55 protein-coding genes (2 of these 55 running past the window's edge) are annotated in these 56,574 nt (G+C 68.7%); 20 read left to right on the forward strand and 35 right to left on the reverse strand.

From position 1 onward, the window contains the following. The 5 genes from GLP40_RS04035 to GLP40_RS04055 all read right to left on the reverse strand — a co-directional run. Window positions 1–245: the start of a DUF58 domain-containing protein gene (locus GLP40_RS04035; protein WP_328289657.1), read on the reverse strand. It extends 1,051 nt beyond the left edge of the window; 245 of the gene's 1,296 nt are visible here — the first part of the coding sequence; it begins with the start codon at window positions 243–245; its stop codon lies off the left edge, out of view. Window positions 246–247: 2 nt separating this feature from the next. After that, window positions 248–1,270, reverse strand: coding sequence for an AAA family ATPase (locus GLP40_RS04040; protein ID WP_154786484.1), 1,023 nt, complete (start codon window positions 1,268–1,270; stop codon window positions 248–250). After that, window positions 1,246–2,319, reverse strand: coding sequence for a DUF4129 domain-containing protein (locus GLP40_RS04045; RefSeq protein WP_230329226.1), 1,074 nt, complete (start codon window positions 2,317–2,319; stop codon window positions 1,246–1,248). The genes GLP40_RS04040 and GLP40_RS04045 overlap by 25 nt, the downstream gene beginning before the upstream one ends. Further along, the gene (locus GLP40_RS04050; RefSeq protein ID WP_328289659.1) at window positions 2,316–3,191 is read right to left on the reverse strand and encodes a hypothetical protein; all 876 of its coding nucleotides are present in this window, start codon (window positions 3,189–3,191) and stop codon (window positions 2,316–2,318) included. The genes GLP40_RS04045 and GLP40_RS04050 overlap by 4 nt, the downstream gene beginning before the upstream one ends. Before the next feature lie 81 nt (window positions 3,192–3,272). Beyond that, a complete protein-coding gene (locus GLP40_RS04055; protein ID WP_328289660.1) occupies window positions 3,273–3,845 on the reverse strand; it encodes a TetR/AcrR family transcriptional regulator in 573 nt (190 codons plus the stop codon). A gap of 64 nt (window positions 3,846–3,909) precedes the next feature. Here GLP40_RS04055 and GLP40_RS04060 point away from each other — a divergent pair, with 64 nt between their 5' ends. Then, window positions 3,910–5,649 (forward strand): MFS transporter, encoded by a 1,740-nt coding sequence (locus GLP40_RS04060; RefSeq protein ID WP_230329227.1) that lies wholly within the window; start codon window positions 3,910–3,912, stop codon window positions 5,647–5,649. 73 nt (window positions 5,650–5,722) lie between these two features. Here GLP40_RS04060 and GLP40_RS04065 read toward each other — a convergent pair whose 3' ends face one another. Beyond that, complete coding sequence (locus tag GLP40_RS04065) at window positions 5,723–7,570, reverse strand: DUF4407 domain-containing protein (RefSeq protein ID WP_154786487.1); 1,848 nt, start codon at window positions 7,568–7,570, stop codon at window positions 5,723–5,725. A gap of 880 nt (window positions 7,571–8,450) precedes the next feature. On the opposite strand from GLP40_RS04065, the gene gltB reads away from it, so the two are divergent. From gltB to GLP40_RS04090, 5 genes are all read left to right on the forward strand, one after another. Continuing rightward, on the forward strand, window positions 8,451–13,124 hold the full coding sequence (gene gltB, locus GLP40_RS04070; protein WP_154786488.1) for a glutamate synthase large subunit: 4,674 nt from the start codon (window positions 8,451–8,453) through the stop codon (window positions 13,122–13,124). Between the two features lie 77 nt (window positions 13,125–13,201). Continuing rightward, window positions 13,202–14,671 carry a glutamate synthase subunit beta gene (locus GLP40_RS04075; protein WP_154786489.1) on the forward strand — a complete coding sequence of 490 codons (1,470 nt, stop codon included), beginning with the start codon at window positions 13,202–13,204 and terminating at the stop codon, window positions 14,669–14,671. 237 nt (window positions 14,672–14,908) lie between these two features. After that, window positions 14,909–15,613 carry a hypothetical protein gene (locus tag GLP40_RS04080; protein ID WP_154786490.1) on the forward strand — a complete coding sequence of 235 codons (705 nt, stop codon included), beginning with the start codon at window positions 14,909–14,911 and terminating at the stop codon, window positions 15,611–15,613. Window positions 15,614–15,654: 41 nt separating this feature from the next. Then, entirely contained in the window at window positions 15,655–16,665 is a 1,011-nt protein-coding gene (locus tag GLP40_RS04085; RefSeq protein ID WP_154786491.1) for an alpha/beta hydrolase, read from the forward strand. A gap of 310 nt (window positions 16,666–16,975) precedes the next feature. Continuing rightward, the gene (locus tag GLP40_RS04090; protein ID WP_230329228.1) at window positions 16,976–17,827 is read left to right on the forward strand and encodes a cutinase family protein; all 852 of its coding nucleotides are present in this window, start codon (window positions 16,976–16,978) and stop codon (window positions 17,825–17,827) included. A gap of 151 nt (window positions 17,828–17,978) precedes the next feature. Here the strand turns inward: GLP40_RS04090 and GLP40_RS04095 are convergent, their stop codons facing one another. The 4 genes from GLP40_RS04095 to lysX all read right to left on the reverse strand — a co-directional run bounded on the left by GLP40_RS04095 (window position 17,979) and on the right by lysX (window position 22,839). Then, entirely contained in the window at window positions 17,979–18,299 is a 321-nt protein-coding gene (locus GLP40_RS04095; protein WP_154786493.1) for a hypothetical protein, read from the reverse strand. Window positions 18,300–18,426: 127 nt separating this feature from the next. Beyond that, window positions 18,427–19,044, reverse strand: a complete 618-nt coding sequence (locus GLP40_RS04100) for a histidine phosphatase family protein (protein ID WP_328289661.1) — start codon at window positions 19,042–19,044, stop codon at window positions 18,427–18,429. Window positions 19,045–19,094: 50 nt separating this feature from the next. Further along, the gene (locus GLP40_RS04105) at window positions 19,095–19,295 is read right to left on the reverse strand and encodes a hypothetical protein (RefSeq protein WP_154786494.1); all 201 of its coding nucleotides are present in this window, start codon (window positions 19,293–19,295) and stop codon (window positions 19,095–19,097) included. 112 nt (window positions 19,296–19,407) lie between these two features. Then, window positions 19,408–22,839: a bifunctional lysylphosphatidylglycerol synthetase/lysine--tRNA ligase LysX gene (lysX, locus tag GLP40_RS04110; protein ID WP_154786495.1), complete on the reverse strand. Its 3,432-nt coding sequence runs from the start codon at window positions 22,837–22,839 to the stop codon at window positions 19,408–19,410. Between the two features lie 100 nt (window positions 22,840–22,939). Here lysX and GLP40_RS04115 point away from each other — a divergent pair, with 100 nt between their 5' ends. Continuing rightward, a complete protein-coding gene (locus tag GLP40_RS04115; protein WP_154786496.1) occupies window positions 22,940–23,161 on the forward strand; it encodes an RNA-binding S4 domain-containing protein in 222 nt (73 codons plus the stop codon). 187 nt (window positions 23,162–23,348) lie between these two features. Here GLP40_RS04115 and rraA read toward each other — a convergent pair whose 3' ends face one another. Beyond that, window positions 23,349–23,840, reverse strand: coding sequence for a ribonuclease E activity regulator RraA (gene rraA, locus GLP40_RS04120; RefSeq protein WP_328289662.1), 492 nt, complete (start codon window positions 23,838–23,840; stop codon window positions 23,349–23,351). Window positions 23,841–23,844: 4 nt separating this feature from the next. Beyond that, window positions 23,845–24,351 carry a nitroreductase/quinone reductase family protein gene (locus GLP40_RS04125; RefSeq protein WP_154786497.1) on the reverse strand — a complete coding sequence of 169 codons (507 nt, stop codon included), beginning with the start codon at window positions 24,349–24,351 and terminating at the stop codon, window positions 23,845–23,847. 161 nt (window positions 24,352–24,512) lie between these two features. On the opposite strand from GLP40_RS04125, the gene GLP40_RS04130 reads away from it, so the two are divergent. After that, window positions 24,513–26,714 carry a serine/threonine-protein kinase gene (locus GLP40_RS04130; protein ID WP_407671537.1) on the forward strand — a complete coding sequence of 734 codons (2,202 nt, stop codon included), beginning with the start codon at window positions 24,513–24,515 and terminating at the stop codon, window positions 26,712–26,714. Between the two features lie 42 nt (window positions 26,715–26,756). On the opposite strand, the gene GLP40_RS04135 is transcribed toward GLP40_RS04130, so the two are convergent. The 8 genes from GLP40_RS04135 to GLP40_RS04170 form a co-directional block, all read right to left on the reverse strand. Further along, complete coding sequence (locus tag GLP40_RS04135) at window positions 26,757–27,227, reverse strand: DUF1707 and DUF4190 domain-containing protein (protein WP_196054520.1); 471 nt, start codon at window positions 27,225–27,227, stop codon at window positions 26,757–26,759. Window positions 27,228–27,322: 95 nt separating this feature from the next. Next, window positions 27,323–27,703: a DUF5313 family protein gene (locus GLP40_RS04140; protein WP_154786499.1), complete on the reverse strand. Its 381-nt coding sequence runs from the start codon at window positions 27,701–27,703 to the stop codon at window positions 27,323–27,325. Window positions 27,704–27,826: 123 nt separating this feature from the next. Beyond that, entirely contained in the window at window positions 27,827–28,288 is a 462-nt protein-coding gene (locus GLP40_RS04145) for an SRPBCC family protein (RefSeq protein WP_154786500.1), read from the reverse strand. A 116-nt stretch (window positions 28,289–28,404) separates the two neighbouring features. After that, on the reverse strand, window positions 28,405–29,373 hold the full coding sequence (locus GLP40_RS04150) for a copper resistance D family protein (protein ID WP_328289664.1): 969 nt from the start codon (window positions 29,371–29,373) through the stop codon (window positions 28,405–28,407). Then, a complete protein-coding gene (locus GLP40_RS04155) occupies window positions 29,370–29,906 on the reverse strand; it encodes a copper resistance CopC family protein (RefSeq protein ID WP_154786501.1) in 537 nt (178 codons plus the stop codon). The genes GLP40_RS04150 and GLP40_RS04155 overlap by 4 nt, the downstream gene beginning before the upstream one ends. Then, a complete protein-coding gene (locus tag GLP40_RS04160) occupies window positions 29,903–30,553 on the reverse strand; it encodes a YcnI family copper-binding membrane protein (RefSeq protein ID WP_154786502.1) in 651 nt (216 codons plus the stop codon). Before GLP40_RS04160 ends, GLP40_RS04155 begins: the two co-directional genes overlap by 4 nt. Window positions 30,554–30,602: 49 nt before the next feature. Beyond that, a complete protein-coding gene (locus GLP40_RS04165) occupies window positions 30,603–31,103 on the reverse strand; it encodes a hypothetical protein (protein WP_154786503.1) in 501 nt (166 codons plus the stop codon). A gap of 7 nt (window positions 31,104–31,110) precedes the next feature. Further along, window positions 31,111–31,749, reverse strand: a complete 639-nt coding sequence (locus GLP40_RS04170; RefSeq protein WP_154786504.1) for a DUF6474 family protein — start codon at window positions 31,747–31,749, stop codon at window positions 31,111–31,113. A gap of 211 nt (window positions 31,750–31,960) precedes the next feature. Between GLP40_RS04170 and GLP40_RS04175 the strand changes: the two genes are divergently transcribed. The 3 genes from GLP40_RS04175 to GLP40_RS04185 all read left to right on the forward strand — a co-directional run bounded on the left by GLP40_RS04175 (window position 31,961) and on the right by GLP40_RS04185 (window position 36,078). Then, window positions 31,961–33,610, forward strand: coding sequence for a TM0106 family RecB-like putative nuclease (locus GLP40_RS04175; RefSeq protein WP_328289665.1), 1,650 nt, complete (start codon window positions 31,961–31,963; stop codon window positions 33,608–33,610). Then, complete coding sequence (htpG, locus tag GLP40_RS04180; protein WP_328289666.1) at window positions 33,607–35,562, forward strand: molecular chaperone HtpG; 1,956 nt, start codon at window positions 33,607–33,609, stop codon at window positions 35,560–35,562. The genes GLP40_RS04175 and htpG overlap by 4 nt, the downstream gene beginning before the upstream one ends. A 315-nt stretch (window positions 35,563–35,877) precedes the next feature. Then, a complete protein-coding gene (locus GLP40_RS04185; protein WP_154786505.1) occupies window positions 35,878–36,078 on the forward strand; it encodes a cold-shock protein in 201 nt (66 codons plus the stop codon). Between the two features lie 190 nt (window positions 36,079–36,268). Here the strand turns inward: GLP40_RS04185 and GLP40_RS04190 are convergent, their stop codons facing one another. Then, the gene (locus GLP40_RS04190; protein WP_328289667.1) at window positions 36,269–37,036 is read right to left on the reverse strand and encodes an SDR family NAD(P)-dependent oxidoreductase; all 768 of its coding nucleotides are present in this window, start codon (window positions 37,034–37,036) and stop codon (window positions 36,269–36,271) included. Between the two features lie 329 nt (window positions 37,037–37,365). Here GLP40_RS04190 and GLP40_RS04195 point away from each other — a divergent pair, with 329 nt between their 5' ends. Together GLP40_RS04195 and GLP40_RS04200 are read left to right on the forward strand one after the other, a co-directional pair. Continuing rightward, the gene (locus tag GLP40_RS04195) at window positions 37,366–38,274 is read left to right on the forward strand and encodes an SDR family NAD(P)-dependent oxidoreductase (RefSeq protein ID WP_154786506.1); all 909 of its coding nucleotides are present in this window, start codon (window positions 37,366–37,368) and stop codon (window positions 38,272–38,274) included. Between the two features lie 29 nt (window positions 38,275–38,303). Continuing rightward, entirely contained in the window at window positions 38,304–38,948 is a 645-nt protein-coding gene (locus tag GLP40_RS04200; RefSeq protein ID WP_154786507.1) for a TetR/AcrR family transcriptional regulator, read from the forward strand. Here the strand turns inward: GLP40_RS04200 and GLP40_RS04205 are convergent. The 4 genes from GLP40_RS04205 to GLP40_RS04220 all read right to left on the reverse strand — a co-directional run bounded on the left by GLP40_RS04205 (window position 38,889) and on the right by GLP40_RS04220 (window position 42,291). Beyond that, window positions 38,889–39,632 (reverse strand): TMEM165/GDT1 family protein, encoded by a 744-nt coding sequence (locus tag GLP40_RS04205; RefSeq protein WP_154786508.1) that lies wholly within the window; start codon window positions 39,630–39,632, stop codon window positions 38,889–38,891. The two genes, GLP40_RS04200 and GLP40_RS04205, sit on opposite strands and share 60 nt — an antisense overlap. Window positions 39,633–39,924: 292 nt before the next feature. Beyond that, complete coding sequence (locus GLP40_RS04210) at window positions 39,925–40,446, reverse strand: peptidase (RefSeq protein WP_154786509.1); 522 nt, start codon at window positions 40,444–40,446, stop codon at window positions 39,925–39,927. A gap of 325 nt (window positions 40,447–40,771) precedes the next feature. Next, complete coding sequence (locus tag GLP40_RS04215) at window positions 40,772–41,395, reverse strand: superoxide dismutase (RefSeq protein ID WP_328289668.1); 624 nt, start codon at window positions 41,393–41,395, stop codon at window positions 40,772–40,774. Between the two features lie 284 nt (window positions 41,396–41,679). After that, on the reverse strand, window positions 41,680–42,291 hold the full coding sequence (locus tag GLP40_RS04220; protein ID WP_154786510.1) for a hypothetical protein: 612 nt from the start codon (window positions 42,289–42,291) through the stop codon (window positions 41,680–41,682). Between the two features lie 351 nt (window positions 42,292–42,642). Between GLP40_RS04220 and GLP40_RS04225 the strand changes: the two genes are divergently transcribed. The 4 genes from GLP40_RS04225 (at window position 42,643) to GLP40_RS04240 (ending at window position 46,074) form a co-directional block, all read left to right on the forward strand. Beyond that, on the forward strand, window positions 42,643–42,975 hold the full coding sequence (locus GLP40_RS04225) for a rhodanese-like domain-containing protein (protein WP_328289765.1): 333 nt from the start codon (window positions 42,643–42,645) through the stop codon (window positions 42,973–42,975). An 18-nt stretch (window positions 42,976–42,993) separates the two neighbouring features. Next, window positions 42,994–44,091 carry a DUF4328 domain-containing protein gene (locus GLP40_RS04230; RefSeq protein ID WP_154786512.1) on the forward strand — a complete coding sequence of 366 codons (1,098 nt, stop codon included), beginning with the start codon at window positions 42,994–42,996 and terminating at the stop codon, window positions 44,089–44,091. Next, the gene (locus GLP40_RS04235) at window positions 44,088–44,855 is read left to right on the forward strand and encodes a glycerophosphodiester phosphodiesterase (protein WP_328289669.1); all 768 of its coding nucleotides are present in this window, start codon (window positions 44,088–44,090) and stop codon (window positions 44,853–44,855) included. The genes GLP40_RS04230 and GLP40_RS04235 overlap by 4 nt, the downstream gene beginning before the upstream one ends. Window positions 44,856–45,156: 301 nt before the next feature. Continuing rightward, window positions 45,157–46,074, forward strand: coding sequence for a DUF5926 family protein (locus GLP40_RS04240; RefSeq protein ID WP_154786513.1), 918 nt, complete (start codon window positions 45,157–45,159; stop codon window positions 46,072–46,074). Window positions 46,075–46,498: 424 nt separating this feature from the next. Here GLP40_RS04240 and GLP40_RS04245 read toward each other — a convergent pair whose 3' ends face one another. From GLP40_RS04245 to GLP40_RS04260, 4 genes are all read right to left on the reverse strand, one after another. After that, entirely contained in the window at window positions 46,499–47,047 is a 549-nt protein-coding gene (locus tag GLP40_RS04245) for a ferritin (protein ID WP_154786514.1), read from the reverse strand. A 92-nt stretch (window positions 47,048–47,139) separates the two neighbouring features. Further along, on the reverse strand, window positions 47,140–48,435 hold the full coding sequence (locus tag GLP40_RS04250; RefSeq protein ID WP_407671527.1) for an LCP family protein: 1,296 nt from the start codon (window positions 48,433–48,435) through the stop codon (window positions 47,140–47,142). A 242-nt stretch (window positions 48,436–48,677) separates the two neighbouring features. Continuing rightward, entirely contained in the window at window positions 48,678–49,472 is a 795-nt protein-coding gene (locus GLP40_RS04255; RefSeq protein ID WP_154786516.1) for a CPBP family intramembrane glutamic endopeptidase, read from the reverse strand. A 34-nt stretch (window positions 49,473–49,506) separates the two neighbouring features. Further along, entirely contained in the window at window positions 49,507–50,277 is a 771-nt protein-coding gene (locus GLP40_RS04260) for a DUF2470 domain-containing protein (protein WP_154786517.1), read from the reverse strand. 43 nt (window positions 50,278–50,320) lie between these two features. On the opposite strand from GLP40_RS04260, the gene GLP40_RS04265 reads away from it, so the two are divergent. The 3 genes from GLP40_RS04265 (at window position 50,321) to GLP40_RS04275 (ending at window position 52,470) form a co-directional block, all read left to right on the forward strand. After that, window positions 50,321–50,812 carry a hypothetical protein gene (locus GLP40_RS04265; protein WP_230329229.1) on the forward strand — a complete coding sequence of 164 codons (492 nt, stop codon included), beginning with the start codon at window positions 50,321–50,323 and terminating at the stop codon, window positions 50,810–50,812. Window positions 50,813–50,893: 81 nt separating this feature from the next. Further along, window positions 50,894–51,811 (forward strand): prephenate dehydratase, encoded by a 918-nt coding sequence (gene pheA / locus GLP40_RS04270; protein WP_328289670.1) that lies wholly within the window; start codon window positions 50,894–50,896, stop codon window positions 51,809–51,811. Then, complete coding sequence (locus GLP40_RS04275; RefSeq protein ID WP_328289671.1) at window positions 51,808–52,470, forward strand: histidine phosphatase family protein; 663 nt, start codon at window positions 51,808–51,810, stop codon at window positions 52,468–52,470. Before pheA ends, GLP40_RS04275 begins: the two co-directional genes overlap by 4 nt. Here GLP40_RS04275 and GLP40_RS04280 read toward each other — a convergent pair. The 6 genes from GLP40_RS04280 to GLP40_RS04305 form a co-directional block, all read right to left on the reverse strand. Further along, window positions 52,467–53,267 (reverse strand): ESX secretion-associated protein EspG, encoded by an 801-nt coding sequence (locus GLP40_RS04280; RefSeq protein ID WP_328289672.1) that lies wholly within the window; start codon window positions 53,265–53,267, stop codon window positions 52,467–52,469. The two genes, GLP40_RS04275 and GLP40_RS04280, sit on opposite strands and share 4 nt — an antisense overlap. Window positions 53,268–53,278: 11 nt before the next feature. Further along, a complete protein-coding gene (locus tag GLP40_RS04285) occupies window positions 53,279–54,454 on the reverse strand; it encodes a PPE domain-containing protein (RefSeq protein ID WP_154786518.1) in 1,176 nt (391 codons plus the stop codon). 14 nt (window positions 54,455–54,468) lie between these two features. Continuing rightward, complete coding sequence (locus tag GLP40_RS04290; protein ID WP_154786519.1) at window positions 54,469–54,780, reverse strand: PE domain-containing protein; 312 nt, start codon at window positions 54,778–54,780, stop codon at window positions 54,469–54,471. Window positions 54,781–54,861: 81 nt separating this feature from the next. Further along, on the reverse strand, window positions 54,862–55,215 hold the full coding sequence (locus GLP40_RS04295) for a metallopeptidase family protein (protein ID WP_154786520.1): 354 nt from the start codon (window positions 55,213–55,215) through the stop codon (window positions 54,862–54,864). A 13-nt stretch (window positions 55,216–55,228) separates the two neighbouring features. After that, window positions 55,229–56,308 (reverse strand): septum formation family protein, encoded by a 1,080-nt coding sequence (locus tag GLP40_RS04300; protein ID WP_407671528.1) that lies wholly within the window; start codon window positions 56,306–56,308, stop codon window positions 55,229–55,231. A 233-nt stretch (window positions 56,309–56,541) separates the two neighbouring features. Continuing rightward, window positions 56,542–56,574, reverse strand: partial view of a GMC family oxidoreductase gene (locus tag GLP40_RS04305; RefSeq protein WP_154786521.1) — the 3' portion only. 1,566 nt of this gene lie beyond the right edge of the window; the window shows 33 of its 1,599 coding nt (coding positions 1,567–1,599); its start codon lies beyond the right edge, outside the window; it ends in the stop codon at window positions 56,542–56,544.

A 56,574-nucleotide genomic window follows, 5' to 3' on the forward strand; every position in this document is an offset into this window, starting at 1 on the left:
ACCGGCCGCGCGCCGTCGTTCAGCACCGCCAGTTCCACGTCGATACTGCGGCCGGTACGCACCGTGGTGAGGGGCGCCCGTGAAAGTTCCAGCGCGCCCGGCGATCCCAGCAGTATCAGGTCGACCGCGATGAGCGCGGCCAGCGCCAGGGTGGCGAGCAGCACGCCGAGCCACGACGGCAGCACCAGCGTGACGAACAGGGCCGCGAGCACCGCCGCGGCGGCCAGCCGGCCGGTGACGACCACGGCTACACCGGAACGGGGACGGACATCAGCAGCGAGGCCATCACGCCCTCGGCGGTGACGCCCTCCACCTCGTGCTCGGGCCGCAGGTGCAGCCGGTGCCGAAGCACCGTAGTCGCAACGGCTTTCACATCGTCGGGTGTGACATAGGCGCGCCCGTTCAGCCAGGCGAAGGCGCGCGCGGCGGCCATGAGCGCGGTCGCGCCGCGGGTGGACGCGCCGTGCGCCACGGCGGGGGAGGTGCGGGTGGCCCGGCACAGGTCCACCGTGTAGGCCAGCACCTCGGGACTGATGGCCACCTGGGCGACCGCGGCGCGGGCGGCCGCGATGTGCGCGGGACCGGCCACCGGGCGCAGTCCTGCGGCGGTCAGATCGCGCGGATCGAAGCCCGCGGCGTGCCGCTGCAGGATGCGGAATTCGTCATCGCGCCCGGGCAATTGGACGTCCACCTTGAACAGGAACCGGTCCAGCTGCGCCTCCGGCAGCGGATAGGTGCCCTCCTGCTCGATCGGGTTCTGGGTGGCGACCACCACGAACGGATCCGGCAGCGGCTGCGGCACGCCGTCCACCGAAACTTGGCGCTCCTCCATGGATTCCAGCAGCGCCGACTGTGTCTTCGGCGGGGTGCGGTTGATCTCGTCGGCCAGTAGCAGGTTGGTGAACACCGGGCCGCGGCGGAAGGTGAACTCGGCCGAATGCGGATCATAGATCTGCGAACCGGTGACATCGCCCGGCATCAGGTCGGGGGTGAACTGGATGCGGGCGTGCTCCAGGTCCAGCGCCGTGGCCAGCGCGCGCACCAGCAGCGTCTTGGCCACGCCCGGGACACCTTCCAGCAGCACGTGGCCGCGGCACAGCAGCGCCAGCACCAGGAACATGACGGCGTGGTCGTTGCCGACGACGGCCTTGCCGATCTCGGCGCGCAGGGCCAACAGGGCCTGCTGGGCATCCTGCGCGGTGGGCGCGTGGTGGTTGGTGTCCACGACGTCCTTGGAAAGTTCGGTCACATGACCTCCGCTTCGATCCATTCGAGTTGTGCCGCCACGAGTCCAAGGGTCACGCGATCGGTGACCCGGTCGTACAGGGCGGCCCGGATGACGGCAGGGTCCGCGCCGGTGCGAGCGCCGATGGCCGACACCACCGGCTCCGCCGGGGTGTCGGCGGTGACGCCGAGCGCTGGGCGCAGCCGGCGCAGCGTCGCCGCCCGCAGTTTGGCGGCCACGTGTTCGTGATCGCGGGATTTCCGGTACAGCCCGGCCTGCCCGGCGAGCAGTTCATGGGCGGGGGCCTCCACGGGTAGTGGTTCGCGCACGATCGCGCCGCGACGCCGGCCTCGCCACCAGAGCACGGTGACCCAGGCGATGAGGAACTGCAGGCCGCCGAAGGCCAGCCAGTTCGGCAGCTGCTGGAAGATGGAATCGCTGCCCTCGCCGAAGTTCGGCGGCGGGACATCCGGGCGCTTGGGTGGGCTCGGCGGATTCGCCGGTGGCGTTGGCGTATCGGGGTGCGGGGTCGACGGCCCGGACCCGAGATGGGTGAGCACGTACACCAGCGCCACGACCGCCAGCACTGCGGCGACCGCGGCCCAGACCCGCCAATCCTTCAGCAGCTGCGGCAGTTCCGGCCGCTCCCGGGTCCGTTTGTCCTTGGCTGCCTTGGCTTTGCGCGCCTTGCGCTGCTCGGTGAGCTCGACCGGGCCGTCCTTGGGCGGCGGCGCGATCGAGTACCGGTCGGCTTGTTCGAGCAGCCGATACTCTGCCTCGGTGGCGTACCGTCCGCCATAGACGACCTCGTCGAAACTGTGTGCCGCCGAGGGCAGTTCGCCCGCGTCCGGGACCACCGCGGTGGCGGCCCGCGCGGTCTCCCGCGCCGTGCGCGCCCGCTCCTCCTCGAGGATCCCGCGTTGCTCCAGCCCTCGGGTGACGGCGCGATACCGCTCGCGCAGCGCGGCGCCGAAATCACCACGCCGGGCGGCGTCCTCGGCCGCGGCCAGGTGGGCGGCGGCCGGGCCCAGGGCGGGTTCGGGCGGGACCGCGCCGGCGGCGTCCGGACCCGGCATCCGATCGGTCTCGGTCATCGGCCGCCTCCGGCGGGTACCCGGATGTCCCAGGCTTCGCGGCGACAGCGCCGGTCGACATAGGTGACGACCTGGGTGGCCGACTCCACCAGTTCCCCGACCGCGACGATCAGCAGGGCGCCGGTCATGATCAGCACCGTCACCGTCCAGCGGTGGGTGCCGGAGAAATCGGCGATGAACTGTGGCAGCGCCAGCATCGGCACCACCAGCACCAGCAGCAGCCCGCGCAGGAACAGCCACAGACCGACCAGCTGCCATTCCGTCCCACCCGCAAGCAGTTTCGCGCGCCGGGCCGCCACGACGTAGGTGGCCGGCTGATCGAAGAGGACGGGCACCACCGTGAATCGCCGCCCGCGCAGCCAGGCCAGCCAGATCACCGCCGGCGGCACGGTGAACAGCAGGGGAGTGCCCACCAGCAGCACGCCGAGGCCGATGAGCGTGTACATCATCTGATGCCCGAACAGCGGACCGGCGTGCGCGGACAGCCGCCGCAGCGCATCGCGCCCCGTCGACGGCCGCCGGTACACGACCGACAGCCCGATCGGCACGGTCACCCCGCGTACGAAGAAGCGCAGCGCCCAGGCACACAGCAGGCCCACCAGCAACGCGCCCCAGAAGGTGCCGCTGTCGGAATTCCCGGTGAGCAGGGCCGCGAGGACCGTGCCCGCGACGGCCACCACCGAGGCCACCAGCACGGCGCCGCCGAGCAGGGCCGCCAAAGTCGTGATCCGGGCCTGGATCAGCGCGAAGGGCAGGTCGAGCAGTTCCCGGAAGTGCATCGGGCGAATCGGAACGACCACCGGTTCGGTCGAAGTCGGTTCCCCCGCCGAGCCGGTCGGCGAACCGACGGAGTCGGCGGCGGTCGGCAGCACGCGCCCGAGTCTATCCGGACCAGCGCGTTCAGTCGCCCGATGTGCGCCCGGGCGGCGAACTTCGCACCCCGCGGCGCGGTGTCAGTCGCGAGGTGCGTCGGTCTGCAGCAGCCGGGACACGACCTGCCGGTACATCTCGGGCTCGATCGGCGGCATGCCCAGCAGTGCGCGCAGATATACGCCATCGCCGACCAGGCGCACGATCTCGGCCCGCACCGGGTCCCGGATCTCGTTGTCCAGGGCCGTCTTCCAGGACCCCATCACCTCGGTGAGGGCCCGGTCGGTCTCCGCTTGCGCGGCGTCCGGGGGCGCGTCGACGGTCCGCATGGCGGCCAGCATGGAGCGGTACAGGGCGAGTTCGACGGCGTCGGCGTCGTCCTCGGGGTGCGGGGCCTGCAGATACCACTCCGCGACCGAACGCCCCTGCTCCACTGCGGTTCTCACCTGCTGGTCGGCCCGCTCGGCGAGGCGGCGGAGCAGTCCGGCCAGCAGTGCGTCCTTGCTTTTGAAGTGATAGAGCAGGCCGCCCTTGGAGACGCCCGCGGCGGCGGCCACGTTCTCCAGGGTCACCTGGGACAGGCCCTTGTCGAGCAGCAGGGTCTCGAGCGCGTCGAGGATCCGGTCGCGGGTGCCCGCGGGATTGCGTGTGGTCACGGGTTCACTGTACCGTCTGGACGGTTTAGCTGGTACTGTACCGTCCAGACGGTTCAATGCGGAGATGAGAAAGCTGATGACCACCCACCCCGGAATCACCCCCGCCGTACCCGCGACCGACGTTCCCTCGTTCCGTCGGGCTCCGGCGCGGCCCATATCCACAGGAAGTGCCCTGTCCCGCATCGCGGGCAAGGCCATCCGGGTCGCCACCCGCCGCACACCCGGCGGCGGCCCCGCGGCGCCCGAGGTTCGGCTGCCCGAACCGGTCGTTCGCCGCAGCGCTCCCCGGCCGGTCGGCGGGCCGCCCCGGGCCGGGTTCCGCGACTGGGCCGGCCTCGGCGTGCTGGCCCTCGCCCTGCTGCTGATCTCGGTCGACGCCACCGTGCTCGATCTGGCGGTCCCTTCGATCACCGCCGACCTCGCGCCGAGCACGCCGCAGCTGCTGTGGATCATCGACGTCTACTCGTTCGTGCTCGCGGGTCTGCTGGTCACCATGGGCACCCTCGGGGACCGCATCGGCCGCCGGCGTCTGCTGCTCATCGGCGCGGCCGGATTCGCCCTCGCTTCGGCCATCGCGGCCTGGGCGGTCAACCCCGGAATGCTCATCGCCGCACGTCTCCTGCAGGGTGTCGCCGGTGCGACCCTGATGCCCGCCACACTCGGGCTGATCCGGTCCATGTTCGCCGACGCCCGTCAGCGCACCCTGGCCATCTCGGTCTGGGGTGCCATGGCGGCCTCCGGTGCGGCCTTCGGCCCGCTACTGGGCGGCTGGATGCTCGAACATTTCTGGTGGGGCTCGGTCTTCCTGGTGAACCTGCCGGTCATGGCGCTGCTGCTGGTGCTGGCCCCGGTCCTGGTACCGGAATCGCGGGACCCGAATCCGGGCCGCTTCGACCTGGTCAGCGCCGGACTGTCCATGCTGGCCCTGATCCCGATCGTGTACGCGGTCAAGGAGCTCGCGGCTCACGGCCCGAGCCTGAACCTGCTGATCAGCGCCGGTGTCGGCGTGGTCGCGGGCGTGGCGTTCGTGCGTCGGCAGCGCGGGCTGTCCACGCCGCTCATCGACCTGAACCTGTTCGGGCTGCCCGCCTTCCGGGCGGCGGTCTTCACCAATCTGCTGTCGGTGTTCGCGCTGGCCGGTGTGCTGTTCTTCGGCTCGCAGTACCTGCAGTTGGTGCTCGGCCGCTCGCCGCTGGAGGCCGGTCTGCTGCTGATTCCGGGCACCGTGGGCTCCATGCTCGGTGCGTTGGCCGCGGCCTGGCTGGTCCGATACTGGCGTCCGGCAACGGTTCTCGCGGGCGCGCTGGTGACGGTCGCGATCGGCGCGGGTCTCTCCTGGCTGCTGCCGACCGATCCCTCGGGTTCGGTGACCCCGTTCATCGTGGGCTTCCTGCTGATCGGCCTGGGTGAGGGCGTGGCCCTGACGGTCTCGGCCGACATGATCGTGGGCGCCGCGCCGGAGGCCCGCGCGGGCAATGCGGCCGCCATCTCGGAGACGGCCATGGAGATGGGCATCGCGCTGGGCGTCGCGGTGCTGGGCAGTGCCGTCATGGCGGCCTTCCGCCACGGTCTGGACCTCTCGCATGTCCCGTCCGCCCACGCGGACGCGGCCCGCGAGTCGCTGGCCGGCGCGATCGAAACCGCCCGCGCCCTACCGCAACCCGCGGCCGGTGACCTGCTGAACTCGGCGCACTCCGCCTTCGTCAGCGGCATCCACCTGGCGGCCACCTCGACGGCGGCGATCCTGCTGCTGACCGCGGTCGTCGTTTACCGCTCCGCAACGCGGAAGCCGTCGGCGGCGTAATCGAAAATGGCTGTGGCCCGGGTGTTTCCATGCTCAATGTGAAACAACCCGGGCCGCGACGCGTTTGCGCGGGCTACTCCTGGCCCCCGCCGGGCGGCAGTTCCCGCGGACCGCGGTAGTCGAGCTCGGGACTGCGGCGCGCCGCCAGCGCGTCCCGCTGCGGGCCCGCCGGAAGCGGGTAGCCCGGCTCCACCACCTGACCCTGGGGGAGAGCGGTGTACGAGGGGTACTGGGCGTAGGGCTGGTCCACCACGCTCGAGGCCACCCGCTGGGCGTGCACCTGCTGCGGCGCCCCCTGCGGCTGGTAGCCGTACTGCGGCTGGGCGTAGGCCTGCTGGGGCTGCGGCTGCGCCGAATCCTCGGAATCCACCGTCACCTTGCGCGTGCGGCGCAGTGTGAAGGTGATCTCCTCCGCCTCCTCGAACGCCTGCCGCACCGTGCGCAGCGGGTGGGTGGCGGTGTCGATGGCATTGGCCACGAAGGACGGGACCAGCGGGCGGATCCAGCGGGCCGCGGTATCGGTGAAGGGCACGGAGCCGATGATCGGAAGTTCCAGCCCTCCACCCTTGTTCGTGGGCTGGGCGGCCGGCGCTGTGGGCGCGGGCGCGCCACCCTGCGGCACGGGGGCCAGCGCCCCGGAGGTGAGCTGGGCGGGCAGGTTCGGCGACGGTGTCACGATCCCCTCCTGGGACACGGTGCTGTCCTTTCGATCCTCGGCCGCGGCCGGGAGTTCGTGTCGGGTGGCATTGTCGAATTCGGCGAGCGCCCGCTGCGCGGGCTCGGTGATGCCGATCTCGAGATTGCCGATGGCGGCGATGATGCGGGTGCGCTGCCGTTCCCGGTCGATGGCGGTGTCGGCATGCGCGGCCAGCCGCGCGGCGGTGAGCTGTTGTTCGGCGCGCAGACTCTCGGTCTCCACCCGCACCTCGGCCTGTTTGACGGCGATGGCGGTGGCGGCGGCCTGGTCGATGCGGTCGGTGGCGGTGCGGACCGCGACGCTGCGGTCGAACGCCGTCTCGCCGCGCCACCACCGCAGCAGCAGCGGCAGCAGCGCCAGCACGATCATGAGCACCGCGACCGCGAGCCGCAACCCGAGCGGCCCGAGATGCCCTGTGGTGTAGTCGTTCATGGCCACCCAGCGCGCCGCGAGCCCGCGGTCGCCCTCGGTGTAGGCGCCCTTGCGGGCGCTCGCGAGGGCCTTGTCCTTCGCGGTGACCTCGGCATCGAGCCCGTCCACCTTGGTCTGCGCCGTGGTGAGCTGGGTGCGGGCGGCGTCGAGCATCTGATTGGCGGTGCGCTCCTCAGGACCGCGCCCGGGCACGCCGGTGATCATGGTCTGCGGGCAGTCCGCCGTCGGGTGGTACTCGCAGCGCGCGATCTTCAGGGCGTCGGTGACGTCGTTCTGCGCCTTGGTGATCTGTTGGTCCAGGGCGGCGCGATCGGCCTTGGCCTGATCCAGTTCGGTGCGCGCGGTGACCACGGCGGGCGCGGATTCCACTGCGCGCTGGGCGGTTTCGTCGAGCAGCCGGTGCACGCTGCCGGAGAACAGGATGGTGCAGGCCAATTCGGCGAGCACCACGCCGGCCAGTCCGGCCACGGCGATCCGCCCGCCGAATTCGGCCACCGCGCGGCGGTTCTCACGGCGTTCGGGGGTCGCGGCAGTGGCCAGCGCCCGGGAGATGGCCGCCGTCAACAGGGTGGCGATCAGCGCGACCGCCACCACGGCGAGGACCGGCCGGCCGGCCTGCCCGGTCGCGGCGGCGGTGACCACTCCCGCGGTGGCCGCGAACAGCGCCACCACCGCGCCGGTGACCATATAGCCGCCGCGTTCGGGCCCGTCGGTGAGCTGTGGTTGTGCGCCGCCCAGCCAGACCAGCAGCGCGCCGAGTCCGGCGGACCTGCGGATATGGTGAACGGTCATGGGAGTTCACATCCTCTGAGTCCCGGGTGATTCGGCTTCTCGAAACCGTCGCTGATTCGTTGTCTCAGCGTGACAGGCGTACGGCTGTTCCCTCGACCGCGGCGGCTGGGATGTGGCCAGGTTCACATCGACGCGTTTCGCGTGTGTGACGTGGTGTTGATCACGGATGGACCGGCGCGGATAGTGCCGAATACCGGGATGGAACGACGTTTTGCGATTTGCTGAATGTGTGCTGAATCCCACATTCAGGAAAAATTCCGTACGGTCCGCAGGTTGCCTGTCCATGTCTCCCGGACGGCTGCCATGGCGACGGAACTTGTCCGGAAAGTTAGCCGCCTTACGCCCGGTTTGCCGGATCCCCTTGTGGGGAAATCTGATTCATTGCAGGTGAGAGGCAGTCTGGAGCTGCGCACGACCGCCCACCCGGAGCTCTCGCGTGCGTGCGGTGCAGTGGTGAACTCAACTGAAACGCACCTGCACCCCTGCTTTACACTGGAGAACGCGCGTGTGTTGGAGGACCGATGAAGAAGCCCAGCTAGAAGCTGGAATTAGCGCAACCTAAGTTGGTTGGGCTCCAGTCCTGACTTATCGTTTGCTCTTACGCCGAACTACACAATTCGGCATCTCCCCATACGGTCAGAGGCCCGATCGGTGCTCAGCCTAGCGGGCGAGAACGGCGCGGTGTGTAGCGAATGCGTAAGGGTTCCGTTACCACCGAGCACCCGACTAGGTAATCGAAGCGGGTGGACAACTGCAAAGTTGACTGCACGGAGTGACCATCAGCGCCGCTGGTCTCCGAAACGTCCGGGCGCAGTCCAGACCGGAGGCGTTCGACGAAGGCCGCATTCTTCGAAGGCCTGTTTTTTGTGAAGGCAGAGGCATGACGCAACTTCCTGGCCACAGGTTCCCCGCTGGCGGTGCCGGCTATGGACAAGGACCCATCGGGCTCTATGACCCGGCGAATGAACACGACGCCTGTGGTGTCGCATTCGTCGTCGACATGCACGGCCGCCGCAGCCGCGACATCGTCGATAAGGCTATTACGGCATTGCTGAACCTGGAGCACCGTGGTGCCGCCGGCGCCGAACCCAACTCGGGTGACGGCGCGGGCATCCTGATTCAGCTCCCGGACAAGTTCTTCCGTGCCGTCGTCGACTTCGAGCTCCCCGCCGAAGGTTCGTACGCCACCGGTATCGCTTTCCTGCCGCAGGCCCGCCGCGAGGCCGCCCGCGCCGGGTACGGCGTCGAGAAGATCGTGCGCGAGGAGGGCCTCGAGGTCCTCGGCTGGCGTGAGGTCCCGATCGACGAGTCGTCGCTGGGCGCGCTGTCGCGCGACGCGATGCCGACCTTCCGTCAGATCTTCATCGCCTCGCCGAAGGGGTCGGCCGAGCAGCTCTCCGGCATGGACCTGGAGCGCCGCGCCTACGTCGTCCGCAAGCGCGTCGAACACGAGCTCGGCAAGGCGGGCGCCGGCGAGGGCGCGACCGGCAAGGAGTCGGTCTACTTCCCGAGCCTGTCCGGCGAGACCTTCGTCTACAAGGGCATGTTCACCACCCCGCAGCTGCGGGCGTTCTACCTGGATCTGCAGGACGACCGGGTCGAGTCCGCGCTGGGCATCGTGCACTCGCGCTTCTCCACCAACACCTTCCCGTCGTGGCCGCTGGCGCACCCGTTCCGGCGCGTCGCCCACAACGGTGAGATCAACACCGTCTCCGGCAACGAGAACTGGATGCGGGCCCGCGAGGCGCTGCTGAACTCGAACGTGTTCGGCACCGACCACGAGGGCAACAACCGCCTGGAGAAGATCTTCCCGGTGTGCACCCCGGGCGCCTCGGACACCGCGCGCTTCGACGAGGTGCTCGAGCTGCTGCACCTGGGCGGGCGCAGTCTGCCGCACGCCGTGCTCATGATGATCCCGGAGGCGTGGGAGCGCCACGAGTCCATGACCCCGGAACAGCGCGCCTTCTACCGCTACCACTCCTTCCTGATGGAGCCCTGGGACGGCCCGGCCTCGGTGTGCTTCACCGACGGCACGGTCGTCGGCGCGGTGCTGGACCGCAATGGTCTGCGCCCCGGCCGCATCTGGGTCACCGAGGACGGTCTGGTCGTGCTGGCCTCCGAGGTCGGCGTGCTCGACATCGACCCGGCGAAGGTCGTCTACAAGAAGCGCCTGCAGCCCGGCCACATGTTCCTGGTCGACACCTCGCAGGGCCGCATCATCAGCGACGACGAGGTCAAGTCGTCGCTGGCCGCGGAGTTCCCGTACCAGCAGTGGCTGGACGAGGGCCCGACCAAGCTGAGCGACCTGCCCGACCGCCCGCACGTGCACATGTCGCACGACCGCGTGCTGATCCGCCAGCAGATCTTCGGCTACACCACCGAGGAGCTGAACCTGCTGGTCTCGCCCATGGCGCAGACCGGCGGCGAGGCGCTCGGCTCGATGGGCACCGACACCCCGATCGCGGTGCTGTCGGCGCGGCCGCGCCTGCTGTTCGACTACTTCTCGCAGCTATTCGCGCAGGTCACCAACCCGCCGCTGGACGCCATCCGCGAAGAGGTCGTCACCTCGCTGCGCAGCATGATCGGCCCGGAGGCCGACCTGCTGAACCCGGGACCGGAGTCCTGTCGTCAGATCACCCTGACCCAGCCGATCCTGGACAACGACGAGCTCAACAAGCTCATCCACATCAACGACGACGGCTCTCGTCCGGACCTGCGTTCGGTCGTGGTGCACGGCCTGTACCCGGTCAAGAAGGGCGGCAAGGGCCTGCGCAAGGCCATCGAGGCCGTGCAGCGTCAGGTCTCGGCGGCCATCGACGGCGGCGCGCGCATCATCGTGCTGTCCGACCGCGAGTCGAACGAGAAGCTGGCCCCGATCCCGTCGCTGCTGCTGACCGCCGCGGTTCACCACCACCTGGTCCGGGAGCGCACCCGCACCAAGGTCGGCCTGGTCATCGAGGCCGGTGACGCCCGCGAGGTGCACCACATGGCCATGCTGGTCGGCTTCGGCGCGGCGGCCATCAACCCGTATATGGCCTTCGAGTCCATCGAGGACATGCTCGAGCGCGGCGCGCTGAAGATGCCGGGCAGCGCCGGTGACCTGGCGGCCGACTACAAGAAGGCCGTCTACAACTACAACAAGGCGGCCGGCAAGGGCGTGCTGAAGGTGATGTCCAAAATGGGCATCTCCACCATCGCCTCCTACCGTGGCGCGCAGCTGTTCCAGGTCGTCGGCCTGGCGCAGGAGCTGGTGGACGAGTACTTCACCGGCCTGCGCTCGCCGCTGGACGGCATCGGTCTCGACGACATCGCGGCCGAGGTCGCCCAGCGGCACCGGGTCGCGTTCCTGGAGAACCGCAACGAGCGCGCGCACCGCGAACTCGAGGTCGGAGGCGAGTACCAGTGGCGTCGTGAGGGCGAGTACCACCTGTTCAACCCGGACACGGTGTTCAAGCTGCAGCACGCCACCCGCTCGGGCCAGTACAAGGTCTTCAAGGAGTACACGAAGCTGGTCGACGACCAGTCGGAGCGGCTCGCCTCGCTGCGTGGCCTGTTCCGGTTCAAGTCCGAAGGCCGGCACCCGATTCCGATCGACCAGGTCGAGCCCGCGTCGGAGATCGTGAAGCGCTTCTCGACCGGTGCGATGAGCTACGGCTCCATCTCGGCCGAGGCCCACGAGACCCTGGCCATCGCCATGAACCGCCTCGGCGGTCGCTCGAACTCCGGTGAGGGCGGCGAGCATCCGGCCCGCTTCGAGCCGGAGGAGAACGGCGACTGGCGTCGGTCCGCGATCAAGCAGGTGGCCTCGGGCCGCTTCGGCGTGACCGCGCACTACCTGACCAACTGCACCGACATCCAGATCAAGATGGCGCAGGGCGCCAAGCCCGGTGAGGGCGGCCAGCTGCCGGCCCACAAGGTGTACCCCTGGGTCGCCGAGGTCCGGCACTCCACGCCGGGTGTCGGTCTGATTTCCCCGCCGCCGCACCACGACATCTACTCGATCGAGGACCTGGCGCAGCTGATCCACGACCTGAAGAACGCGAACCCGCAGGCGCGGATTCACGTGAAACTCGTCGCGGAGCCGGGCGTCGGCACCGTCGCCGCGGGTGTCTCCAAGGCGCACGCGGACGTGGTGCTCATCTCCGGCCACGACGGTGGCACCGGCGCCTCGCCGCTGACCTCGCTCAAGCACGCGGGCGGTCCCTGGGAGCTCGGCCTGGCCGAGACCCAGCAGACGCTGCTGCTCAACGGTCTGCGCGACCGCATCGTGGTGCAGGTGGACGGTCAGATGAAGACCGGCCGCGACGTCATGATCGCCGCGCTGCTGGGTGCCGAGGAGTACGGTTTCGCGACCGCTCCGCTGGTGGTCTCGGGCTGCATCATGATGCGCGTCTGCCACCTCGACACCTGCCCGGTCGGCGTCGCCACCCAGAACCCTGTGCTGCGTGAGCGCTTCACGGGCAAGCCGGAGTTCGTCGAGAACTTCATGCTCTACATCGCCGAAGAGGTGCGGGAGCTGCTGGCGTCGCTGGGTCTGCGCACCCTCGACGAGGCCATCGGCCGGGTCGACCTGCTCGACACCACCGCCGCCAAGGCGCACTGGAAGGCCGCCAAGCTGGATCTGTCGCCGATCCTGGATGACGTCGAGACGGCGTTCATGTTCCAGGACCGCCGCCGCACCAAGGGCCAGGACCACGGTCTGGACAAGGCGCTCGACAACGAGCTCATCGCGAGTGCCGCGGACGCGCTGGAGCGTGGCAAGCCGGTCAAGATCGAAACCAAGATCACCAACGTGAACCGGACGGTCGGCACCATGCTCGGCCACGAGGTCACCAAGCTCTACGGCGGAGTCGGCCTGCCGGACAACACCATCGACATCACGTTCATCGGTTCGGCCGGCAACTCGTTCGGTGCGTTCGTCCCGGCCGGTATCACCCTGCGGGTCTCCGGCGACGCCAACGACTATGTGGGCAAGGGCCTTTCGGGCGGCCGCATCGTCGTGCGCCCGTCGGCCGACGCGCCCGCCGAGTTCGTGGCGGAGCAGAACATCATCGCGGGCAACGTGATGCTGTTCGGCGCGACCTCCGGCCAGGCGTTCATCCGCGGTGTGGTCGGCGAGCGCTTCGCCGTCCGCAACTCGGGCGCCACCGCGGTGGTCGAGGGCGTCGGCGACCACGCCTGCGAGTACATGACCGGTGGTCGCGTGATCATCCTCGGCGAGACCGGCCGCAACTTCGGCGCCGGCATGTCGGGCGGTATCGCGTTCGTCTACAACCCGAACGGCACCTTCGAGGCCAACCTCAACACCGAGCTGGTCGACCCCGAGCAGCTCTCGGCCGAGGACGCGCAGTGGCTGCACGACACCGTCGCCCAGCACCGTGACGAGACCGGTTCGGCGGTGGCGGAACGCATCCTGGGCGACTGGGCGCAGCAGGTGACCAAGTTCGTCAAGGTCATGCCGCGCGACTACAAGAAGGTCCTACTGGCCATCTCCGAGGCTGAGAAGGCCGGCCGCAACGTCGATGAGGCGATCATGGAGGCCGCTCGTGGCTGACATGCCGAGCGTTTTCAAGCGCTGCACCGGATTTGTTGGGTGCGCCGAATCGGCGCGAAAGATCATCGGAGCTGTCAATGGCTGATCCACAGGGCTTCCTGAAGCACACGAGCCGGGAACTGCCGAAGCGCCGCCCGGTGCCGCTGCGGTTGATGGACTGGAAAGAGGTCTACGAGGGGAAGTTCTCCCACGAGACCCTGCAGCGCCAGGCCAGCCGCTGCATGGACTGCGGTATTCCGTTCTGCCACAACGGCTGCCCGCTCGGGAACCTGATTCCCGAGTGGAACGACCTGGTGTACAGGGGCGCGTGGAAGGAGTCGTTCGATCGGCTGCACGCGACCAACAACTTCCCGGAGTTCACCGGCCGCCTGTGCCCGGCTCCGTGTGAGGCGTCCTGCGTCCTGGGCATCAACCAGGATCCGGTGACCATCAAGCAGGTCGAGGTCGAGATCATCGAGAACGGTTTCGACGAGGGCTGGGTGACCCCGGCCTATCCGACCCGTCTGACCGGTAAGCGCGTCGCGGTCGTCGGCTCCGGCCCCGCGGGCCTGGCCGCCGCCCAGCAGCTGACCCGCGCCGGCCACACCGTGACGGTGTTCGAGCGCGACGACCGCATCGGCGGCCTGCTGCGCTATGGCATCCCGGAATTCAAGATGGAGAAGCGCTTCATCGACCGCCGCATCGCGCAGATGGAGGCCGAGGGCACCATCTTCAAGACCGGCGTGAACGTGGGCGTGGACATCAGCGCCGAGCAGCTGCGTGAGCAGTTCGACGCGATCGTCCTCGCCGGTGGCGCGACCATCGCCCGCGACCTGCCGATCCCGGGTCGCGACCTGGACGGCATCCATCAGGCCATGGAGTTCCTGCCGCTGGCCAACCGGGTGCAGCTGGGCGACCCGATCGTCGATGAGGACGGCCTGCCGCGCGTCCACGCGCGCGGCAAGAAGGTCGTCATCATCGGCGGCGGTGACACCGGCGCGGACTGCCTGGGCACCTCGCACCGTCAGGGCGCGGAGTCGGTCCACCAGTTCGAGATCATGCCGCGTCCGCCGGAGGAGCGGGCCTCCTCCACCCCGTGGCCGACCTATCCGCTGATGTATCGCGTCTCCTCGGCCCATGAGGAGGGCGGCGAGCGCGTGTTCTCGGTCAACACCGAGCGTTTCATCGGTAGGGACGGCAAGGTCACCGGGCTGCAGGCGCATGAGGTGACGATGGTCAATGGCCGGTTCGAGAAGGTCGAGGGCACCGACTTCACCCTGGAGGCGGACCTGGTGCTGCTGGCCATGGGCTTCGTCGGCCCGCAGAAGTACGGCCTGCTCGAGGGTCTGGGCGTGGGCTATGACCAGCGCGGCAATGTCATGCGTGACAAGGAGTGGGCCACCACGGTGCCCGGTGTCTTCGCCGCCGGTGACATGGGCCGTGGTCAGTCGCTGATCGTGTGGGCCATCGCCGAGGGCCGCGCTTGCGCGTCCGCGGTGGACAAGTACCTGGAGGGTGAGACGGCGCTGCCGTCCCCGATCACTCCGAGCATGGTCGCCCAGCGCTGAGCTGAAATCTGAAGGGCGCTCCCGGACTTCGGTCCGGGAGCGCCTTTTGTTTTGCCTGGCAAAGCATCTGAAATGTGTGCTAGTCAATTGCTGTGCGCAGTTTTCGCAAACCCTGGACAGTGGACCAGTTACACCTGTTTACTTAGTCCCCGTGTGGAACCCACCTCCGAGTCGTCCGCAGCGCTCGGTAAGCATGGATCGGTCCCGGAATGAGGTCGGGACACTTGGAGGAGAAACATGTTCCGTAATCGCCGGGCGGCCGCGATCATCTCATCGGCCGCATTGGTTTGCGCGGGTCTGAGCATCACCACTCTGGAAACCGGAGTGGCGGCGGCGGATTCGACCTGTGCAATCAGTTCGCATGCCACCAAGAATGACATCAGCACCCTGGGCATCACGATGACCTACGACAAGACCGTCAATTCCGACTCGGTCGGCGTCGGCACCACCGTGACCTACAAGATCGTCATCGGCACCACCGGCATCGGCAATCCGTACGTCAACACCATCACCGATTACCCGCCCGCCGGATTCGCCGCGCCCACCAAGGCGACCATCACCGCGTATCACGCCGCGGTCGGCGAGCGCACCGAGGACGTCACCCCGGAGCCGAACGCCGGCGGCTGGAAGGTGACCAACACGGGCTGGTTCGTGAACTCCGGCAACCCGGTGACCTACACCATCACCTACCCGGTCCCCACCAACCTCTCGGCCGGTCAGCAGGTCACCAGCGGTGGTATCGGGGTCGCGGGCACGGTCGGCGTCAGCAACGAACTCCCCAACCTGACCGCGTGCTTCACCGCCCGCGGCAACACCATCGGTGAGGACGTGCTGGGCAGCCTCGGCAACAACGGACTCGGTTCGGCCGACGGCCAGCTCAGCTCGACGGGTTCGCTGAGCACCATTCTGTCGGACGCGATCCGCAAGTACATCGGCAGCTGATTCCCGCCCGGGCCGATTCGATCGATAGGACAACCGAACCGATGCACACCCGTAAACTCCCGGTGTTGGCCGCGATATCGGCGTTCGCGCTCTCACTGGCGTTGTCGTGCGCCCCCGGGAGCATCGGTACGGCCATGGCGGATTCCGCTGAAGCCCATCTGGTTTCGATCGATCGGCCCGGCCAGCGGCAGGAGGAGCTCTCAGTCTATTCGGCCGCGATGGACCGGGTGATTCCGGTTCAGGTCCTCACCGCATTCGACAACAGCGTGCCGCGCCCGACGCTCTATCTGCTCAATGGCGCGGGCGGCGGAGAAGACGCCGCCACCTGGTATCGGCAGACCGATGTCGTCCAATTCTTCTTGGACAAGAACGTGAATGTCGTGTCCCCGGTCGGCGGGAAATTCTCCTATTACACCGACTGGCAGAAAGACGACCCGAGTCTCGGCCGTCAGAAATGGGAGACCTTTCTGACCGCCGAACTGCCTCCGATCATCGACAAGGCGCTGGGCGCGTCGGGCGCGAACGCGATCGCAGGCGTCTCGATGTCGGCGACCTCGGCGCTGAACCTGGCCATCGTCGCCCCGGACCGGTACCGGGCCGTCGCGGCTTTCAGTGGCTGCGCCTCCACTTCGGACGAGAACAGCCGCCGCTACATCCAGCTGGTCCTGGATCGCGGTGACGCCGATGCCCGCAATATGTGGGGTGAGCCGGGCGACCCGGACTGGCAGCGGCACGACGCGGTGCTCAATGCCGAAGCCCTGCGCGGGAAGGCGCTTTTCATCTCCAGTTCCAGTGGCCTGCCCGGCCCCATGGACACCCTCGACTCACCCTCGATCGGCGGGCGTCCGGCGACGCTGGCCAACCAGATCGTGCTGGGCGGTGTCATCGAGGCGGCGACCAACGCCTGCACGCACCGGCTCGCTGATCGCTTGAGCGAGTTGGGGATTCCGGCACAGGTCGAATTCCGTGCTGCCGGAACGCATTCCTGGCGCTATTGGGAGGACGCGCTGCACCGGTCGTGGCCGATGCTCGAGACGGCATTGCGGGAATGAGCCCGGAAGCCGGTGTGGGAAAGGACTTTCAGCCGGAAATCGGACGTGTTCGTCCACTCGCCTGGCATGGGTGATCAGGCCCCTTTAAGCTTGTCGGCGGTGTGTCGCCGATCTCGTCAAGCGGTCTGTTTCGGGCAACTCATACGGGGGCGGTTACTTGGGTTAACCCACAGTGCACCGGACTGTCATCCGGCGACCGCACCATGATCGGGAATCGGGACGGGCGACTTGTCCCGGCACAAGCGTGAACTGGAGCAGTATGCGGTTGAAGAATGTTGTCGCGGCTGCGGGGGCAGCGGCGAGCGTGCTCATGTCGGGAATTGTCCTGGGCAGCGGTCCCGCGATGGCCGACCCCGGCGCGGGCTGCCCGAGCCTCTACACGGTGGCCGTCCCGGGCACCTGGGAAACCGGTCATGACAAAGACCCCAAACCCGGCATGCTGGCCGGGGTTACCGACGGGTTGCCCGGCGAGGTCGACTACGTGACCTACGCGGCGACCGCCTTCCCCTGGGAGGGCGACGTCTATGCCGCCTCCAAGAAGGAAGCCGTCGACAACGCGCGCGGCCTCGTGCACGACATGGGCGCGCGCTGCCCGGGCACCAAGATCGCACTCACGGGCTACAGCCAGGGCGCCGACGCCGCAGGCGATCTCGCGGCCGAGATCGGCTCCGGGCACGGCGTGGTGCCACCGGACCGCATCGCGGCCGTGGCCCTGATCTCCGATCCGCGCCGTTCGCCCACCGACGCCCAGATCGGTCCGATCGCCCCCGGCGCGGGTGCGGGCGGGGTGCGGGTCGGCGGCTTCGGCTGGATCAGCGACAAGGTGCGCACGGTGTGCGCCATCGGCGACCTGTACTGCTCCACCGAGGAGACCGACTTCCTCACCCGCTTCGCGGGTTTCCTGGCGCAGTCGAGCAACCCGAACAACTTCAACCTGTGGCAGACCCAGCTCGAGTTCGGGTCCATCCTCAACGACCTGATGGCACAGGGTGGTCTGCCGACGCTGCAGGCGCAACTGGCCGATGGTCCGGACAGCGAGTACGCGCACCAGCTCGAGCAGTTCTACCGCAGTGGCAAGCACACCAGTTACGGCAGCTACGGGGTCGGTGGCGGTCAGACCGCGCTGACCTGGATGCACAACTGGATCGTGACCAACGCATAGCGGGAATCTCGATCCGAGGGCCGCTCCCGGCAAGGGGCGGCCCTCGGCATATGAGAGTGCTTGTCTTTCAACGACTCCGAGAGACAAAGAGGCCGCTCCCACACGGGGAGCGGCCTTTTCGTGTCCGAGCCGATGAGGTGATCCGGCCGGGCTACATGCCGAACGAGCCGGTGGGCGGCAGCCAGGGTGCGGGGGCCTGGGCGGGGGCGTTGTTCCAGCCGTTGTCGCCGTTGTTCCAGCCGCTGTTACCGTTCCAGTCACCGTCGTGGTCGTGGCGGTGGTGATCACGGTCGCGGTCGTGGTCCCAGGGGCCGTGGTCGTCGATCTGCTGCGCGATGACGGGGGTGCTGGCGTCATCGGGGGTCGCGGCGTTCGCGGGGAGGGCGACGACGGCGAGCGGGATGGCGGCCAGGGCACCCGCCGCGGCCAGGCGCAGGGCGAGACGGCGGCGGGGCTTGGTGGTGGCGGACATCATGGTGCCTTTCTGTCGGGATCGTCGGCCGCGAGGGGAGCGGCTCACGAGTTCCCATCGAAAGGCCCGGCCCTTGGAGGGGTGTGGGATCGGGCTGGGAGTCGGCTGAGCGTCGGTGTTCGGCGGCTCAGGAGCGCGGCCGCTGCGTCCGCGGCAGCAGATCCCAGACGTGGCCGTTCTCGTTGACGGTGGCCGCGGTGCGGCCGCCGGTGCGCGAGTACAGGATCCGGGTGATCGAGCAGTAGTCGATGGGAAACGTGAGCGGGCGAGCCAGCCCCAGCACGTCCTGCAGCAGCACGTTGATCACGCCGCCGTGGGCGAAGACGACGACGGTGTCGGCGTGTTCGGCGGCCGTGACGATGCTCGCGATGCTGTCGCGTACGCGGCCGACGAAGGCGTCGCCGTCGATCTGCTCGGGCAGGTGCCCGGCCTTGATGCGCTCGTAGGCTTCCCGGAATTCCCGCTGCGCGTCCTCGATCGGGATGTAGATCGGCAGCTCGCGGTCGTATTCGGCGAGGCCGTCGAGGATGTCGATGTCCAGCCCGAGCTTTTCCGCGGTCGGCCGGGCGGTCTCGCGGGCCCGCAGCTGGGGGCTGCTCACCACGCGCGAAATCCGGTGGGGGGCCAGTGCGGCCGGAACGCGGCTCGCCTGTTCGATCCCGATCGCGGTGAGATCGGGGTCGGCGTGGCCGGATTCCGCCAGGACACGTTGCGGCTGGGCGTGGCGCACGAGGATCAACTGCACGCCCCCACTCTGCCGCACCCCGCCCGCACTTCGCCGCGGGGGTGCCGGGGCTAGCGGTTCTTGCGGCGGCTCATCAGATAGACGACGCCCAGCACCAGCACCACGATGCCGATGCAGCAGACCGCGAGGAAGCCCCAGAAGCTGGTGCCGCGCCGGCTGCTGGAGCGCCGCGCGGCGGTGTTCTCGAGGGCGGCGTTCCAGGTGTCCGGGTGCGTCCAGACATGGTGGTCCAGCAGTGTCGCCTGGGTCATCAGGTCTAGGTAGTGCATGGAATCCCCAATCGGTGTAGCCGGTGGGCCCGCCCCGGGCCGAATCCCAGATTAACTGGCGATCCGGCCCGGGGAATCAGGGTTTTCCCTGGTCCTATCGGGATTCGCTGTGCGCGCCACGGGGTTTCACCAGCGGAAACGGCAGGGTTTCGCGGATGCTGCGGCCGATGAGCAGCATGACCACCCGGTCCACGCCGACGCCGAGGCCGCCGGTGGGCGGCATGGCGTGTTCGAGGGCTTGCAGGAATTCCTCGTCGAGTTCCATGGCCTCCGGATCGCCGCCGGCGGCCAGCATGGACTGCTCGGTGAGGCGGCGGCGCTGTTCCACCGGATCGGTCAATTCGCTGTAGGCGGTGGCCAATTCGACGCCCCAGGCCACCAGGTCCCAGCGCTCGGTGACGCCCGCGATGTGCCGGTGCGCACGGGTGAGCGGGGAGACGGAGGTGGGGAAGTCGATGTAGAAGGTAGGTTCCTCGGTGGCGGATTCCACCAGGTGCTCGTACATCTCGAGCACGAGTTGCCCGGCGTCCCAGCCCAATTGGAAGGGCACGCCCGCTTTCTCGCAGAGCAGCCGCAGTCGTTCGGCATCGGTGTCGGGGGTGATGGTCTCGCCGATCGCCTCGGACACGGCCCCGTGCACGGTCTTGACCGGCCAGTCGCCGGAGATGTCGACCTCGGCGACGGCGCCGTCTGGTCCGGGGCGCAGCGCCGCCATCTTGCCGTTGGCGGCGACCGCGGCCTCCTGGATGAGCTGGCGGCAGACGTGCATCATGCGCTCGTAATCGCTGTGCGCCTCATAGGCTTCCAGGATGGTGAACTCGGGGTTGTGGCTGTAGTCCACGCCCTCGTTGCGGAAGACGCGGCCGAGTTCGAACACCTTCTCCATGCCGCCCACGCATAGCCGCTTGAGGTACAGCTCGGGGGCGATGCGCAGGTACAGGTCCAGGTCGTAGGCGTTGATGTGGGTGGTGAACGGCGTGGCGTTGGCGCCGCCGTGCACCTGCTGCAGCACGGGGGTCTCGACTTCCAGGAAGCCCCAGCCGTGCAGGGTGTCCCGCAGCGACCGCACCACCGCGCTGCGCTTGGCCAGCACCTCGCGGATGTCGATGTTGATGGCCATGTCGACATAGCGTTGCCGGACGCGGGCCTCCGGATCGGACAGGCCCTTCCACTTGTCCGGCAGCGGGTGCAGGCATTTGCCGATCATCCGCCAGTCCTGGGCCAGCAGTGACAGTTCGCCGCGGCGGCTGCGGCCGATCTGCCCGCTCACCTCGATGAGGTCGCCCAGGTCGAAGAATTCGGTGAATTCCCGGCTGCGGTCGACGCCCACCCGGCCGCGGTCGATGAGCAGCTGGATGTCGCCGGACCAGTCGCGCAGCACGGCGAAGATGACGCCGCCGTAGTCGCGAATCCGCAAGAGCCGTCCGCAGACTCGCACGGTGGTGCCCTGCGGGCAGCCGCGCGCGGCGGCCACGGTGTGGGTGGGCGGGTAGGCGACCGGGTAGGCCTCGACCCCGGATTCCTGGAGCTTCGCCAGCTTGTCCATGCGCACCCGCACCTGTTCGGGGCGGCGCGGGCCGATCTCCGCGAGCTCCTCCGGCGGCAGATCCGGTGGGCTGCCGTCGGCGTGCAGGCCGGTCATGGTGGGCGGCACCGAGGGGCGCAGACCGGTGTGCGCGGAGGCGTCGTGCTCGCGGCCGACACGCGGGAGGAAGCCCTCGGCGAGGGCGCTGGCCATGGCGACCCGCAGCAGGTGGCGGCGTTCCTCGAACATCGAGAATCGCGGCACCCATTCGGGCTGGTACTTCACATTGGAGCGGTAGAGCGCCTCGAGCTGGTACCAGCGGGAGAAGAACATGAGTACGCCGCGCCACATGCGCAGCACCGGGCCGGCGCCGATGCGGCCGCCCTCCTCGAAGACCGCGCGGAAGACCGCGAAGTTCAACGAGATCCGGGTGATGCCGTACTGATCGGAGGTGAGGGCCAGCCGCGAGATCATGAGCTCCATCAGCCCGTTGGGGCCGGAGCGGTCGCGGCGCATGAGATCGAGGGAGATGCCGGTGCGACCCCACGGCACGAACGACAGCATGCCGAGCACCTGGCCGCCGCTTTCCGTGGTGTCTGCCGGAGGCTGCCCATTGCCGGTGGTGGTGGGCTGACGGACGGGCGCGACCGCCTCGACCAGCAGGCAATCGCCGTCGAGGGGGTCGCCGAGGCGGTCCAGGGCCATGGAGAAGCCGCGTTCGGTCTCGGTGTCGCGCCAGGCGTCGGCGCGCTTCATGACCTCTTGCATCTCCTCGGGGGAGATCTCCCGGTGTCGCCGCACCCGCACCGTGATGCCTTGTTTGGCAAGGCGATTGGCGGCCTGGCGGACCGGTTTCATATCCGGTCCGGCGAGGGAGAAGCTGCGGGTTTCGAGAATGGCCTCGTCGCCGAGGCGCAGTGCGGACAGCCCGGCGCGGCGGTACGCGGTCGCGCCGAGCTCGCTGGCGCCCATGACCGCGGGTGCCCAGCCGTACTGATCGGCCAGTCGCAGCCAGGCGTCGATGGCGTGCGGCCACGACTCCTTCTGCCCGATGGGGTCTCCGGAGGCCAGGCAGACGCCGAGCTCGACGCGGTAGGTGATGGCCGCCTTGCCGCTGGGGGCGAAGACGACGGCCTTGTCGCGGCGGGTGGCGAAGTAGCCGAGCGAGTCCTCGACGTCGGAGTGTTCGATGAGCCCGCGCAGGGCGGATTCGTCGAGCCCGGTGAGCGCGTTGGAGGAGCGCTGCGATCGGAACAGGGTGATCACCGCGGCCAGCAGCGCGATGGCACCGAACAGGCCGAGCAGCAGGTTCACCAGATGCGGCGGGTGCCCGTCGAAGTCCTCGTTCGAGACCAGGATCGCGGCGGTCACGCGGGAGACGGCCCACAGCGCGCGCTCGGTGTGGTCGGGCAGCGTGCCGGGGAACAGCTCGACCAGTCCCCAGCCGACCATGCAGCCCAGCGTGAGCCCGCCCGCCAGCACGCCGAGCGCACGCCACACCGCGCCGCGCTGCACGTGCGTGTAGAACTCCGACCATGAGGCAACGAGCACGCCGATGACCACGACGTGGATCACCAGCGCCACCAAGGCGTTCACGTCGCCCTCGGCGGCGAAGTCGAGGGCGTTGGCCAGTGCGAAGGCCGCCATGTAGGCGACCAGCAACCACCACGCGATGCGCTTTCGGCTGGCGGTGGCGCCCGCCAGCAGGCCGACCACCAGCGCCCACACCAGCGAGGTGTCGGGGGCGTCGAAGTAGTAGGTATCGACGAAGTGGCGTAGGTGCGAGGTCAGGAACCGGAGCCCGGGCGAGATGCTCCAGGCGAAACAGAGCACCGAGAAGAGGCCGAGCGCGGTGCCCGCGATGTGCGGGACCTCACGCAATCGACCGTGCCCGCGGTGCGGCACCTCCGGCGACCGCGGCTCCGGTCTCTGGTCGGAGTCGTGGTGCGGCCGGTCCTGCGTCGAAGTCACCGCACCAGTGTGTATGTTGCCCTTGCCCATGTGCACTCAGAACCCGGTTCGTGTCTCGTGGCCGCCGCGCGGCGGCTGGTGGTGGGGGCGGCGTTTGGTTGCGGGGCGGCCGCGGGTAAGGATGTATCCCATGTCGGATCCAGTCGACGTCCCGATCGAGGACGATGTCATTCGACTCGGCCAGTTCCTGAAGCTGGCGAACCTCATCGATTCCGGTTCGGAAGCCAAAACGGTGATCGCCCAGGGCCTGGTACGAGTCAACGACGAGGTGGAGCTGCGACGGGGTCGCCAGCTGCACACGGGCGATGTGGTGGCACTGGCCGGGCACAAAGCCCGGGTCACCAGCGGCTGAGCGCGCTTCGCGGGCAAGATACTCCCGGATCCGTAGAGGTTCGTTCCGCGCCCCTCGCGGCCGGGCTCACCGCATCCCTGCGGTTTGCCGGCGGCTTCATTTCCCGCGGGGGCTCGGGGCTGGGCCCCGGCTCCCCATTCTCAGGGGTGCGGGGGCGTCAGCTCCTGAGAGCTTCCCGAGAGTTGGGTCAGCCTTCGCTGCGAACGACGACGCCGTCGTGGTCGCTGTAGAGCATGTCGCCCGGAACGAAGGTGACGCCGCCGAATTCGACCGGCACATCCTTCTGGGCATCGGCGCCGGTCTGGGTGCTCTTGCGGGGGTTGGTGCCCAGCGCCTTGATGCCGATGGGCAGGGTGCGCAGGATCGCCGAGTCCCGGACCGCGCCGTTGACGATGACACCGGCCCAGCCGTTGTCCACGCCGCGCCCGGCGATGATGTCGCCGACCAGCGCGGTGTGCACGCTCGCGCCGCCGTCCACGACCAGTACCCGGCCCTCGCCGGGTTCGCCGAGGGTCTGCTTGACGAGCAGGTTGTCCTGGAAGGTCCGGATGGTCACGATGCGGCCGGCGAACACCTCGCGGCCACCGAACTGGATGAACTGGGTGTCGCAGCTGCGGATCTCCGGGCCGATCTCGTCGGCTAGGTCGGCAGTCGCGATGGGATTTGCTGATTCGGTCACGCAGTCATCTTGTCAGGGCGAAAATACGCAAGTCGCGAGCGGTGCGATTGCGGTAGGAAGTGTACGCCCGGGTGGTCTCCTCGAAGCGTTCGAAGATGGCCTTCTTGCGGTCCTCGTCGGTGACCAGTGCGGCGGTCACCGGAATGTGCTGCCCGGCGATGGCGACCTCGGCGGCCGGATTGGCCAGCAGGTTCCCGGTCCAGGCCGGGTGGTGGTTTTGACCGAAGTTCGATCCGATCACATAGATCGTGTCCCCATCGTGAACGTAGAGCAGCGGGGTGGTGCGCGGTTCCCCGGACTTGCGGCCGACGGTGGTGAGCAGGATGACCGGCGCGCCGATCGGGCCCAGCACGGTGTATTTGCCGCCCGTGCGCTCGAGGATCTTGCGATCCAGCGGGGTCAGCTTGCGGATGACCGACGAGCCGGCCTTGGTGGCGGCGAATGGACTGACGAGGCGGGACAGGAAGCCGTGTGGGGTGCCCCAGACCCGTTCGGGGAACTGCTCGCTCATACCGAGACTGTAGTGCCCGCCGGGCACCGCCGTCCGATGTTCCCGGCAAGGGTGATGCGCTCTTCGCTTGCCCGGCGATCTACCTAGAAGAACGAATCAACTCTGCAGTCGGATTCTCGGGCGCATACACCCGATGAGTCCAGGTCGGGGGAGGCGTGAACGTGGAATGGGTGATCGACTCGGGTGCCGTCGACGAGACCCGCGCCCTGCTGGCGTCCGTGCTCGCCAGATTCCAGGCCGCCTGGGAGTCCGCCGGAGCGCCGCCGAACCTGGCCGAATTCCTGCCGCATCGACCGGAATCGCGGCGGCTGGCGCTGATCGAGCTGATCAAGGTGGACCTGGAGTATCGCTGGATCCGCTACGACTTTCCCAAGCGGCTGGCCGAGTATCGGGCCGAATTCGACGAATTGCGTTCCGGCTCACTGCCTCCCGACCTGGCCTATGAGGAATTCCATGCTCTGCGCCGCTCCGGTTTCGCCCTGGACATCAGCGCTCTGCCGACCGAGGCGGCCGCCACCGAGTGGGCCGAGCGCGACTACCGCAGCACGCTCATTGCCCGGCCGCAGGCCCAGCACGCCCTCGAGGGCATCGAGGTCGGCGACCGGGTGGACGATTTCGATCTGCTGGTGGAGCTGGGCAGCGGCGCCTTCGCCCGGGTCTTCCTGGCCCGGCAGCGGTCCATGCAGCGGCTGGTGGCGGTGAAGATCTCGCAGAATCACGGCACCGAGTCCGAGACCCTGGCCCAGCTGGACCATGAGCATATTGTGCGCGTCTTCGACCAGCGCCTGCTGTCCGACCAGGAGCTGAAACTGCTTTATATGCAATATCTTCCGGGCGGCACGCTGTCGAAAGTGCTGGCGCTGGTGCGTTCCCGCGAACCGGGCGAACGCGACGGCGGTCTGCTGCTGGAGGCGGTGGACTCGGCCATGCGGGACAAGGGCGGCCTGATACCCGGCGAATCCCTCACTCGCGCCGCGATGCCGGAGCGCAGCTGGCCGGAAACCGTTGCGTGGCTGGGCAGCCGACTGGCCCGTGCGCTCGACTACGCGGCCGACAACGGGGTATTGCACCGCGATATCAAGCCCGCCAATGTGCTGCTCACCGCCGACGGCAGCCCGAAACTGGCCGATTTCAACATCAGTTTCAGCCAGCACGTGGCGGGCACCAGCCCGCTGGCCTATTTCGGCGGCTCGCTGGCGTACATGTCGCCGGAGCAGTTGGCGGCCTGCCATCCGCGACTGCTCGAGACCGCCGAGGCGCTCGACGGCCGCAGCGACATCTACGCGCTGGGCGTGGTGCTGTGGGAACTGCTCACCGGCCGCCGCCCCTTCGACGACGAATCCCTCGCGGGCGATTCGGAATCCTCGCTCGAGCGCATGCTGCGGCTGCGCCGCCACGAGATCGATCCCCGCCACCTCGACGAGCTGCCGCCCGACTGCCCGGCCACGCTGCGCCGGGTGCTGCTCAAATGCCTTGCGCCCGATCGTGAAGACCGCTGGCCCGATGGCGCGGCGCTGGCCCAGCAGCTGGAGTTGTGCCTGGATCAGCGGGCACGGGATCTGGTGGACCCGCCCGAGAGCAACTGGCGGGCACGGGTCGGCCCATGGTCGCTGCTGGCCCTGATCACCGTGGCCAGCCTGGTCGGCGACGTGCTCGGCATGGCGTACGTCAATCTGCACAACCATCCGCTGTTCGCGCTCTGGTTCACGCCCGAGGAGCGAGCGCGGCTCCAAGTAGTCGGCAACGCGATGGCCCTGGTCGCCACCCCGGCGGCCATCGCGGTCGCCAATTACCTGTGCCGCCGGGCCTTCATCGTGTGGCGCGGGTTGCGGCGGGGCCGCACCTACGAGTCGGCCGAGCTGTCCCGGGCCCGCCGGGACACTTTGAAGAACGGCGACCGGGTGGCGCTGCTGGCCTTCGCCTGGTGGGTGCTGGCTGCCGCGGTCTCGGCCATCGCGCTGGTGGTCTATACCGGACTGCCGCCGGGGCGCATCGTGAATCTGGTGGCGACGCTGCTGGTTTCGGGCGCGATCGCGGTGGCCTATCCGTTCTTCGTGGTGACGTTCTTCGTGGTGCGCTGCTTCTATCCGCGACTGCTCACGCACGGGGAGACGGCCGAGGATCGGCAGGCGCTGCGGGCCCTGAGCCGCCGCTGTACCGGCTATCTCGCGGTGGCCGTGGCGATTCCGCTGGTCGGGGTGATCTCCAGCCTGATCTTCCTGAACGCGGAAGAGGTTTCGCTGGTTCTGATTCCGATCTACGGCCTGTGCGTCGCGGGCGTGCTCGGGTTCCTCGGCGACTACTGGCTGTTCCGCCGGACGGAGGCCGATCTGCGCGCCTTCGAACGTGCCGTGTCGAAATAGCCGCCGCGTGTCGAAACAGCCTGTACCGAGGCGAATACGGTGTCAGCGGAAGAAGACCCACCCGAAGATGGTCATCCACATGATCCCTACCGCGAGGCCGGCCACCGCGAATCCCCTGTCGTCGCGGCGGTCGGCGTCGACGGTCAGGGCCACCAGGCCCAGGATCACGGCCGGGACCGCGGTCAGCCCGCAGAAGAATCCGAAAACCCCCAGCACGAACGACGTGATGCCCATGCCCTTGGAGCGCTGGGCGGCCGGCGCGTAGTACACGGGCGTCTTCGCGTACATCGGCATGCCCGGATACCCGGCCGGAGTCATGGGCCGCCACGGCAATCCGGTCATCACCGTGTCGAGTTCGCTGCAGGTGCGCGCATTGAGCGCGTATCCGATGCGGTCGGACAACTCGTCGACGGTGAGCCGCCCGGCCTGGAAATTCTGTTTCAGGGCCTCGATCGCGCGTTCCCGATCGGCGTCACTCGCCAGGAAATACCCTGCCGCCCATTGAGGTTCCATCTGGTTCTCCATCGAACCCGAAGCCGAATACTCTGAATTCGAGCGTATTCCTCGTTCCCGGTGCCGAGTGCGAATCGAGACCGGAGACACATGAATCAGGCGCGGCCGTGGCGCTGTTCGTAGGCGGCTCGGTCGGCGGCTTCGCGGGCGCGGCGATCGACGTCGGCGAGCGCGGGATCCAGGCCGTGTTCGAGGAGTCGTTTGCGCCGGAACACATAGGTGAGTGCCGCGGTGAAATAGATGAGCGGCAGATACAGCAGCGCCATCATGGCCAGCCCCATCCAGAGCGGGCCCGGAATCAGCAGGAACAGGCACAGCACCGGAATGATCGGAATCAGCATCCGCAGCAGGTAGCGCCGGGTCGCGCCCGGGCCGGTGAGATCGTTCAGTACCCAGTCCGACATGGACGGCGGCAGCGTCCGCCCGCAGAGGTAGCCGATTCGCTGCAGTGGCGTCGGGGCGGTGCGTTCGGGCATGTGCCCAGGATCCCCGGTGGGGGAGTGCGGGACAACCGCGGGGGGTCGGCGGCGTTGACGACCCGGAGGGGACGAGCCTCTCGATGCCTTCGGGACGCAGCCCGAGAGTCCCCGAGAGCTGGGTCAGGCGTTGGTGCGGTCGGCGTGGAAGGCCGAGACCTGGGTGGCCAGGTTCTGCGTGGAGCTTTTCACGGCGAGCTTCACGAAGGGCTCGATGGTCTTGCCGAGGATCTTGCCCGCCAGACCGCCGGGGACCCGGTAATCGACGATGGCGTCGATGGTGCAGGATTCCTCGCCCCTGTCGTGGAAGAGGAAGGTGGATTCGATTTCGAAGCCCTTGATCGACTTCACGCCGATCGCGTAACCCGGCTCGTGCCGGACGATCTTGATGGTCGAGTGCAGGGTGATCGGGCCCAGTTGAATGGTCCCGTCGAAGGTGGCTTCGATACCCTCGATCTGGTCGGTCAGCGGGGTGAAGGCGCTGATCTCATTGATGAAGTTCGGCAGCTGCCGGTAGTCGTTGACGTAGGCGAAGGCGGATTCGGCCGAGGCGGCGCAGTCCGCGACGATCTTGACTTCGGTCATGCGCGCAACTGTAACGTGTTCTAGTTTCAATCCGCAGATCTTGTGATCGGCTCCATAGAGCTGCGACTTCGCCATTTATGAGACAGCGCAGGCGAATTCGGCGACCGTGGCTCCGGTCAAGCCGTGACGGCCAGTGTAGCGGCCAGCCCGAAGACCGACGCCATCACCAGCACCTCCACAATCGCGCGCCGCAACGAGTCGTCCGCCGCCATCCGGTGATCGGCGACCTTCGGCACCCAGCCGCGCCGCCACCACCAGCCCAGTGCGAGCAGCACGGTGACCAGGATCGTCTTGGCCAGCAGGATGCGGCCGTACCCGCTGGTCACCAGTGGACTCACCCCGCCGATCCGCACCAGCCCGTTGACGATTCCGGTGACCGCCACCGTAACCACCAGCGGCAGCGCCCAATTCGAGTACCGAGGCAGCAGCACCGCCCACTCGCCCCGGGTGCGCACGGTCAGCGCCAGCGCGAGCAGCATGCCGAACCAGGCCGCCGCCGCCAGCGCGTGCACAGCCGCCAGCACCGAACCGAACGACTGCTGCGACATATGCCCGGTGATCGGTCGCAGCGCCAGCGTGACGGCGGTGAACACCAGCACCAGATCCGCGGTGGCCCGGTCCGGCTGCCGGAATCCGAAGGCGCTGTACGCCGCCACCGAGACGCTGCCGATGAGCAGCGCGATGCCGATCTGTCCGCCGCTCACGTGCGTGAGATAGTCGCCGAACCGCGCGGCGCTCAGCCGCCGCGCGGGAACCCCTTGCACCTCCGCGGCTTCCAGCACCAGCATGGCGAATTCCATGCCCGCCCAGACCGCGGCGAGCACGGTGAGCGGCCGCCACCGCGGGACCAGCCGGTCCCACAGCCTCGGCAGCCCGGCCAGCCCGAGCACGGTCGCCCCCGCGCAGTCGGCGAGCACCCGGACCGGGGCCTCGGCCTGGACCGGATCGTCGGCGGCCAGCGCCCAGGCCAGCGCGGCGCCGCCCAGGGCGACCGGGATGACCAGCAGCAGCAGCCATCTCAGTGAGCTGCTACCGCCGGCCGTCCCGCGCTCCCGGCGACGATCGGTGCGGTCGGGCCGATTCACCTGCGCTGCTTACCCCGTCCGCCGAACAGGGCGAAGGCCAAGCCGCCGCCGAACAGCACCACCGCCGCCACGATGAACACCCAGAGCGGCACGCCGCCACCGTCGGAGCCGCCGGACTTGGCGGTCGAGTCGGGCTTGGGGCCCGGAGTTCCATTGCCCGCCTTGGTGAGTGTGAACGAGCGGGTGCCGCTGACCGGGTGCCCGTCCGCCGAGGTGACCCGGTAGGCGATCTTGTACTCACCGACCGGACCCAGCTCACCGACCTCGATGCTGATGGTCGGCCCCTCCACCTTCGGCTGGCCCTTGGACCAGAGATTGCCGTCCGGCCCGGTGACCGTCATGGACGGGTAGGCGGGCTGCAGGCTCTCGTTGAAGGTGATGCTGACCGTGGCCGGCGAGGTGTCGATCTGCGCGCCGTTGTCCGGGCTCGAGGCGATGGGCGCGGAATGCGCGTCGGCGACCCCGCCGCCGAGCAATGCGAATCCGGTGACCAGCAGCCCGGTGATGAGCCCGGCCAGCAGCCTGCGGCTCATGATCGCCGTCCCCGGATGACGCTGCCCAGGCCGAGGGCCGCACCCAGCGCGCCCAGTGCCAGGCCGGTGCCGCCCAGCCAGCGGGCGGTGCTGTCGGTGCCCTTGTCGTTCTTGTCATCGGCCGCGGCGGGCGCGTCGTCGTCGCCGCCGCTGCTCGCGGCCAGGGTGAGGCTGGGGGCCGGGTGCTCGGGCTCACTGCCGTCGGCGTTCATCGGCTGGTTCCAGTCGACGACCTTGCCGTCGCTGTAGGTCTGGGCGGCGTTGAAGCTGACTTTATCCTGCTTGGGCAGCGGGCCCACCGAGAGCGCGAAGCGCTGGAACTGACCCGGGGCCACGCCCGGATTGCCGGGGTTGGCGGTCCAGGTGACCGACACGGCCTCGCCCTGGGCGTTCTTGTCGACCTTGGCGGTCCAGCCCGCGATCGGCTCGGTGCGCGCGCTCTTCAGGTTCGGCAGCGTCACGGTGAGCTTGGTGGTCGAGGCGGTGTCGGACTCGGTCGGCACCCGGAAGGTCGCGACCGCGTAGCCGCCCTGGCGGGCGCCGGGCGCGTCCACGGCCACGTGCGCGGACGCGACGCCCGCGCCGACCAGCATCAGTCCGGAGGCGGCCACGGAGGTGACGAAGACGCGCGAAAGAGAGGTGTTCATGAATGTATTGCCTTCTCTGACAATGGTTACGGGAAGAAAGGGATCGGGGTTACGCCGTAACCGGTGGCGCGCGCGGTCCGGCCGCGCCCAGGGCGAGAAGGGTTTTCGGGTCGGGAACCGAATGCGGGCGGCGAGACAGCGGGGCCCGCGCCGGGAGTCCGCCGGGCCGGGTGAGGAGCACCCGGACGGCGCGCGAGATCAGCTCGTAGAGCCGCTCGGTGATCAGGATCAGGAACGCGCAGCCGACCGCCGCCACCGCGTGCGCGATCAGCATCGGCCCGTGTGCGCTGAATTCCATTGCCCCCGCGGCATGCCCGTGCTGCACGAGACCGCTCAGGGCGAGGTGGCAGGCGGGCTGGCCCGCCACCATGAGGATGGGCAGCGCGGCCGGCGGCCGCAGTGCGGCGGCCGCCGCGCCCACGGCGGCGGCCGCCATCACCAGCAGCATGAGCCCCGAGGAACCGGGGTAGCCGCCCCCCGCGAACCCGTGCGCCGCAACCGCCAGGGCCGCCATGGCGACACCTGCCAGTCCACCGCGCACCGAGCTCATGGGTGACTCAGTTCACGCCGAGACGGGCGAGCACGTCGGCCTCGATGCCGGAGAGCTCGTTGGAGATGGAGGCGTGCACGGCGCGGCGGCGCGGCACCGGCATCTGGGCCGCGGTGCGCACCGCCGAGGACAGGCTGTCCAGGCGATCGCGGCTGGCGGTCACGAACGCCTTGGTCTCGGTGTCGGAGCTCTTGGACTCGATCTGCGACAGCGTCGACTCCACGCCCGCGATGCGCGCCTGTAGCTTCGCGCCCGGGCCGGCGAACTCGCCCAGTTGATCCAGGCCGATGCCCAGCTGCTGGGCCCGACGGGTGTCGAGTTGCCCGCGCACGAAGGTCGCGCCGCGGTAGGCGAGCGGCGCCAGCACCGGCACCAGTATCCGAGCCACGCCCAGATACTTGCGGATCGAGGCCGCGCTGAAGGGATCCCGTTCCGCGCGGGCGGCGATCTTCAGCGCCGCCTTCTCCTCGGCCTGCAGCTTGGCGATTTCCGCCTTGGCGACCTGCTTCTGGGTGCGCGCCTCCGCCCGGTTCTTCTTGCGCTCGTTGCGCGCGCTCAGCTTGGCCTCCATACCGGCCTTGTGCTTGAGGGCTTTCGCCTCGGCTCGGCGGCTGACCCGCTTCTTGCGCTTGCCGAACAACCCCATAAATGGCCTCCGTCATGCTGGTTCGCCATGGCAGCACAGGGCCGGGGGAAATTGCCTGTCCGCCCATGAAACGCAGTGTGCGAATCACCCTAACCGGTGGTGTCACGGCGCAGCGAGCGCCGTGCGGTTTCGGTGCCACATCGTGGCGCCCCGGAGAGCGAAACAGGACGGCCCGCCGACCCTGTCGGACGTTCGAGCCATACTGACTGGCGTGTATTCGGGCATCGGTGACCATGGCGAGCGGGCCGCGTTCTTGGACGCGCGCGCTCTTATCGGGTGCCGGCACCGGCTTTTCCTGGACGCCACCCATCCGGGCGTGTTGACCGGAGTCGCCGAGGACGCCGGCGTGCAACAGCGACGAGAAGCGGCCGCCGCGCATCGATCTCATGTGCGGGACACGCTGGTCGGCGCCGCCCCGGAGCGCTGGACGGTCATCGATCCGACGCTGCCCGCGCCGCAGCGGGCCGCGGCCACCATGGCCGCCATGGCGGCGGACGCGGAACGGATCTGGGGCGGACTGCTGCCGCAGGAGCCCGACACCGGCCGGCGCGGCGGCTGCGAAATCCTTTGGCGCGACAGCGATCGCGGCGGATACGTCCCGATCATCGTGGTGAACCACAAGGTGACCGATCCGCGCCAGCCGGATCCGGCGGACTTCCACCCGACGACCAGCGACCTGTACCAATGGAATCCGCAGCCGGACAAGCACGTCCGCACCCGGCCGCAGCCGCGCGACCAGCAGCGCCTCGCGCACCTGTACCGCATGCTGCAGCGCCACGGACTGGCCAGCCCCGCCCTGGTGGGCGGCGCTATCGGGTACCACTTCGACCGCATCCTGGTCCACGATCTGGGCCTCGTCCTGGACGACTACGACCTCCGCTACGCCGACCGCATCGCGGTGGTGCGCGGCGAACTCCCCACCGTCCCATCGAAAGTCCCCGAGTGCCGCCAATGCCCGTGGTGGAGCCGGTCTCCCGAGGAGGGCGGCCGCAGCTGTGAGCAGTGGCTGGCCGAGCGTCGCGACGTGAGCCTGGTGGCCCCGGGCTCACGCGCGGAGGTACTGCGCCGTCACGGCGTCGAGACCATCGATGAACTGGCCGCCTGGAGCGGCGACGATCCCGACGACTGGCAGTACGAGCCGTTCACCGAGGCCGTGGTCACCGCCCGCGCCTGGGCCACCGGCGCGCCCCTGGTCCGCCGGGTCGACCGGGTGCGGGTCACCCGCGCCGACATCGAGGTGGACGTGGACCTGGAGAGCTTCCAGGAGCACGGCGCCTACCTGTGGGGCACCCTGCTGGACGGTGTCTACCGTCCGTTCGTCACCTGGGATCCGCTGCCCACCGAGGACGAGGGCCGCTCCTTCGCCGAATTCTGGGCCTGGCTCATGAGTGTGCGCGCCGAGGCCGCGGTCCAGGGCAAATCCTTTGCCGCCTACTGCTATTCGCGCACCGCCGAGGACAAATGGCTGTACGAGTCGGCCCGCCGCTTCGCCGGGCGTCCGGGCATCCCCACCGAGCGGGAGGTGCAGCAGTTCGTCGACGGCCCGCAGTGGGTGGACATGTTCCAGGCGGTGTCCGAGCAGTTCATCTGCCCGAACGGCAAGGGCCTCAAGAAGATCGCGCCGGTCGCGGGTTTCCACTGGCGTGACGCCGAGGCCGGGGGAGAGGCGTCCATGGGCTGGTACCGCCTGGCCGTCGCGTACGAGGGCGGCGAGCCGGATCTGTCCCAGCGCACCCGGATTCTCGAATACAACGAGGACGACGTGCAGGCCACGAAGGTGTTGCGGGACTGGATGACGGATCGGGCCGACGCCGAGGTTCCGGCGATTGCCGACTTCGTCTGTCGTAATATCGCGTCGTGACCGAACACATCGAACACCTGGAGTTTCAGGCCGAGACTCATCAGCTGCTCGAGCTGATGATCCACTCGGTGTATTCGAACAAGGACACCTTCCTGCGGGAGCTCATCTCCAATGCCTCCGACGCGCTCGACAAGCTGCGCCTGGAGACCTTCCGCGACAAGGACCTGCACGCCGACACCTCCGACCTGCACATCGAACTCGCGGTCGATCGTGACGACCGCGTGCTCACCGTCAGAGACAACGGCATCGGCATGTCCCGCGCCGAGGTCGTGGACCTGATCGGCACCCTCGCCAAGTCCGGCACCGCCCAGCTGCGCAAGCAGCTGCTGGAGGCCAAGGCCGGTGACCAGCAGGCCGAGGAGCTGATCGGCCAGTTCGGCATCGGCTTCTACTCGACCTTCATGGTGGCCGACAAGGTCACCCTGACCACCCGCAAGGCGGGCGAGAACACCGGCACCCGTTGGGAATCCGAGGCGGGCAGCTCCACCTATTCCATCGAGGAACTGGACGACGTCCCGCAGGGCACCACGGTGTCGCTGCACCTCAAGCCCGCCGACGAGGACGACCACCTCTTCGACTACACGCAGGAGTGGAAGCTCCGCGAAATCATCAAGAAGTACTCGGATTTCATCGCCTGGCCCATCCGTATGGACGTCGAGCGCACCGTTCTGGAGGGCGAGGGCGAGGACAAGACCGAGAAGACCCTGGTCGAGACGCAGACCCTGAACTCCCAGAAGGCGCTGTGGACCCGCCCGCGCGGCGAGGTCTCCGACGAGGAGTACACGGAGTTCTACAAGCACATCGCGCACGCCTGGGACGATCCGCTCGAGATCATTCCCCTGAAGGCCGAGGGCACCTTCGAGTACCAAGCGCTGTTGTTCATTCCCTCGCACGCGCCGTTCGACCTGTTCACCCGTGAGCACAAGCGCGGTGTCCAGCTGTACGTGCGCCGGGTGTTCATCATGGACAACTGCGAAGAGCTGATGCCGGAGTATCTGCGCTTCGTGAAGGGCGTGGTGGACGCGCAGGACCTGTCGCTCAATGTGTCCCGCGAGATCCTGCAGCAGGATCGGCAGATCCAGATGATCCGCAAGCGCCTGGTGAAGAAGGTGCTGTCGACGGTCAAGGACTTGAAGAACGCCGAGGATCAGACCAAATACCAGCAGTTCTGGCGCGAGTTCGGCCGGGTGCTCAAGGAGGGTCTGCTCTCCGACCACGACAACCGCCAATCCATCCTGGGCGTCTCGTCGTTCGCGTCCACGCATTCGGACTCCGAACTGACCTCGCTGTCCGCGTACGTCGAGCGCATGCCGGAGACCCAGTCGGCCATCTACTACATGACCGGCGAGACCCGGCAGCAGATCGAGAACTCCCCGCATATGGAGGCGTTCCGGGCCAAGGGCCTCGAGGTGCTGGTGCTGACGGACCCGGTCGACGAGATGTGGGTCGGCACGGTCACCGAGTTCGAGGGCAAGCCCATCGTCTCCATCGCCAAGGGCGAGGTCGACCTGGAGACCGAGGACGAGAAGAAGGCCTCCGAGCAGTTGCGCGAGCAGCAGGAGAAGGACTTCGCCGACCTGCTCGGCTGGCTGCGGCAGACGCTCGACGCCGAGGTGAAGGAGGTGCGCCTGACGGCCCGCCTCACCACCTCCCCGGCCTGCATCGTGGGTGACGTGTTCGACTTCACTCCGATGCTCGAGCGCATGTACCGCGCCTCCGGCCAGGAATTGCCGCACAGCAAGCGCATCCTCGAACTCAACCCGGCGCATCCGCTGGTCACCGGTCTTCGCGACGCGTACGCGAAGGTGTCCGGCGATGCCGAGAAGCCGCACGAACTCACCGAGACCGCCGAATTGCTCTACGGCACCGCGGTTCTCGCCGAGGGCGGCGAACTGAAGGATCCGGCGCAGTTCGCCCGCATCTTGTCGGACCGCCTCACACGCAGCCTCTGACGGTCGCGCTCGCATCGGGCTCCTGCGGTGTTTCCGCAGGAGCCCGACCTATAGCAAGCGGGAATTGGTCATGCCTGATTCGTCCTTGATGTGACGGTCCACATCTCCTGGCGATTTCGGGAACTCGGCGCGAGCGCGTACGTTGTACGTCTTGGTCGTAAGTTTTTCGTGTTCGTGTTCAACATGCTCGCGCGGAACAGTGTGCGGGCGTCGCTTCACCTTGCCAGGCAAGTTGCAAGCCGCCTTCTGATCGACCCCCGGGTGCCGCGGCCGCGGCACCCACGCACCAAAGAAACACCTCGTCAGGAGAAGGTAATGGTTCAGGGCACCGTCAAGTGGTTCAACGCGGAGAAGGGCTACGGCTTCATCGCCCGCGAAGACGGCCCCGACGTTTTCGTCCACTACTCGGAGATCGAGGGCAACGGCTACCGCCAGCTCGAAGAGGGCCAGGCGGTCTCCTTCGAGATCACCGAGGGCAAGAAGGGCCCCCAGGCTGCGGCTGTCCGCCCGAACTGACCCGCCTCCCCGCGCGGCGCACAGCTGAGTGCCGTCGACGGCCGAGCACGCGTGCCGGCGTTGGGCCGAACCGGTCTCGGGGTCCCCGGGGAGTCACCCGGATCCTCACGAGATCAGTTGTCGCGATAGGGATAACGAAACAGCAAGGCCCCGTATCGAATTCGGTACGGGGCCTTGCCCGTTCACATGATCAGCGCGGAGCCATGCGGAGGGCGCCGTCCATGCGGATGGTCTCGCCGTTGAGGTAGTCGTGCTCGGTGATGTACTGCGCGAGCTGCGCGTACTCGTCCGGGCGGCCCAGGCGGGACGGGAACGGCACACCGGCCTCGAGGCCCTTGCGGTACTCCTCGGTGACGCCGGCCAGCATCGGGGTGTCGATGATGCCGGGGGCGATGGTGTTCACGCGAATGCCGAACTGCGCCAGGTCACGCGCGGCCGGAACGGTCATGCCGGCGACGCCGCCCTTGGAGGCGGAGTAGGCGATCTGCCCGATCTGGCCCTCGAAGGCCGCGACCGAGGCGGTGTTGATGATGACGCCGCGCTGGCCGTACTCGTCGACCGGATCGGTCTTGGCGATGGCGTCGGCGGCCAGGCGCATGACATTGAAGGAGCCGAGCAGGTTCACGGTGATCACCGTGCGGAACAGCTCCAGGTCGTGCGGTCCGTTCTTGGACAGGATGCGTCCTGCCCAACCCACACCGGCGCAGTTGACGACAATGCGCAGCGGCACACCGGATTCCACGACCTTGGCGACCGCGGCGGCCACCTCGTCACCGCTGGTGACGTCGGTCGGGATCAGGGTGACATTGGCGGGGACGCTGTCGCCCGCGCGCTCGATGGACTGAGCCAGATCCAGGCCGAAAACGGTCGCACCCGCGTCGGCGAAACGCTTGGCGGTAGCCGCGCCCAGCCCGGACGCACCTCCGGTGACAATGGCGGCGGAGCCCGAAATCTCCACGGTGAATGGTCCTCTCGACGGTGGACGGCCCTCTCACTGGCCATCCGTCAATAGGCACGATATCGGGCACCCCGAACCAGCCTGAGAGGGGCCATAGTTTGACGAACTCGACGGTTCGCGGCCGAGGGTGGGGAGGTGGATCTCGATTCTGGACTGCGCTCCGCCTCTTCGCGCGTGGAGCGGGGAGCGGAGCGGAGGAGGCCAAGAATCGAGACCGCGGCTTCATGGACGTGGCCGCGAAATCCGCCCGGAGTGAAGCGGAGGGCAAGTAGACAGAGCTCGCAAGATTTGCGAACACAGATGTTCGTATAAGTGGTACTTTCGCAGTCATGAACACCTGCACGGCCCGTCCTCGCCGTGGTTTCCGCCGGCCGACCCCGCGAGTGGCCGGCAAACGCATCCTGATCACCGGCGCGGCCCGTGGCATCGGGGCCGTCCTGGCCCGCCAGCTGCACGCGCACGGCGCGCACGTGGCCCTGCTCGGCATCGAGGAGTCGCTGCTGGCCCAGGTCGCGGCCGACTGCGGTGACGCACCCTGGCGCTATTGCGATATCGGCGATCCGGACCAGGTCGAGCGGGTGGTCAACTCCCTCACCGCCGAACTGGGCGGGCTCGACGCGGTGGTGTGCAATGCCGGCATCGCCCGGCAGCTGTCCCTGCTCGGCGGCGACGTGACCGTGCTCGAGGAGACCCTCACCGTCAATGTGCTCGGCGTCTACTACACGCTGCGCGCCGCCGGACCCCACCTCGCACACCGCGACGGCTACGTCCTGCTCATCTCCTCGCTGGCCGCCGCGATCCACCTACCCCTGGCCGGTGCCTACAGCGCCTCCAAGGCCGCGGTCGAGGCGCTCGGCGACACCCTGCGCATCGAATTGCGCCACACCGGAGCCAGGGTCGGCATGGCCTACTTCGCCGAACTCGACACCGAGATGACCAGCCGCGGCTTCGGCACCGAGGCTGCCCGCAGCATTCTGGGCCGCTCCACCGTCTCCGGCGTGGCCCCGCTGGGCCCGGCCATCGACGCCTGCGAACGCGCCCTGGCCCGCCGCTCCCGCCGCATCGTCTCGCCCTACTGGGTGAGCATGGTGCTGTGGTGCCGACCGCTGGCCCAGCGCCTGGTCGACTACTCGCTACGCGAGGGCGTGGCCGGCGGACTCGAGATCGCCCGAACCGAACCCACGGGCTTCACCACCGAGCAGCCGGCCCGCCCCCGCAGAATGAGAAAGCTCGTCTGAATCGCTCGATGCCCAACGGAGTCCCACACATGCCCGAATCGGCAACCCGCCAACTGCCCCGCGGCCGCCACGGCCTGCCCCGTGAGACCGTGGTCGCCGACCAGCGCGACCGCATCCTGCTCGCCATGGCCGAGGCGATGGCCGAGAACGGTTATGTCGGAACCCCGGTGGCCGCGGTCATCAAACGGGCAGGCGTCTCCCGCGAGACCTTCTACGAGCAATTCCGTTCCAAGGAGGACTGTTTCGAGGCGGCCTACGAGCGCGCCGCGGAACTCATGCTCACCGGCATCCTGACCGCCACCGGCGCCGAGTTCGACGGTGAGACCCGCACCGAGCGCATCGAACGCGTCCTCGGCGCGTACCTGGAGGCGCTCGCGGGCCAACCCGCTTACGCCCGTTTGTTTCTCGTCGAGGTGTACGCCGTCGGGCCGGAGGCCATCGCGCGGCGCACTCAGCTCCAGGAGACCTTCGTGGCCATGGTCGCCGATGTGCTCGGCGCGGAGACCGAGGAGCAGCGCTTCGCCTGCCAGACCCTGGTCGCGGCCTCGAGCGCCATGGTCACCGCGCGTATCGCGGTGAACGACCTGGACGGTCTGCGCGAGCTGCGGGAGCCGCTACTGGACCTCGTGCGGCGCGGCGGGGACCTGTTCGGCAATACCGTGCTCCACGACTGACGGCGCCGGGGTGACCGCGCGGCGGCGCACCAGCAGCAGCACGATGCCCGCGAGCGCCGGCAGGGCCAGTGACAAGAACGCGGCGCCCGGGGTGCCCAGGCCGCGGGCGAAGGCCTCCAGCAGGGTCAGCGCACCGAAGTAGAGGAACAGCAGGCCCGAGCAGACGGCCACGGACCGCTCCGGAATGTGCTTGCCTATGGTCACGCCGATCAGGATGGCCAGCCCGCCCGCGGCCACCATGCCCGCGACCGACCCGATCCACACCGCGAGCCAGCCGTTCTTGGTGGCCAGCGCCAGGGTGGCGAACATGGTGCGGTCACCGAGCTCGGCCAGCAGGAAGGCCGACAGCACCACCAGGAACGCGGACCGTGACCTCGGCTGCGGCGCGACCTCTTCCACTTCGCCGGGCGAATTCGACGGCAAGGTCTCGCGCAGGGTCCACAGGCCGACGGCGATGAGAGTGGCAGCGGCACACAGGGAAATGACTCCGGTGGGCAGCGCCGCGCCCAGGAAGTGGCCGACGCCGACGGCGATCAGGTTCACCAGCACGCTGGCGGCGGTGATGGCGGACAGCACCACCCACCAGTGGTAGCGCAGCGCGAATGTCAGGGCCATGAGTTGCGATTTATCGCCCAGTTCGGCGAGGAACAGCACGCCGAAACTCAGCAATATCGTGGCGATCATGAAGGTCAGCTCCCAGGTCTCCGGCCTGTCGGCTGAATGCGGGGGCGCTTCAGCCGACACCGCACCGGTCAATCGGTTTGGTTCTTGTCGGCCGAAGGTCTCGCCCACCGGAGGATTCCGGTTCACGCGCCGGATCCGGGACGGATCAGTATGTCGACGGCGTGATTGGGGGCTACTCCCCTTCGCTCGCGGCCATGCTACTCCGGCAAACCAGGCGCGTGCAAATGACTGTTCGCCAAATCGCAATGCGCACAATAAGTTTGGCGATGCTGCGGAAAGGTTTCGGTTACCCTTACGCGGCCAGCAGCATGGCCAGAACCGCGGTATCGGGATCGCTGATCGGATCCACCCCCACCCGCGAAACCATCGAGGTCACCGTGCCGTCGCAGTCCGTCTCCACCCAGGCCGCCCGATGTTCCAGGCCCAGATGCGGCAGACCCGGCAGCAGTAGGCAGCCCGACGCCGCACCCGTGCACTCGGGCAGCGAGGGCTGCGTCTCGCGCGGCGGATGCAGCATGAGCAGCGCGGTTGGCACATGACTGGCAAACATGCCCGGGCGCAAGGCTTCCGCCCCCATCACCGTGCCCTCCGCGATGACGACTCCGACCATGGCGGGATCCGGATCGTCCGGCAGCTCCTCTCGCGCCCCGAACACCGTCGAGGTGGGCAAAAGCCCCGGCAGACTGGCCACCCGCACGGCGAGCACCAGCAGTTGCGCCCATTCCTTGGTGGAGTCGGGCCAGCGCCCGGAGATCACGAAGCCCTGCAGCGAACCATGCGCATGAAACGGCATGACGCCGATCTCGCCACTCATGATGTGCCTCCCGAACCTCCCGGGGGCGGCTGTGCCCGGTATTGCTGTAGGGAACACCAGGTTGTACCCGAACGGAACTGGCACACAAGTACCAAAGAGTGCTAGCACCCACACCCTGGAAATGCGAAAGGCCCGCGAACCGTATCGGTTCGCGGGCCTCAGGCGTACGAACGGACCGCTGTCCCACGGTCGTCTCCGGGACCGGTCGCATCCGTCCCCAGAGGAGAGGCCGCCCACCTCTGCCCCGTTCGGGGCTGGTCGTCCCCCGAATTCCCTTTTTGGGGGGTGTAGGGGCGTCAGCCCCCAAAACTCATGCCCATCGGCGTCAGCCGAAGATCAGGCCCTTGCCCTGGCTGACCGCCTTGGAGTAGCGGTTCTGAATCTCGGCCCAGTTCACGACGTTCCAGAACGCCTTGACGTAGTCCGCCTTGACGTTCTTGTACTGCAGGTAGAAGGCGTGCTCCCACATGTCCAGGCCGAGCAGCGGAATGATGCCCAGCGGCACATTGCCCTGCTGGTCGGTCAGCTGGAAGGTGAGCAGCTTGTTGCCCAGGGTGTCGTAGCCCAGCCAGGCCCAGCCGGAGCCCTGCAGGCCATTGGCGGCCGCCGAGAACTGCGCGACGAACTTGTCGAAGGAACCGAACTCGTCGTCGATGGCCGCGGCCAGATCGCCGACCGGCTTGTCGCCGCCGTCCTTGGACAGGCTCTTCCACCAGATGGAGTGGTTGACGTGGCCGCCGAGGTGGAACGCGAGGTTCTTCTCGTTCAGGAAGATGGCGGCGTGGTCGTCCTTGGCCCGCGCCTCTTCCAGCTTCTCGAGGGCAGCGTTGACGCCCGCGACGTAGGCGGCGTGGTGCTTGGTGTGGTGGATCTCGTTGATCTGCCCGGAGATGAAGGGCTCCAGGGCGCTGTAGTCGTAATCGAGGTCTGGCAGCGTGTAAACAGCCACGATGTCCCTTTCCGTGTCGGGGCCGTGTGTCCTCGGCAGGTGCCGAGGCGCACCCAACCATCATTCGTACACCCGCTCGTCTGCAACCGGGCTGCGTGCCCCCGCATTCCGGTCCGGATAATTCCTTCCCACTCTTCGGAATTGCGCCGAAGACAGCATCACCGCCGGTCGCGCGCGGTCCCACAGCATCGAATCATGTCGTGGTACGACGAGTTCGCCGGGCGCTCGAGACCGCCGGAACCGACCGTGTGACAACCGAGCAAGCCTTGCCCGGCCGGTCCGACCTACAGCGGCGGGACGACGTCCGGGCGCATGGTGCGCGGGTCGCCCGCGTCGTGGGCGTGCCACCAGCGCACACCGCCGGCGATGAACTCCCGCAGGGCGATCGGTGCGCCCTGCCTGTCGGTGACCTCGAGGCCCTCGAACCAGACGCGCACATCGAGTTCGCGCGGGTCGACGCCCTCCTCCTGAGAGAACTCCATCATGTGGGCGGCCGGCGTGTCGCTCAGCGTGGTGTCGAAGCTGAGCAGCTTGCGCCACTGGCTCCAGGAGCTGTCGCCGAGATCGAGGAAGTCCCAGCCGTGCAGCGCGCCGCCACCGAAACTCCGCACGGCGTCGTGCAGGCCATCGAGGGTGAGCGGGAGGACAACGGGCGCGAGATCATCCCAGCGCTGACGGCGCAGCGAGGCGGCGACCCGGCTGACCCCCGTCAGGGTCAGGTAGATATCGCAGTCCGGCGGTGGGGGACCGTCCTCGGGCAGGGTCAGCACGTCCAGTTCCAGGCGTAGGGTGGCCGCCGCCGGGTCGACGTCGATGCCGAGGCATGTCGCCTCCGACAGCGCGCGGTTGAGTCCCTCGATGTCCAGGCCGTCGAGTAGCCCCCTGCTCACAGTCATAGCGCCAGGCTACCGATGTCGCCTGGCCCGACCCAGGATTTCCGCTGATCGGTAGTGTTGTGGTTCTTTTCCGATCCGAACCGGAACCATGCGCTCACCTGCGGCGTCAGACTGGATAGGGCCTTCTGGGACAGAGGCCTCGGGTCGGCCGCTCCGGAACGGGGAGGGGACTTCCGGATCGGCCGACCGGACGAAGCATCCTCTATGGATCCTGTGGATCAGGTTGTGGATTATGTGGATAACTCCTCGAAACCGAGCCCGCGCAGCCACGGAACTCCACAGCTCTCGCGCACGCGTGGCAGGATCGAAACCGTGACGAACCCCCACCTGCCCTCGGTGCCGATCAACGCGGTGCCTGCGGAATTCGATGCCGCCGACGGCTGGGGTTCGACCGTGCCGGTGCCCGCCCAGCTCCTCGACGTCCGGGAGGTCGACGAATGGCAGCTCGGCCGCGCGCCCGGCGCCATCCACATTCCCATGACCGATGTGCCCGCCCGGCTCGACGATATCGACATCGACGCCGAGATCTACGTGATCTGCCGGCAGGGCGGCCGGTCCGCACCGGTGGTGGAGTACCTGAACCAGATCGGTTACGAGGCCGTCATGGTCTCGGGCGGCATGGTGGCCTGGCAGCAGACGGGCCGCCCGCTCACCGGCGACGGTGCCGAGGCGAAGATCTACTAGGCGCGGAGAGGTGGAGCGATGAACGGGGGACAGGTGGGCCGGTCGCGATCCGCCGTCGTGCAGCCGTGCGCCCGTTGCGGCGCGCGCTGGGCCGTCCAGGGCAAACCGCTGCACTGGTGCCCGCGCTGCCACGGCGTTCTGCTCTCGCCGGCTCCGGTGGACGCCCCCGCCGAGCGCCGCAACTACCGCTGGGTGGCCCGCCCGCCCGGCCGGAGAACCCCCGCCCCGCAGCCTGTCCGGCGGACAGGCACGACGGAGACGCCGCGCTACCACCAGATTCCGCGGTGGGGGCTGCACGACCGGCCCCCGGCGGAGGCCGCCGCGCCGCGCCGCCCGCTGGCCGAGCTGACCGATCGGCTCACCGTCCTGTTGCTGGCGACCGCGGGCGTCTTCGGGTTCGCCGCGCTGGCCGAGCTGGGCCGATACGGCATCCTGCTGCGCAACCGCACGCGCCTCATCCAGCCCTGGCTACTGTGGATATCCGATGCCGCCGTGACCGTTTCGGCGGTGGCGGCCCCGGTGCTCGCCCTGGTTTCGGCGGTGGCGCTGGTCGGCTGGCTCGCCGAAACCCGCCGCGCGGCCTACGCGCGGTTGGCGGAGTCGGATCCGCGGTCGTTGCGCACGCTGATGCTCGGCTGTCTGGTTCCGATCGTGAATCTCGTGTGGCCCGGCATCTTTCTGGGCGAGGCGGCCCGGCTGCGGATCGCCGACGGCGGGGATCCGCGGCTGCTGCGGGCGGTCCGGATCTGGTGGGGCGCTTGGCTTCTCAACGCCGCGCTGGTGCTGGTGACGGTACCGTACCGGTTCGCGACGTCGCTGCAGGTGCAGGCCGACGGGGTACTGGCGAGCATGTGGACGGATCTGGCCGCGGCCGGGGTCGCGGTCGCCTCGCTCGGGTTGGTGCGGGCCTTCGCGGACCTGGATCTGCGGGGCCGGCCGAGGGCACGGGGGCGCTGGGTGATCGCCACCGGGCCCGCGCAGCCGGTGATCGAACCCGTGCGGCGCGCGCCCGAGGCTGTCGTCCGGGATGATGCTGTCGTCGAGGATGATGCAGCAGTCGGGGATGAAGACGCCGATGCGGCCCCGTCGGAGCAACAGGAGGTATTGGCGAAGTGAGCCGGGCCAGTCGTGCGCCGTTCGTGGTCGCGCACCGGGGGGCGTCGGCGGCGCGACCCGAACACACCCTCGCCGCATACGATCTCGCCCTGCGGGAGGGCGCAGCCGGCGTCGAGTGCGATATCCGCCTGACCCGTGACGGGCACCTGGTCTGTGTGCACGACCGCACCGTGGACCGCACTTCGAGCGGGACGGGCGCGGTCAGCGAGCTGACTCTCGACGAGCTGAAGGCGATGAACTTCGGCACCGCCGAGGAACCCGAGGGCGTGCTCACGCTGTCGGCGCTCATCGAGCTGGTGCTGGACTGGAAGAGCCGTCCCACCAAGCTGTTCATCGAGACCAAGCACCCGGTCCGCTACGGGGCGCTGGTGGAGACCACGCTGCTGAACGAGCTCACCCGCTACGGCATCGGCGCGCCCGCGTCGGCCGATCACTCTCGTGCGGTGGTCATGTCGTTCGCGGCGACCGCGGTCTGGCGCATCCGCCGCGCGGCCCCGCTGCTGCCGACCGTCCTGCTGGGCGAGTCCTCGCTATACCTGTCCGGCGGCGCGGCCCACACCGTCGGCGCGACCGCCGTCGGCCCATCGGTGCGCACCCTGCGCGAGCACCCGGACCTGGTCGACAAGGCCGCGGCCGCGGGCCGCGCCACCTACGTCTGGACCTGCGACGACCCCGAGGACGTCCAACTCTGCGCCGACCTGGGCGTGGACTGGGTCGCCACCAACTACCCCGCCCGCACCAAGGCCGTCCTCACCACCGCCTGAAACCCCGTATCGAGGCTTGCTCGAGCTGTCGCAGTCCGTGCCCACGACTTTCGAGCGGATCGCCCTCGGGCTGTCACAGTCCGCGCCAACGACTTTCGAGCGGATCTTCCTCGAACCGCCGCACTCCGCGTCAGCGACTTTCGAGCGGATCGCCAGTTGGTTCGCGGCGCGTCTCGTTCTGGACTGACCGGAGCGGGGGAGCGAAGCGGAGGAGCGGAGGGAGGGAAGAACGAGACTTGCAGCGCCGCGAACCCCGCCCGGAGCGAAGCGGAGGGCAATTAACACAGTAGGTTTGCCAACCATGGGTAAGAGCAAGCGCAACAGTCCCAAGCCGGACAGTAATCGGGCGCAGAAGCTGGCCGCCCGCCGCGCCGCACAGGAGGCGGCGGCGCAGGCCGTGACGCGCCCCTTCGAGGGCTTGGCCGCCGAATGTGATCTGGTCGCGCTACGGGAGTTCGTGCCGTCGGCCACCGCGACCTTGAAGTTGTCGCCGAATGTCGCCGCGAAGCGGGCAGTCACCCTCGCCACCGTGCTGCCCGGCGCGGTCGCCGCGCTGGTGCGGGCCGGGGACGAGCCGACCGGTTTCGTCGGCACGCAGGTGCAGTTCCAGTCCGCCGATCCCGCCGCGGATCTGGCCGCCGCCATTCTGTGGACCCAATCCGCCGCCCCGGGCGAGTCGCTGACCACCGCGACTGTGGAAGGCGCGCCGCGGCTTTCGGAGGTGCTGGATCCGGGCGCGGCCCTGGATCTGACCGTGCACCAGGACTTCAACTGGTGGGTGCCCGAGGGCGTCACCCCGGACCCGCAGGTGGCCGCCACCATCGAGCAGGCCGATCAGGCCATCATGCCGTCGGCCCGCTTGGAGCTGGGCGCGGATGCCGTCGGCGCGGCCTGGTGGGTCGACGCCGGCGAGAAGGCGCACATCCGATGGGTGCGGCCGGAGGACGAGGACCAGCTCATGCTGGCGCTGGCGCGGCTGCACGCGGCCGGCGATCTGCACCTGGGCGAGGGTTCGCGGTTCGCGGGCTCGTTCCGTACCCATGGGCTGCTGGTGCCGGTCTTCGACCTGGATCGGGAGAAGCACGCGAGCGAATGGGAAGCCCCGGCTCGCGCGTTCGACGCGAAGCTGAGGGCAGCGCTGAAATCGGACACGCCGCTGACCTCCGAGGAGCGCCGCTCGCGCGACGGCTTGCGGTCGCGGCAGGTCACCTTGCGCTGATTGCGCTGTCATGCTGCGCTGGGCGCGCGGATGCATTGCGGGCCGTTCGCCGGGTGAACAGGATTCACTCGGTGAGCGGCCCGATTTTTTTGCGGGGATTTTTCTGAAAAGTGCCTGTTTCGCTCTGAGTGCTCGGTTAGGTTCTCTGCACCCCGGAAGTTTCACGGGGGATCCGATGACCATCGCATGGGATATCAGATGAGGAGAAATGCCATGGATGCCGTTCTGGCCCTGGTCAAGTCGATGTTCGGTACGTTGTCCGCCAATGCCACCGGCACCGTCACCGTGCCGACCAAGTAAGGAAAAGGCGGGTACGCATCGCAGAAAGCCGAGCACATGCGGCAGGCCCGGTCCAGCGCAAGGGACCGGGCCTGCTATGTCAATCCACCGGGCCGGACGCGAATTCCGTTCGGCCCATGAGCAATTAGAGCGAGCCGCCCGCGGCGTGCGGCGCACCCGAGGTGTCCTTCGGGCCACTCATTTCCCGCTGCACGAAATACTCCAGATCGAACAGATTCGCGCCGGCCCGCTCGGCGACGGTGAGCAGGGTATCCATGGTCGCGACCTCTTCGACCTGCTCCTTGAGGAACCACTGCATGAACTGCTCGCCCTGGTAGTCGCCCTCTTCCCGGGCGGTCTTGGCGAGCTGGACGACCTGGTCGGTGACCGCCCGCTCCTGCGCGAGCGCCAGCGCGATCGGCTCCTTGGCATTCGCGAAATGCGAAGTGGCGGCATCGGTTCCGGGCATCTCGACCGCAATGTCCTGATCGATCAGATACCGCGCGATCATCATCGCGTGGTTACGCTCCTCGACGGCCTGCTGATAGAAATACTTGGCCAGGACGGGCAGATCGGCATTGTCGAACCACATCGCCACCGCGATGTACTGGTGCTCGGCATTGAACTCGTTGCGGAATTGATCCTGGAGCAGGGCGTGGAACTTGCTGCGCTTGGTCTGGGTTCGGGTGGACATGTCGACGACATTAATCCTGGTCATATCGTGTGTCATGCAAGTGCAGCCTTATTGAGCGCAGCCTTATCGAGGCAAGTGTCGCCTCATTCGTTCTAGCTGCCGACCGTGGTGATCAAGTCCTGCGGCAGTTGCTGATCCTTGGCCAGGGCATCGAAGAACGCACTCGCCTTGGTCTTGTCCCAGAGCAGTACATTGCCGCTCCCGGAGACGTCCTCGAACCCGCCGACGGGCACCGTGGTAGTGATCGGATCGCTGTTCAGCGCATTGCCGAGGCTCGCCAGATTCCAGATGTGCGCGCCGTTGTCGACCTTCAGCGCGGCGGTCAGATCCCGGACCAGCGGCCAGGACCGGAACGGATTGGCCAGGGTGGCCGGCCCGGCCGCCTTCTTCAGCAGGGCGCTGAGGAATTTGCGCTGGTTGAGCATGCGATCCAGGTCGGCGCGCGGGGTCGCACGGGACCGCACGAAGCCCAGCGCCTCCGCGCCGTTGAGGGTCTGGCAGCCCGCGGGCAGGTCGATGCCGGCCAGCGGGTCCTTCATGGGGGTGTCCAGGCACATCTGGATGCCGCCGACCGCGTCCACCACATTGGCGAAGCCGCCGAAGCCGATCTGCACGTAGTGGTCGATGTGCAGGCCGGTCGCGCCCTCCACGGTCTTGACCAGCAGTTGCGCGCCTCCGACGGCGAAGGAGGCGTTGAGCTTGTCCTTGCCGACGCCCGGAATGCCGACATACGAGTCGCGCGGCAGGCTGACCAGCGTCGGCCGTCCCGACTTGGGGACGTGTACCAGGATGATGGTGTCGGTGCGTTCGCCCTCCACATCGGTGGCGTCACCGGTGGACAGCTGTTGCTCCTGCGATTTGGACAGCCCCGCACGGCTGTCGGAACCCACCAGCAGCCAATTCGTCCCGGGCGTGTCGCCGACCCGTCCGGGATAGTTCGCGAGAGCGTCGATCCGCGTCAGGTGGGTGTCGACATAAATGGCCGCGGCGACCGGCAACAGCAGGAGCACCACCAGCAGCGACAGAATCCAGCGGAACCAGTGCCGCTTCTTGCGGGGCCTGGACCCGCGCGGTGGACGACCGTCGCCGCCACGGCGTTTGCCCGGCAGCGGCGGCGGCGGAGTGCACGGCGGCTCGTCCCGGAAGGGGACCGGCTGCTGGGTCGGCGCGTGGCCCATGGGGGCGGCGGCGCGTTCCCGCGCCGGTGGAATCCGATTGTCCTGCGGCGGAATCCGATCGTGGCCGGCGCCGCGATTGCCCTGTGGGGAAACAGGATCGCCCTGCGGCGGCACGTGATTGCCCGGCCGCCGCTGCCGCGGTGCCGGATTCCGGGGCGGCGGCACCTGTGAGTACGCCAGGGCCTGACCGGATTCATCGCGTCGGATCACTCGAGTTGGTTCTATGCGCGGCCTGCCGTCGTTAACGGACCGGTCGTCCGCGGGCGGCCGCTGAGACGAAGGTCTCTGTGATTGCCCGTGATTCGCCACGGGTCGTGGCGGGTGCGCGGGGACCTCGCCAGGGCGTCCCGGCGGCGGCTCCCGGCGCATCCGTGCAAAGTGCTGGGGGTCGTCGCCGTTCATCAAGGGAAACAGTACCGATAGTGGCTGCCGCGTGGCTCGTTCCGATTGGATTACGGCAGCCAGGAGACGTGTCCGCGCAGGAAGGTATACCCGATGTAGGCGATCGTGTCGATCAGCGCGTGCGCGAGCAGCAGCGGCCAGAGCCGGTTGGTGCGCTGCCAGTAGCGCCCGAAGATCAATCCCATGACCACGTTTCCGAGCCCGCCGCCCAGCCCCTGGTACAGGTGGTAGCTGCCGCGCAGCAGCGCGGATGCCAGCAGTGACCGGTTCTCCGACCACCCCAGGGCCCGCAACCGCGAGATCAGGTACGCGACGACCAGCACCTCCTCGGCCGCCGAGTTCGCCCACGCGGACAGCACCAGCACCGGCAGCCGCCACCAGTGCTGAAGCGAGCTGGGCACTATGGTGACGCTCACACCCAGCGCATGCGCCGCCAGATACAGTCCCAGCCCGGGGATTCCGATCAGGGTCGCGAGCGCCAGCCCGGGCAGCACGTCCGCTCGCCAACGCGGCCGCCACGCCAGTCCGACCGTCCGCGGCGCGATCCCGCTGCGCCACAGCAGATAGACCCCCAGCGCCGCCCAGCCGAGCAGCCGCGCCACGCTCACCAGCTGGAACAGCAGGTCGATGGTGGACTGCGCCGCCCGCGACGGATTCAGCGCGACGGACTGCCCGCCCACCCCGCCGGGCGCGAGCGCGCTCTCCAGCAATGACAGCGCCGCGTTGGCCCCGCTCAGTCCGAAGGTGACGACCAGCACCACCGCGATCTCGAGTTTGATCGCCCGTCGGCCCTGTTCGGACGATTCGGGCGCGGGCCACACGGGTGCGGGATCAGCCGAAACCATGTTCGCCAATCTAGGCGGGCGCCCGGTGAACTCGTCAGATGCGGTGCAGGCCGCCCTGGAAGGGGTTGCCCGCCAAGGCGTGTACGGCGCGGCTGAGGGATTCGATGTCGTGGGCGGGGGCGTCGAAGGGGATGCGGATGTCATGGTCGGCGTCGATGGCCTCGACGCGCAGGGTGACGCCGTAGCGGTCGATGGCCAGCGGATGGATGGGGGCGCCGCGGCGCAGGGCGTGCGGCAGGCGGCGGGCCAGGCGGTCCACCACATCCGGGTGGTCGGCCTGAAGGTGTTGCAGCCAACCGGCTTCCAGCGCGCAGAACGGATCGGGGCGGGCGTCGCGTAGTTGCTCGCGGTCGACCGAGTCGGCGCCGGAGGTGTCGGCCACTACCGCGGAGTCGATGACCAGCCGCAGCAGGATGGCCGTGTGGCCGATATCGAGCAGGTCCGGATGGGGGTGGTCGGCGGCGACCGCACCGGCCAGCGCGCGCTGGGCGTGGGAGGGCACGGCATGGGCCCAGCCGCGCAGCCAGACCAGGGCGCGAACGGGTTCGCGCAGTGGCAGTGGCGCTTGATCGGTGAGTTCGAGGACCGCCGGGGATCGGTTCGCGCCGCAGCCGAGCACCAGGCCGGCGGCGGCGGAGTTCATCGGGATCGCCATCACCATGTCCCCGCACTGCCGCAGCAGGTGTACGGAGGTGGGCACCGGATCGAGGCCGGGCAGGGCCAGGACCGCGCTCTCGGCGTGCGCGCAGGCGCTGTGCACGCGTTCGGCGGTTGTGGGCGCGACGACCTGGGCCGCGTGTGGCATACACACCTCCGGAGTCGAATTAGGTAAACCTAAGCTAAGTGACATGGATCGCGCGCGCAAGACCTTCCCGGGTGGCAGTGCCGAGGGCCGGCCTGCCGATCGCTACCGTGAAGGCGTGCCGCACGATTCGTCCCCCGCGTCCGAGCCGGTCGCGCTCACCTTGTCCGTGCCGCCCCGCGCGGCCCGCGGCCTGACCGCGGATCTGGTCCGCCCGGTCTCGGCCGATCCCGGCGTCGAGGTGCTGGACCTGGCGCTCGACGACGAGGCGGTGTCGGAGTTCCTGGTGCGAATCGTGCACGGCGACAGCGGTTTCGTAGCCCGCGCCGACTCCGGCGAGCGCGCGCTGGCGGGCGTCGCGGCCACGGTGGCCGCGCTGTGCGGGGAGGACATTCGCGCCGCGTTGGGCGCACCGGACATCAGGTTCCTCGCGGGGCTGAAACCGCCCGCGGTCGAGGCGTTCCGGGAGGTGTTGCTGGCCATCGAAACCCGCGAGGTCGCGGCCGTGACCGCCGCGCTCGCGCCGCTCGGCGGCTGAACTCGCCCGGCGCGGTGCGAAGTTACCCAGGAGTTGGCCAAAGCCGAGGGTGACCGCGCACACGCAAGTAATGTCGTAACCGTGCCGCGTATCGCCTACTTCGGGCCGTCGGGAACTTTCACCGAGATGGCCCTCGCCCAACTGGAGTCCACCGGAATCTTCGATGGGCCGGTCGAACGTGTCGCGGCCCCCAGCCAGGGCGCGGCCATCGAGCTGGTGCGCGCCGGGGAAACCGCGGGCGCCGTGGTGCCGATCGAGAGCTCGGTGGAGGGGTCGATCGCGCCGACATTGGACGCGCTGGCCGTCGGCCCGCGGCTGCAGATTCTCGCGGAAACCGATCTGGACGTGGCCTTCACGATCGTGGGCCGCCCCGGTGTCGCCCTCGACGAGGTGCGGCGGATCGCGGCCTATCCGGTCGCTGCCGCACAGGTGCGCATGTGGCTGGCCGCGAATGTGCCGCTGGCCGAGATGTACACCTCCGCCTCCAACGCCGCGGCCGCCGAGGACGTCGCCGCCGGGCACGCCGATGCCGCCGTCTCGACCGCGCTGGCGGGAGAACGCCTGGGACTCGCCACCCTGGCCCACGGGGTCGCCGACGTGGATCGGGCCATCACCCGCTTCGTGCTGGTCGCCACCCCGCAGCCCGCGCCGCCGCGCACCGGGACCGATCGCACCTCGATCGTGCTGGAGCTGGCGAACGAGCCCGGTTCGCTCATGCGCGCCTTCGCCGAATTCGCCACCCGCGGTATCGATCTCACCCGCATCGAATCCCGGCCCACCCGCACCGGCATGGGCACCTACCGTTTCTATCTGGACTGCGTCGGGCACATCGAGGACACCGCCGTGGCCGAGGCCCTGAAGGCATTGCACCGCACCGCCGCCCGGATTCGTTATCTCGGCTCCTGGCCCGCCACCTCGGCTACCGGCACACCGCCGCCGCCCGACGCACCCGCCGCGGCCTGGCTGGCCGATCTGAAGAAAGGGGTGGCCGACCTGTGACCGGCAAACTCATCCTGGTCCGGCACGGCGAGACCGAGGGCAATGTCGGCAAGATCCTCGACACCCGCCTGCCGGGTCTGCCGCTCACCGAACGCGGTGTGGCGCAGGCGAAGACCTACGGCGCGAATTTGACCGCGCCGCCCCAGCGGCTGTTCTCCTCGGCCGCGCTGCGCGCCCAGCAGACCGGCGGCTACATCGAGGCCGCCACCGGCGTCTCGCTGACCGTGCTGGAGGATCTGCAGGAGGTACAGCTCGGCGACCTCGAGGGGTTGAACACTACGGCCGCGCACATGGAATTCCAGAGGGTCTATCACGCGTGGCATTTCGGTGATCTGAGCGTCAGGGTGCCCGGCGGTGAATCCGGTGAGGAAGTGCTCGCCCGCTATATCCCCGCGCTGGAACGGCTGCGCGATGAATTCCTCGCGGCCCCGGATTCCCCGGACGTCATCGTGGTCAGCCACGGCGCGGCCATGCGGTTGGTGTCACGGGAACTCACCGGTGTGCCAAGGCTTTTCGCCGCCAACAATCACCTGGACAATACCGAGACCATCGAGCTGATGCCCTTCGCGGACAACCTCTGGGAGTGCACCCGCTGGGGTCGCTATCCCGCCCCGTTCGCCGACGCCATCGCCGCCACCGGGGACGACCCCATGGGCTAGGACGGGAATTCCGTTCGTAGCGGCAGGGATTCGATGAGATCGCGCAGGGCCGTGCGCAGTCGGGCCGTGGTGCCGCTCGCGAAGGACGTCCACTTGGTCCCGTCCTCGGCGGTGGTGGTGCTGGCGAGGAAGCGGCCGTGCCGGGTGTCGTACACCGCGAGGTGACGATCGGCCACGTCCCGTGATCCGTCGCCGTGGCGCACGCCGACGATCTCCGCGTGCGAATTCACCTGCACCAGAGCCGAAGCGAGCATCTGCGCATCGCGCACCGGATTGCCCACTTTCGTCAGCCGCGCGGCCGTGGTGGCGGCATCGCCCGCATTGTCGAGGATGGGGACCAGGTCCTCGGTGGGCGCGTTCATTCCGGACAGTTCGAGCGGATCGGCCGGGGCGAGCGCGGCCATGACGATGCCCGGAAGATCGTGGCTCGCCTCGTCGAGCGCATACGAGCCGGGGCCGCGCAGCGCCACCACCTCGAAGTCGTCGCCCTTGGCCAGGCAGCACCGGTTGACCTGGCCGGCCACATACCAGCGCAGGGCCAGCACCCAGTGCGGCCGGTAGAGCACGCGCAGTCGTTCGGCCAGTTCCGGGTGCACCTGGTCGCCGTCCACGAGGTCGCGGTCGGCCAGGGTGGCGGCAGCGCCCGCCATGGCGGCGTCGTGCTCGGCGGCGGTGTCGTAGCGGCCCGTGGCATTCAGCACGACCGGCAGTTCGTCGATCCCCAATGTCTGCTGGAGATACTGCATTTCGTCGAGGGACAGCGTGACCGATCGCAGCAGCGACGGCCCGCGGCCCACGCCGAGGACGGTCACTGGTCGGTCTGCGGTTCGCCGCCGATGACCGCGGGCGCGATGACCCGGCCGTCGGCGAACACCTCCAGCGAGCGGCCGTAGTCGTGGCCGCGGTGCGTGTGTTCCTCGTCATCGCCCGAAGCGCCCAGTAGCGGGCTGGAACCGGTCGAGCGGACCGGTGCGGTGGACGCCGGGGTCGTGGCGGCAAGCACAGGGTCGGCGATCGGCGCAACGGGAGTCGGTGCGGCGCCGGTGTTTCCGAGGCCCGCGCCCCAGCCCTCGGGCAGCCGCAGCGCACCCGCGCCGCTTCCGATGTTCACCGAGGTGCCGCCGCTATGGAAGGACACCGCCCGGGTGGCGAGTGCCGCGCCGACGGTCACGGCACCCGTGCCCGCGGCGACCGGCAGGCCGGAGGTCCCGAGGCCGGGCGTCTGCGTCACCGCCTCGGCGACGGCGGTAATCGCGGCGCTCGCAACGTCTCCCACACCGGTGACACCGCTGATGACCACCGTCCCCGCCACCTGCGCGACTCGGGACATCGCACCGATGACAGCCGGATCCTGTGCCGGCCCGGCGGCCGCACCCAGCGCTGCCCGCAGCGGATCGTCGCCACTGGTGAGCGCGTCCCCGCCCGCGTTGGCCGAGCCGGCGCCCATGGCGATGGGCGGCGGCCTGAGGAACTGGCCGGGCGTGGCCACCATCGAACTCGTTGCGGCCTCATAGGTTTCCATGACCAGCGCAGCCCGGATGTCCAGCGCCAGCTTGGCCGCTTCGGCCGCCTCCGCGGCGCCGTTGAGCGCGCCGCCGCTGGTGTAGGCGGCCACCCGCGCGGCGTCCGCGGCCGCGATCTCCGGCAGGCTCGGCATGGCGATGGAGGCCACGGTGTAGGCGGTGGCATTGGCGGCGGCCTTGCCCGCCATGACGCCCGCCATGACGGCCTGCTGTTCGGCCCAGACGGTGAAGCCGCCCAGCCGGGCCAGCACAGTGAGGCCGTTGAGGCCCTCGAGCCCGATACCGATCTCGGCCATGACCCGCGCCACGGTGGTGCTGGCATCCACCCAGGAGGCGGTGAGCGCGCCCCAGGCGGTGCCCGCGGCCGCGAGCGGAATGGCATGCGTGCCGGTATCGAGGGAGACGGAATTGAGTTCGGCCATGCGGGGCAGCCAGAACACCCCGGTGATTCCCAGCGTCATGCGTGTCGGTCCCTTTACGCCTGGATCGCGGCGATACCGGCCGCGCGCACCGCGTCCTGGGCCAGGTACTGGGCCAGCTGGCTGCGCAGAGTGGCGGCGGCGTGATGCAGTTCGAGAATGCCCTGGGCGACCGAGCGGTCGTGGGTCAGCGCGGCATTGTTGAAATGCGCGGCGGCCAGGAAGGACACCTCTTCGGTGCCGGAGGGGAGGACATGGGTGGCCGGTGCGCTCGCGCTCGCGGCCGCGGCCAGGCGTTCGGCGAGCAGATCGAGTTCCAGGGCGGCCGCGAGGATCACCTCGGGCTGCACGAGGACGTGGCCGACCATGATCGGGCTCCCTTCTACGTTCTTCTTCCGGTTATGAAGATTGGACGTAGAGGTTCGCTGACCGGTTCCCAGCGCCGCTGATCAGCCCCATCCCAGCTGATGGAGTCGCTCGTCGTCGATCCCGAAATAGTGCGCTATCTCGTGAATCACGGTGATCGCCACTTCTTCCACCACCTCTTCTTCGCTACGGCACATCTCGAGGATGGCGTCGCGATAGATGGTGATGGTGTCGGGCAGCGCGCCCCCGTAGTGGCTGTAGTCCCGGTCGGTGAGGGCGATGCCGTGATAGAGGCCGAGCAGGTGGGGGTCCTCGTCGCTGCGCGGCTCGATGAGCACCACCACATTGTCGATCGCCTGTGACAACTCCGGCGGAATCAGGTCGAGAGCATCACCGACCAACTCTTCGAAGCGGTCCTCGGACATCGGGACGGGCATGTCTGCGACCGGGTCAGCGTGGCTGAGGGATGACCGGCGGGGCCGCGCCGGGCAGCGGCGGCGGTGTGTAGCGGCCGTTGTTCGGCGGCGGCACCGGGGCCTGGCCGTCGATCTGGATGTCGCCCTTGGCCGATCCGGTGATGGTGGCGAAGCCCTCCTGGTCCGCACCCTTGCCGACCAGGCAGTTGAGGCTGCGGGAACCGGCCAGCCAGCTACGCGCGTCGAGCGCGTCCCAGAACAGCGTCAGCGTCTTGTTGCGCAGCGCATCGGGGGAGCCGAGATAATCGCCGGCGTCCTTGGCGCACGCGTCTTCCATGTACTTGTCCTGATCGTCCTTCGAGGGCGGCCCGCCGTTGAAGTGGGTGGCCAGGTCCACGGTGGAGACGATCTCGAAGGCGTGCGGCTGGGTGCAGTCGACCGGATCGGTGGGCAGGTTGGATTTGATGCCGATGCAGGTGCCGATGTCGTAGGTCTTGGACTGGTTGATATCGCGCACGCCGCCGGTGATGGGCTTGGTGGCGATGCCCTGGCTGCCGGAGACCTGCAGGCCGCAGCGCAGCGTGCGCTCGCCCGCCTTCCAGCCCGCCTCACCGGGATTGATCAGGCCGACAACGAATTTGCCGCGCGGATCCAGGCGGCCGCCGAGATACTCCTGGGCGGCGCTGAGGCAGTGCTCGTCGCGCAGTTCGGAGAAGCGCAGCGAATCCGGGAAGCGGGAGCCGGGCCCGAATTCCTTGCCCGGGTACTTGCTCAGGTCGATGTCCGCGGTCACCTCGAACAGGTGCTTGCTCGCGCAGTCGACCTTGGTGAGGTCGCCGGCATTGGACTTGGACCAGGTCAGGCAGTCGCCTTCCTTGGCGGTGCCGAAGGCCGCGCCCGCGACGGCGCCGGTGGGCTGGGCTGCCCCCGGCGCGTGCGCCTTCACCCGATTGGAGTCGAAGCCGTTGGAGGCGAACATGGTGATGAGCACGGCCAGTGTGACGCCGACCGCCATGGCCAGCAACCCCCACCGCACCGTCGACGCCGAGAGCGGACCGTTCTTGTTCAGCGTGGACTCCACCGCGCGCAACGGCGTCAGCAAACGATCCAGCACAGTGGGCTTCCGACGGGTCGGCGGCCCGGGGCGCTGCGAAGACGGGGGCGCGGGCCACTGCGAAGGCATCTTTTGCTCAGGCATCGCGAGTGAGTTTAATTGTCTCCGCTTCGCTCCGGCCGGTTCGCGGCGCTGAGGGTCTCGTTCCTCCTTCCCTCCGCTCGGTCCAGAACGAGACGCGCCGCTTACCACCGAATGCTCATAGGCCGCCGTTGATGTTCGAGGACCCGGTCCTACGCCGTGATCAGGTCGGCCGCCTTCTCGCC

The sequence above is a fragment of the Nocardia aurantiaca genome (assembly GCF_009708175.1).
In the GTDB taxonomy this organism is placed as follows: domain Bacteria; phylum Actinomycetota; class Actinomycetes; order Mycobacteriales; family Mycobacteriaceae; genus Nocardia; species Nocardia aurantiaca.

Bases quoted from the DNA above. Each gene is read 5' to 3' on its own strand.
- GLP40_RS04165 (WP_154786503.1), bottom strand. From the start codon at position 31,103: ATGAGCTCGGTGCGCGGTGGACTGGCAGGTGTCGCCATGGCGGCCCTG.
- lysX (WP_154786495.1), bottom strand. From the start codon at position 22,839: ATGGGCAAGGGCAACATACACACTGGTGCGGTGACTTCGACGCAGGAC.
- GLP40_RS04135 (WP_196054520.1), bottom strand. From the start codon at position 27,227: ATGGAACCTCAATGGGCGGCAGGGTATTTCCTGGCGAGTGACGCCGAT.
- GLP40_RS04285 (WP_154786518.1), bottom strand. From the start codon at position 54,454: ATGACGCTGGGAATCACCGGGGTGTTCTGGCTGCCCCGCATGGCCGAA.
- GLP40_RS04090 (WP_230329228.1), top strand. From the start codon at position 16,976: ATGTCGGGAATTGTCCTGGGCAGCGGTCCCGCGATGGCCGACCCCGGC.
- GLP40_RS04295 (WP_154786520.1), bottom strand. From the start codon at position 55,215: ATGCCCGTCCCGATGTCCGAGGACCGCTTCGAAGAGTTGGTCGGTGAT.
- GLP40_RS04125 (WP_154786497.1), bottom strand. From the start codon at position 24,351: ATGAGCGAGCAGTTCCCCGAACGGGTCTGGGGCACCCCACACGGCTTC.
- GLP40_RS04095 (WP_154786493.1), bottom strand. From the start codon at position 18,299: ATGTCCGCCACCACCAAGCCCCGCCGCCGTCTCGCCCTGCGCCTGGCC.
- GLP40_RS04230 (WP_154786512.1), top strand. From the start codon at position 42,994: ATGAACGGGGGACAGGTGGGCCGGTCGCGATCCGCCGTCGTGCAGCCG.
- GLP40_RS04210 (WP_154786509.1), bottom strand. From the start codon at position 40,446: ATGAGTGGCGAGATCGGCGTCATGCCGTTTCATGCGCATGGTTCGCTG.
- GLP40_RS04240 (WP_154786513.1), top strand. From the start codon at position 45,157: ATGGGTAAGAGCAAGCGCAACAGTCCCAAGCCGGACAGTAATCGGGCG.
- GLP40_RS04160 (WP_154786502.1), bottom strand. From the start codon at position 30,553: ATGAACACCTCTCTTTCGCGCGTCTTCGTCACCTCCGTGGCCGCCTCC.
- GLP40_RS04195 (WP_154786506.1), top strand. From the start codon at position 37,366: ATGAACACCTGCACGGCCCGTCCTCGCCGTGGTTTCCGCCGGCCGACC.
- GLP40_RS04290 (WP_154786519.1), bottom strand. From the start codon at position 54,780: ATGGTCGGCCACGTCCTCGTGCAGCCCGAGGTGATCCTCGCGGCCGCC.
- GLP40_RS04065 (WP_154786487.1), bottom strand. From the start codon at position 7,570: ATGACCGTTCACCATATCCGCAGGTCCGCCGGACTCGGCGCGCTGCTG.
- GLP40_RS04265 (WP_230329229.1), top strand. From the start codon at position 50,321: ATGGATCGCGCGCGCAAGACCTTCCCGGGTGGCAGTGCCGAGGGCCGG.
- GLP40_RS04145 (WP_154786500.1), bottom strand. From the start codon at position 28,288: ATGACCGAAGTCAAGATCGTCGCGGACTGCGCCGCCTCGGCCGAATCC.
- GLP40_RS04200 (WP_154786507.1), top strand. From the start codon at position 38,304: ATGCCCGAATCGGCAACCCGCCAACTGCCCCGCGGCCGCCACGGCCTG.
- GLP40_RS04255 (WP_154786516.1), bottom strand. From the start codon at position 49,472: ATGGTTTCGGCTGATCCCGCACCCGTGTGGCCCGCGCCCGAATCGTCC.
- GLP40_RS04185 (WP_154786505.1), top strand. From the start codon at position 35,878: ATGGTTCAGGGCACCGTCAAGTGGTTCAACGCGGAGAAGGGCTACGGC.
- GLP40_RS04245 (WP_154786514.1), bottom strand. From the start codon at position 47,047: ATGTCCACCCGAACCCAGACCAAGCGCAGCAAGTTCCACGCCCTGCTC.
- GLP40_RS04170 (WP_154786504.1), bottom strand. From the start codon at position 31,749: ATGGGGTTGTTCGGCAAGCGCAAGAAGCGGGTCAGCCGCCGAGCCGAG.
- GLP40_RS04075 (WP_154786489.1), top strand. From the start codon at position 13,202: ATGGCTGATCCACAGGGCTTCCTGAAGCACACGAGCCGGGAACTGCCG.
- GLP40_RS04060 (WP_230329227.1), top strand. From the start codon at position 3,910: ATGAGAAAGCTGATGACCACCCACCCCGGAATCACCCCCGCCGTACCC.
- GLP40_RS04105 (WP_154786494.1), bottom strand. From the start codon at position 19,295: ATGACCCAGGCGACACTGCTGGACCACCATGTCTGGACGCACCCGGAC.
- gltB (WP_154786488.1), top strand. From the start codon at position 8,451: ATGACGCAACTTCCTGGCCACAGGTTCCCCGCTGGCGGTGCCGGCTAT.
- GLP40_RS04140 (WP_154786499.1), bottom strand. From the start codon at position 27,703: ATGCCCGAACGCACCGCCCCGACGCCACTGCAGCGAATCGGCTACCTC.
- GLP40_RS04220 (WP_154786510.1), bottom strand. From the start codon at position 42,291: ATGACTGTGAGCAGGGGGCTACTCGACGGCCTGGACATCGAGGGACTC.
- GLP40_RS04205 (WP_154786508.1), bottom strand. From the start codon at position 39,632: ATGATCGCCACGATATTGCTGAGTTTCGGCGTGCTGTTCCTCGCCGAA.
- GLP40_RS04260 (WP_154786517.1), bottom strand. From the start codon at position 50,277: ATGCCACACGCGGCCCAGGTCGTCGCGCCCACAACCGCCGAACGCGTG.
- GLP40_RS04085 (WP_154786491.1), top strand. From the start codon at position 15,655: ATGCACACCCGTAAACTCCCGGTGTTGGCCGCGATATCGGCGTTCGCG.
- GLP40_RS04045 (WP_230329226.1), bottom strand. From the start codon at position 2,319: ATGACCGAGACCGATCGGATGCCGGGTCCGGACGCCGCCGGCGCGGTC.
- GLP40_RS04115 (WP_154786496.1), top strand. From the start codon at position 22,940: ATGTCGGATCCAGTCGACGTCCCGATCGAGGACGATGTCATTCGACTC.
- GLP40_RS04040 (WP_154786484.1), bottom strand. From the start codon at position 1,270: ATGGATCGAAGCGGAGGTCATGTGACCGAACTTTCCAAGGACGTCGTG.
- GLP40_RS04155 (WP_154786501.1), bottom strand. From the start codon at position 29,906: ATGAGCCGCAGGCTGCTGGCCGGGCTCATCACCGGGCTGCTGGTCACC.
- GLP40_RS04080 (WP_154786490.1), top strand. From the start codon at position 14,909: ATGTTCCGTAATCGCCGGGCGGCCGCGATCATCTCATCGGCCGCATTG.